Source organism: Salmonella sp. K21076 (genome assembly GCF_039650795.1).
GTDB lineage: Bacteria > Pseudomonadota > Gammaproteobacteria > Enterobacterales > Enterobacteriaceae > Salmonella > Salmonella enterica.
The window spans coordinates 115,343-173,013 of the sequence record NZ_JBCLYA010000008.1; the positions used below are offsets into that span (position 1 = coordinate 115,343).

Here is a 57,671-nt window from a genome sequence, read left to right on the forward strand (position 1 = left end):
GAGCGGCGCCCAGCCAACTGCCGCACCTGAGTCATAACGCAAATCAACGTAGCTAATCCGTTTGCCATCGGTTTGCGCCTGCTGCTGTAAAACCGGATAGAGTTCTACAAAGCGAGCCAACCTTTTCATCGTATCGCCCCTGCCGAGATTGAGCTTAATGCCGTTATTAAGCGTCAATTGCCAGGAGCGACGTGCGGTCATCGCCGCTTCCTTTAGAGTGAATTTATCCTTAGCCAGCACCTGCCCCATCTCGCGGTATCCCTGCAACACTTCACTCGCGCTGCCTTCCGGGCCGTACAACATGGGTAAAACCTGTTTGCCGATGCGGTCTGACGGCACGCTGAAGGTGTTCCCTTCAGCATCGACCATATGTTGATCATTCCAACGCGCAATCGGCACATATTCAACCAGATGAATCTTCAATTCATCAGGCCACTGTTTTCTGACGCTGGCCTGTTTAATCCACGGCAAACGCTCAATCTGGCTCTGGATAATGTTCACATCCTGCGTCATGAAGGTTCCCGGCGCGCCCAGAGCCAGTATCGCCTGACGGATATCATCGTTACGCGTGTAGTGACGCTCGCCGGTTAATACCAGCTTTGATAACGGTAAACGCTGCGCATCTTCCATCCACCCTAACACGACCCACCCGCTAACAAACACGGTGCACAGTACCGTCAGCAGGAATAATATTCCTGCAAGACGCGTTCCATTATTGCGGCGTGAAGAAGGCGTCTCTTCATCACTGTTTCGCGTGTTCAGCGCAGCCTGCGACATATCAGTCCGCCAACTCCAGAATTCGTACCACTAACTGCGAGAAGCTCATTCCCGCCTGACGCGCCGCCATCGGCACCAGACTATGGCTGGTCATCCCCGGAGAAGTATTGGCTTCCAGCAGATAAAACTGACCATCGCTGTCCAGCATGACGTCAATACGCCCCCATCCCGTGCAGCCTAAAGCTTTCCATGCCTGCAGGACGAGAGACTGTAGCGCGGCTTCCTGGGACGCTTCTAAACCGGCAGGGCAGAAATACTGAGTCTCATCAGAGAGATACTTCGCCTCATAATCATAGAAGGTTCCTGCCGGTTGGATACGAATTGACGGTAAAATTTCTTCGCCAACTATCGCCACCGTAAATTCCGGACCGCACAGCCATTTCTCAATCAGTATTTCGTCATCATGCTGAAAAGCCAATGATAACGCACCCTGTAAAGCATTTTCTTCTACTACTTTCGTCATACCGACGCTGGAGCCTTCACGGCTGGGTTTGACGATCAGCGGTAAACCCAGCGCCGAAATTCGCGCTTTTTGTTCTTCGCTAAGGCCTTTTTCAAACTCAGCGCGCGTCAGCGCGACCCACGGCGCAACCGGTAAGCCTGCGCCCTGCCACAGCAATTTACTGCGCAGTTTATCCATGGAAAGCGCCGAGGCCATCACGCCGCTGCCGGTATAAGGCAGGCCGAGCAGTTCAAGCATTCCCTGTAAGGTGCCATCTTCACCGCCGCGGCCATGCAACGCAATAAAGACCTTCTGAAAGCCCATTGCTTTAAGCTGCGCGACATCGACCTCTTGCGGATCGACGGGATGCGCATCAATACCGCCTTCACGTAACCCGGCCAACACTGCCGCGCCGGAATTTAACGAAACGTCCCGCTCCGCAGAGGTTCCGCCCAACAGGACCGCGATTTTATCAGCCATGTTGCTCTTCCTCCTGGATTTGCGGCTTCAGCTTGATTTCAGATAAGTAACGCGCAATTTTGCCAACATTTCCTGCGCCTTGCACTAATATCAAGTCGTTACCCGTCAGCACCGGCGCTAACATTGTCGCAACCTGAGCCGGATCGGAAACCAGAATCGGGTCAATTTTTCCCCGATTACGAATCGTGCGACATAAAGAACGGCTATCCGCGCCCGGAATCGGCGCTTCGCCCGCCGGGTAAACGTCCAGCATCAGCAGCGCATCGACCTGGGTCAGCACATTGGCGAAATCGTCATACAGATCGCGCGTGCGCGTGTAACGATGCGGCTGAAACAGCATCACCAGGTTTTTATCCGGCCACCCTGCTCGCGCAGCTTTAATGGTGGCGTCCACTTCGGTCGGATGATGTCCATAGTCATCCACCAGCATCGCCGTCCCGGCTTTACCATTCACCGGCTCAAGCGGGAACTCGCCGAGGAAGTCAAAACGACGCCCGGTCCCCTGGAAGCTTTCCAGCGCGCGCAGGATAGCGTCATCGTCGATGCCTTCTTCGGTCGCTACCGCCACTGCCGCGGCGGCATTCAGGGCATTGTGGCGACCCGGCGCATTCAACGTGACATGCAGATCCGGCATTCCCTGGCGCAACAGCGTAAAGTGCCCCTGCGGCCCTATCTGCTGATAATCTTCTACGCGGACGTCAGCATCCTCGCTAAAGCCATACGTCGTGGTCTGACGCCCCACCCGCGGCAGCAACTCGCGGATGACCGGATCGTCGACGCACATTACCGCGCGACCGTAGAACGGCAGGTTATGCAGGAAGTTAATAAACGTCTGCTTTAAATTTTCAAAGTCGCCATGATAGGTATCCATATGGTCGGCTTCGATGTTGGTGACGATCGCAACCATCGGCTGCAAATGCAGGAAGGATGCGTCGCTCTCATCTGCCTCGGCAATCAGGTAACGACTATGGCCCAGACGCGCATGAACGCCTGCGGCTTTCACCAATCCGCCATTCACGAAAGTCGGGTCCAGCCCCGCTTCGGCATAAATACTGGACACCATCGCGGTCGTTGTGGTTTTTCCGTGCGTCCCGGCAATGGCGATGCCGTGGCGAAAACGCATCAGTTCCGCCAGCATTTCCGCACGGCGAATAACCGGAATACGCGCTTCATGCGCCGCGACAATTTCCGGGTTATCCGCGGAAATTGCGCTGGAAACGACGACCACGCTGGCATCACGCACATTTTCCGGACGATGGTTAAAGAAAATCGTCGCCCCCAGGCTCGTCAACTGCTGGGTCACCGGATTCGGCGCTAAATCGGAACCACTGATCTGATACCCTTCATTGGCCAGAACTTCGGCAATACCGCCCATACCAGCACCACCGATGCCGACAAAGTGAATGTGCCGAACGCGACGCATTTCGGGCACGATGGAACGCAGTTTTGCCAGTTGTTGTGTATTCATTCTTTACGCCATTAACTCCAATACCCGCCATACTTCAAATTGCAGATGCGTTGGCTTGCCTGCAACCCAAATTATTGAGGGTAGAAAAACCCTGCGATGCAAAAGGCACCGCCACAAATTATGTCCGGGCAACCCGGCTGACTTCACTGGCGACGCGCTCGGTAGCATCCGGAATGGATACCGCGCGGGCACGCTCCGCCATGGTTAACAACGCCTCGCGCGACCACCCCGCCAGGGTGTCGGCGACAGCCTCTACAGTAAACTGCGGCTGCTCAAAAATCTTAGCTGCGCCGGCGTTTTCTAACGGCAGCGCATTCCAGTACTGCTGCCTGTCTTTATGCTGAAACGGCACGAATATCGCCGGTAACCCGGCGGCGGCGATCTCGCTCACCGTTAAAGCGCCGGAACGACATACCACCACATCCGCCCACGCATAGGCGGCGGCCATGCCATCGATAAATTCCGTTACCTTATGCTGCGGTTGTCCCGCCCCGGCATATGCCTGCTCTACCGTGAGCTGCGCGCCTTTTCCGCTTTGATGCCAGATTGTAACCGTATCGCCCAGTCTGGCGGCAACCTGCGGCATCGTCTGGTTCAGGACTCGCGCCCCCTGAGAACCGCCGACCACCAACACGCGAATCGGGCCGTCACGACCGGCCAGACGCACCTGCGGCAACGGCAACGCCAGTACGTCGGTACGCACCGGGTTACCCACCACTTCCGCGTTCGGGAACGCACCGGGAAACGCCTGCATCACCGTGGTCGCGATTTTGGCCAGCCACTGATTGGTTAGCCCGGCGATACCGTTTTGCTCATGCAAAACGACCGGAATACCCAATGACCAGGCGGCAAGACCGCCGGGGCCGGAAACATAACCGCCCATTCCCAGCACGACATCCGGCTTAAACCGCTTCATGATCGCCCGCGCCTGCCGCCAGGCGTTAAAAATCCGCAGCGGCGCCGCCAGAAGCGCTTTTACGCCTTTACCGCGCAGACCGGAGATCCGAATAAAGTCAATATCGATGCCATGCTTCGGCACTAAATCCGCTTCCATACGATCGGAGGTACCCAGCCAGCGAACCTGCCAGCCCTGGGCCATTAAATGATGCGCAACGGCCAGTCCGGGGAACACGTGCCCGCCGGTACCGCCCGCCATCACCATTAACCGCTTCGGTTGACCACTCATCGAGAACCTCGTGTAAACGCCTGCGCTTTTTCCAGACGCGTTTCATAATCAATACGTAATAAAAACATAATGGCCGTCGACATAATCAACAGACTCGACCCGCCATAACTGATCAGCGGCAGCGTAAGACCTTTGGTCGGCAGCATCCCCGCGGCCGCGCCAACGTTTACCAGCGCCTGAAAACTAAACCAGATACCGATAGAACACGCTAAAAATCCGGAAAAACGGTGGTCAATCTCCAATGCCTTACGGCCAATCGACATCGCGCGAAAAGCGACGAAAAATACCATTAAAAGCGCCAATACCACACCGATATAACCCAGTTCTTCCCCAATAATGGCGAAGATGAAATCGGTGTGCGCCTCCGGCAAATACTCCAGTTTCTGCACCGAATTCCCCAGCCCTTGCCCCCATATCTCACCGCGACCAAAAGCCATCAGCGACTGCGTCAGCTGATAACCGCTGCCGAACGGATCTTCCCAGGGGTTCCAGAACGAGGTAACGCGGCGAATACGATACGGTTCGGCGAGGATTAACAGAATCACCGCCGAGATGCCCATCCCGATAATGGCGATGAACTGCCATAATTTCGCCCCGGCAAGAAACAGCATCGCCAGCGTGGTGACAAACAGTACGACCACCGTCCCGAGGTCAGGCTGTGCCAGCAGTAACACCGCCAGCACCAGAATCACGCCCATTGGTTTTAAAAAGCCGCGCAGGTTATTTCGCACTTCATCAACCTTACGCACCAGATAGTTCGCGAGGTAGCAGAACAGCGACAGCTTGGTAAACTCCGCAGGCTGAATACGCAGCGGCCCCAGCGCAATCCAGCGCGACGCCCCGTTAACCGAGCTCCCGACGACCAGCACGATAAGCAGCATAATGATCGACGCAATCAGCATCGTCGTGCTGTATTTTTGCCAGAAGGTCATGGGCAAACGTAGCGTGACCATCGCCAGACAAAATGCCAGGAAGATATAGAGCGCATCACGTTTGGCAAACAAAAACGGATCGTTCGCCAGGCGCTGCCCGACTGGCATGGAGGCCGACGTCACCATGACAAAACCAATCGCCGCCAGCCCGAAGGTCAGCCATAGCAGCGTGCGGTCATACATGATCAGACTGTCGGCGTCTTTATCGCGCGAAGCCATCACCCAGCCTTTAAGCGCCGCAAACAGCCAGGCCAGGAGGCCAAAGCCTGGTACGCGCGGCATTCTCAGACGGGGGAGAGATAAACGCATCAACCTAACTCCTTCGCCAGACGGGTAAAGACATCGCCCCGTTGCTCAAAATTTTTAAACTGATCGAGGCTGGCGCAGGCGGGCGACAACAGCACCATATCACCCGGCTGAACGTGCGGCGCCAGCAAACGCATCGCCTCTTCCATCGTCTCAGTCTGTTGGGCGATTTCCGGACGCAGTGCGGCAAGCTGCGCGCCATCGCGCCCAAAGCAATACAGGCGGATACGATCGCCGGTCAGATAGCGCGCCAGCGGAGAAAAGTCTGCCGACTTACCGTCGCCGCCCAGCAGCAGATGCAGCGTACCGTCCACATGCAAACCGTTTAGCGCCGCTTCGGTACTGCCGACATTGGTCGCTTTCGAGTCGTTGATCCAACGAACGCCGTTATGCTCCAACGCCAGCTGGAAGCGATGCGCCAGACCGGTAAATGTCGTCAACGCCTTCAAACTGCTGGCGCGCGGCAGACCTACGGCATCCGCCAGCGCCAGCGCCGCTAACGCATTGGTATAGTTATGCTGACCGGAAAGCTTCATCTCTTTCACGTTCAGCACCTTCTCACCTTTGACTCGTAGCCAGGTTTCGCCCTGCTGACGATTAAGGTGATAATCACCCATATTGACGCCAAAGCTGACGCAGCGCTCATCGGCCCCGCGTACCGGCATCGTCAACGCGTCATCGGCATTCACTACGCACACTTTCGCCTTCTCGTAGACGCGCAGTTTCGCCGCCCGGTACTGTTGCAAACCAAACGGATACCGGTCCATATGATCTTCAGTGACGTTGAGCACCGTTGCCGCCGCCGCTTGCAAACTTGAGGTAGTTTCCAATTGGAAACTGGATAATTCCAGCACGTACAATTCGCGATCGGCATCCAGCAGCATCAGCGCCGGAAGACCGATATTGCCGCCAACGCCGACATTGACGCCCGCCGCCTTCGCCATCTCGCCCACTAAGGTGGTCACGGTGCTTTTGCCGTTCGAGCCGGTGATGGCCACAATCGGCGCTTGCGCTTCGCGGCAAAACAGTTCGATATCGCCGACAATTTCCACTCCAGCGCTGGCGGCAGCGCTAAGAGAGGGATGCGCCAGAGCAATACCAGGGCTGGCGACGATTAAATCCGCCGCTAAGAGCCACTCGTCGTTCAGGCCGCCAACGTGACGCTCAACCTCTTGCGGCAGCTTATCCAGACCCGGCGGCGTCACGCGAGTATCCATCACCCGCGGCGTCACGCCGCGGGCGAGAAAAAAGTCCACGCAAGAGAGTCCGGTTAAGCCCAGACCGATAATGACGACGTTTTTGTCCTGGTAATCAGCCATGATTAACGTACCTTCAGCGTTGCCAGGCCAATCAGCACCAGCATCAGCGAAATAATCCAGAAGCGCACAATCACGCGCGGTTCCGGCCAGCCTTTCAGTTCATAGTGGTGATGGATAGGCGCCATACGGAAAATACGCTGTCCGCGTAGTTTAAAGGAACCCACCTGCAGGATGACCGACAGAGTTTCCACCACAAAGACGCCGCCCATGATCACCAGCAGAAATTCCTGACGCAGCAGCACGGCGATAATGCCCAACGCGCCGCCCAACGCCAGCGATCCGACATCGCCCATAAAAACCTGCGCCGGATAGGTGTTAAACCACAAGAATCCTAATCCCGCGCCGACAATCGCCGTACAGACAATCACCAGCTCGCCCGCATGGCGTAAATACGGAATATGCAGGTAATTGGCGAAGTTCATGTTCCCGGTCGCCCAAGCCACCAGCGCAAAGCCGGCGGCAACGAAGACAGTCGGCATAATCGCCAGACCATCAAGCCCGTCGGTCAGGTTTACGGCGTTACCCGTACCGACGATGACAAAGTAGGACAGCAGAATGTAAAACAGCCCCAATTGCGGCATAACATCTTTAAAGAACGGCACCACCAGTTGGGTCGCGGGCGTGTCTTTCCCGACGAGATAAAGCGCAAAGGCCACGCCGAGCGCGATAACCGACATCCAGAAATATTTCCAGCGCGCAATCAGCCCTTTGGTATCTTTCCGCACCACTTTGCGGTAGTCATCGACAAAACCGATAATGCCGTAGCCGATCAATACCACCAGCACGCACCAGACGTACGGGTTAGACGGGTAAGCCCATAACAGAACGGAAATCACAATCGCCGTCAGGATCATGATGCCGCCCATCGTCGGCGTACCGCGTTTACTGAAGTGCGATTCCGGGCCATCGTTACGTACCACCTGGCCAAAAGAGAGTTTTTGCAGACGAGCGATCATACGCGGGCCCATCCATAAAGAGATGAACAGCGCGGTCAACAGGCTGACGATGGCGCGAAACGTCAGATAAGAAAAGACGTTAAAGCCGGAATAATATTTGACCAAATGCTCGGCCAGCCAAACTAACATGAACCTTTCTCCTGTAACGCATGAACCACATCTTCCATCGCGGCGCTGCGTGATCCTTTCACTAAAATAGTCATCATCGGTTGCTCCTGAAGCAGAGCGTGTAAACGCGCAATGAGCGCGGCTTTATCGGCAAAATGTTCGCCGACGCCGCTGGCGTGGCTGATAACCTGACTGAGTTTTCCGGTGCTTAACACGCGATCAATACCCGCCGCTTTTGCGGCCTCGCCAACCTGGAGGTGGCACGCTTCGCTTTCTGCGCCCAGCTCGGCCATATCGCCTACCACCAGCACGCGGTAGCCGGGCATTTCAGAAAGGACCTGCACTGCGGCGGTCATCGAACCGACGTTGGCGTTATAAGCGTCATCCAGTACCAGTTGGTTTTCACTTAGTTGAATCGGGAACAGACGCCCGGGTACGGCTTTTAACGCCGCCAGCCCTGCTTTAACCGCCGCCAGCGTCGCCCCCACCGCCATTGATAAAGCAGCGGCCGCCAGCGCGTTGGCAATATTGTGCCGCCCCGGCAACGGCAGCAGCACATCAATGCTGCCCATCGGCGTTTGCAGGGTAAATTCGGTACCGTGTGACGTCACGTGGATATTCGCAGCGGTAAAGTCGCTGTTTGCCGCATTCGGCGAAAAGCGCCACACCTGACGATCGCCAATAATGCTTTGCCAGTTCAGCCAGTCATTATTATCGGCATTCATAATCGCGATACCGTTCTCAGGCAAACCGGTATAGATTTCGCCTTTCGCTTTCGCCACGCCGGCCAGCGAGCCGAAACCTTCCAGATGCGCCGCCGCCAGGTTATTGACCAGCGCCGCTTCCGGGCGCGTCAGGCTAACGGTCCAGGCGATTTCTCCCTGGTGATTAGCGCCTAACTCGATCACCGCATAGTCATAATCATGGTTTAAGCGCAGCAGCGTTATCGGCACGCCGATGTCGTTGTTAAAATTGCTTGCGGTATACAAAGTATTTCCGCACTGGCTAAGAATCGCGGCGGTCATCTCTTTGACCGAGGTTTTGCCGGACGAACCGGTTAACGCCACCACCCGCGCCGGTACCTGCATACGTACCCAGGCGGCCAGTTGGCCAAATGCCTGACGCGTGTCTTTTACAATCACCTGCGGAAGATCGATATCCAGAGGACGACTGACCAGCAGGGCGCCAGCGCCGTTCGCTTTTGCTTTATCAGCAAAATCATGCGCATCAAAGCGTTCCCCTTTCAGCGCCACGAACAGGCATCCCGGCGTCACTTTCCGTGTGTCGGTAATGACCGTATCGAGCGTGAGATCCGCCCCGCGGTGTTCGGCGCCAAGGACATCGGCAATTTTGCTGAGCGTTACGCTAATCATGCGATCACCCCCAGCAAACGCGCTGCGGTCACGCGGTCTGAATAATCAAGACGCTGCGTGCCGACAATCTGGTAATCCTCGTGCCCTTTACCTGCAATCAGCACGACGTCATTGTCTTTTGCCTGCATAATGGCATTGGTTACCGCCTCAGCGCGGCCTTCCATTACCCTGACCTGCCCGGCGTCCAGCATTCCGGCCAGAATATCGTTGATAATGGCGCGCGGCTCCTCGGTACGCGGGTTATCGTCAGTCACCACGACGATATCCGCGAATTCTTCGGCAATGGCCCCCATGAGTGGGCGCTTACCTTTGTCACGATCCCCGCCACAGCCAAAGACGCACCACAATTTTCCGGCGCAGTGCAGGCGCGCCGCCTGCAATGCTTTTTCCAGCGCATCCGGCGTGTGCGCGTAATCCACCACCACCGTCGGTTTGCCTGGCGCAGTGAACACTTCCATACGCCCGCAAACCGGCTGCAAACGCGCGGCGGTTTTCAGCAAATCCGTTAACGGATAGCCCAGCGCCAGCAGCGTCGCCAATGCCAGCAGTAAGTTGCTGACGTTAAACGCGCCCATCAGGCAGCTTTCGATTTCGCCTTCACCCCAGCTTGAAGCAAAACGAATCGTCACTCCGCGGTCGTGGTACTCCACCGCCTCCGCTTTCAGCCAACGACCGTGACAGTTAGGGTTGATATGCCCTTCCATTGAAACCGCGACCGCATCGGGTAGCGACGCCAGCCAGCGGCGTCCAACTTCATCATCGGCGTTGACGATTGCCTGACCGTGATGGTGGGTGGAATAAAGCATCCATTTTGCCGCCTCGTAATGCGCCATATCGCCATGATAGTCGAGATGGTCGCGGCTCAAATTAGTAAACACGGAGGCGGCAAATTTCAGCGCCGCCACGCGATGCTGCACCAGGCCGTGAGAAGAGACTTCCATAGCGCCGAAGGTCGCGCCCTGCGCAACCAGACTGGCCAGCACATGCTGAACATCCACTGCGGAACCGGTTGTGTTCTCCGTCGGGATCACTTTACCCAACAGTCCGTTACCTACCGTCCCCATCACTGCGCTGGTTTCGCCGAGCAACTGGCTCCACTGCGCCAGTAGTTGGGTGGTGGTGGTCTTGCCATTGGTGCCGGTCACCGCCACCAGACGCATGTTTTCAGATGGCTCATGGTAAAAGCGGCCCGCCAGCGCAGATAAACGCTCATTGAGCTGGCTGAGATAGACGACTGGTACGCCGTGCATTTCGCGAATCTCACCGTCACTCGCCTCGTCTTTCGCCTCTGCAATAATGGCAGCTACGCCTTGCGCTATCGCCTGCGGGATATAACGACGCCCGTCCGCCTGATGACCCACCACTGCCACAAAGAGATCGCCCGCCGCAGCCACACGGCTGTCGAGCGTCATCTCTCGCAGTTCTCGCGCGGGTAGTCCAGCCACCCACGGAGCAAGAAGGTCGCGCAAATTACGATCTGCCACCTGTTCCCTCGCCTTGATTAATTACGAATTCATTTTTTTCGCCCGTTGCCAGCGCGTCCGGTTCGATGTTCATGGTGCGCAGAACGCCGCCCATGATGGCACCAAATACCGGCGCGGAAACGGCGCCGCCGTAGTATTTACCCGCCTGCGGATCGTTGATGACAACCACCAGCGCGAAGCGCGGCTGACTCGCAGGCGCGACGCCTGCGGTGTAAGCAATGTATTTGTTGATGTAGCGACCGTCCGGCCCCACTTTTTTCGCCGTACCGGTTTTAATCGCGATACGGTAGCCTTTAATTGCCGCCTTCACGCCGCCGCCGCCCGGCAGCGCCACGCTTTCCATCATATGCACCACGGTGCGTACGGTGGATTCAGGGAAGATGCGTTCGCCGGGTACAGGCGGATCAACTTTGGTAATCGACAGCGGGCGATAAATGCCATAGCTGCCGATCGTTGCATAAACTCGCGCTAACTGTAACGGCGTTACCATTAGCCCGTAGCCGAAAGAGAAGGTGGCCCTCTCTATGTCGGACCACCGTTGTTTTTGAGGATATAAGCCACTGCGTTCTCCGACCAACCCCAAATTGGTCGCCTTTCCTAGCCCAAAACGTGAGTAAGTATCTACTAACGCTGAGGACGGCATCGCTAACGCCAGTTTGGATACACCGACGTTACTCGACTTCTGTAGAACCCCAGTCAGGGTTAATTCGCTGTAGCGCGCCACGTCTTTAATTTCGTGGCCGTTAATTCGGTATGGAACGGTATTCAACACCGTATTTTCGTTGACGATACCGCGCTGAAGCGCAGTCATCACCACCATCGGCTTAACCGTAGAACCCGGTTCAAACACGTCGGTGATGGTACGGTTACGCATCGCGTCTTTCGGCGTACCGGCAAGGTTGTTGGGGTTATAGGAAGGGCTATTCGCCATCGCCAGTACTTCACCGGTATTGACATCGACCAGCACCGCGCTACCGGATTCCGCCTTGTTAAACGCCACCGCGTTGTTCAGTTCGCGGTAAACCAGCGCCTGTAAGCGTTCATCAATGCTTAACGCCAGGTTGTGCGCTGCCTGACTGTCAGTGGAGGAGATATCCTCAATCACGCGGCCATAGCGGTCTTTACGCACGATTCGCTCGCCAGGCTGACCGGTAAGCCACTTATCAAAGCTCTTTTCAACGCCTTCAATCCCCTGACTGTCAACGTTGGTAAAACCGATGAGGTGAGCGGTTACTTCTCCTGACGGGTAGTAGCGGCGTGATTCTTCACGCAAATGAATCCCCGGCAGTTTGAGTTTTTTGATGTAGTCCGCCATGTCAGGATTTACCTGGCGCGCCAGATAAATAAAACGCCCTTTCGGGTTGGCGTTGATACGGGCGGAGAGCTGATCGAGCGGAATATTGAGCGCAGTAGAAAGCGCTTTCCAGCGATCGCCGACGCTGATGCCGCCGGCGTCATGAACTTCTTTCGGGTCGGCCCAGATCGCCTTAACCGGTACGCTGACCGCCAGTGGACGCCCGGAACGGTCGGTAATCATACCGCGTGAGGTGGAGACTTCCTGAACACGCAGCGAACGCATATCGCCCTGACGCACCAGCATATCCGGGGCGATAATCTGTAGCCACGCCGCGCGTCCAAGTAAAAAAACCAGCGCCAGTAAAATACAGCCGCACAGCAACGCAAAACGCCAACTGATGAAGTTGGTCTGTTCTTCCTGGCGCTTCGATTTTTGCGTTTTTGCCGCTGCTTTCATGCGTCGCGTTTATCCTTATTTTTGCACTACGATATTTTCTTGGGACGGATCAACATGCTGCATTTGCAGCTTTTCCGTTGCGATCCGCTCTACCCGGCTGTGATCGCCGAGCGCATTTTCTTCAAGGATCAGGTTGCGCCATTCAATGTCCAATGCATCGCGCTCCAGAACCAGTTGTTCACGCTGAGCGGTGAGTAAACGAGTATGGTGCGCCGTCGTGACCACCGTCACCGCCGTTAAAATGATGCAAATGAACAAGCAGAGTGGCAGCTTCCCGAACCGCAAAAGATCGTCACCGATCACGCCAGGCAAGGCATGGCGCTCGTTGCTTCCTATCGATCCCTTAACTTTGCTTAGGGCTTCTGTCACTCTGCTGATCATGCGTTCGTCCTCTCTGCGATACGCAGAACTGAACTACGGGCCCGAGGATTTTCAGCTACCTCTTTTTCACCCGGCATCAACTTGCCTAACGCTCGTAACTCACGACCGCCCAGTTTTTTGAGCTGCGCTTCCGTCATCGGTAATCCCGCCGGTACCTGCGGACCGCGGCTTTGCTCACGCATAAAGCGTTTCACAATACGGTCTTCCAGCGAGTGGAAACTGATGATTGAAAGCCGCCCGCCTGAGGCCAGTACGCTGAGCGAGCTTTTTAGCGCCTGCTCTATCTCCTCCAGTTCACTGTTTACCCAGATGCGCACCGCCTGGAAGGTACGGGTCGCGGGATGTTTGAATTTGTCTTTTACCGGGGTCGCCGCCGCAACCACTTCCGCCAGCTCTTTGGTGCGGGTCATCGGCTGTTCGCGATTGCGCTCAACAATGGCGTGAGCAATACGTTTGGCAAAACGCTCCTCGCCGAATGTTTTCAGCACCCAGGCGATATCCGCCTCCTCCGCCGTTTGTAACCACTCGGCGGCAGACTGGCCGCGCGTCGGGTCCATTCGCATATCCAGCGGACCGTCGCGCATAAATGAAAAACCGCGCTCCGCATCGTCAAGCTGCGGAGAAGAGACGCCAAGATCGAGAAGGATCCCGTCAATCTTGCCGGTAAGCTCGCGCTCGGCGACATAATCAGCCAGCGCGGAAAAAGGTCCATGAATGATGGAGAAGCGAGGATCATTAATGGTCTGCGCAACGGCGATCGCCTGCGGATCGCGATCGATCGCCAGCAAGCGCCCCTCTTCGCCCAGTTGCGAGAGGATCAGGCGCGAGTGGCCGCCGCGACCAAATGTGCCATCAATATAGATACCATCCGGACGAATATTCAGCCCATTAACGGCTTCATCCAACAGTACCGTAGTGTGTTTAAAATTTTCCATCATCTTATAGAGACAAGTCCTGCAGCCGCTCCGATAACGTTTCGGTAGCTGACTGTTCAGCGTCGATATCTTCCTTGACCTGTTGATACCAGGTCGTTTCATCCCACAGCTCAAATTTGTTGAACTGTCCAACCAGCATCACTTCTTTCGTCAGTCCGGCATGTTGCCGCAGAACTGGCGCGATCAGTAATCGACCTGCACCATCCATCTGACATTCACTGGCATGGCCCAACAGTAAACGCTGTACGCGACGTTCTACCGGGTTCATGCTCGACAGACGAGATAACTTTTGCTCAATAATTTCCCATTCAGGCAGGGGGTAAAGCAGCAGGCATGGGTGATGGATGTCAATGGTACATACTATTTGACCGGTAGCGCTCTCGATCAGTTGCTCCCGATAACGGGTCGGCACGGTCAGGCGCCCTTTACTGTCGAGATTGACTAACGTTGCCCCCCGGAACATGCCAGTCTCACCCCTTCTTACCACTTTATCCCACAAATTCCCACTCGAAGGAGTTTACGGAGCGGAGGAAAAGCTTGTCAAGCAAGTCACAACGCTTACCGAAGTAAAAAAGCCAATGTTTACGGCGAATATCTGCGTTGATTAATTTCCGCCCAGCGCGCAAGCCAAATTAACGTTATGAATATTTGTAAGAAAAAAACCAAAGACCCACCGCCGTTTAAAACGGACTCAATATAATCCGAGAAAAATATAAAGTGTCAGTTTGCGACGCGAGCGGCATTTTAGGACATATTGCACCGTGTTAACAGTGCCTGTTTAACGTGTGCGGCGCCTGCTATACCAGCGCCTACAAGCGACTGTCGCGCCAAAGACAAAAAGTGGCTGTTAATTCGACGATTTCTTGCCTGCTTGTAACAAAACAATACAAAGGAAAAGACTCGTTACGTCTTAATTAGTGGAATATGGACGATTTCGGACAAAAGAAAGGTAATAAAAAAGAATTTTCGGATAATTTTAAGGAATAATCTTAATTATTTAAGGGATATTTTTACTGATACGCATTTGTTTGACGGCGGCAGAAGAGAGAGTCTTTTACCGCCGGTCCTTTAGCTACGGCTCAGAATGCCGCGACGATACAGGTTTCGCCGAATACGCGTTAAGCCGGGTTTCGGTTTACGCGGTTCATCAAGACTTGCCAGCACAATCTCCAGCACGCGTTCCGCGACATCACGATGACGCTGCGCCACCGCCAGTACCGGGCATTGCAGAAAATCCAGCAGCTCATGATCGCCAAAGGTCGCAATCGCTAAATCCGAAGGCAGTTTTCCATCGCGCCGCAGCGTAACGTCCATCACGCCCTGTAATAGCGCGAATGATGTCGTAAAGAGCGCCTGCGGCATAGGATGCGTTTCCAGCCATTTCTCAAACAGCTGCGCGGCGGCTTCGCGCTCATAGCTGTTGGCATATAAGAAATTCACCTCCCGCGGATCGTCTTTCCATGCGGTGCGGAACCCCTGCTCGCGCAGGAAACTGACGGACAACTCCGGCAGCGCGCCCAAATAAAGCACCGTTTCCGCCGGGAATTTACGCAGCTCTTCCGCCAACATCTCGGCATCATCCTGATCGGCGCCGACCACGCTGGTGAAATGTTCGCGATCCAGCGCGCGGTCGAGCGCGACGATGGGGAACGGATCGTTGGCCCAGCGCTGATAGAAGGGATGCTCCGGCGGTAACGAAGTTGAAACAATGATTGCATCCACCTGGCGTTGCAAAAGGTGCTCAATGCAGCGCATTTCGTTATCCGGCTGATCTTCAGAACAGGCGATCAGCAGTTGGTAGCCACGCTGGCGTGCCTGGCGCTCAAGATAGTTTGCGATACGGGTGTAGCTCGTGTTTTCAAGGTCCGGGATCACCAGACCAATGGAACGTGTGCGTCCAGCACGCAGCCCGGCAGCCACAGCGTTAGGATGGTAATTGTGCTCACGCACTACCGCCATGACTTTTTCTACGGTTTTGTCGCTCACGCGGTATTGCTTTGCTTTACCGTTTATAACGTAGCTTGCAGTTGTGCGCGAGACACCGGCCAGCCGAGCGATTTCATCCAGTTTCACAATTGCCCCTTGTGTAAATTGTACAAACCATAACCTTTATGTCGGCATGGGTTAAAATCGTTAACATCTAAGCGCAGTTTGATCACTCCGGCAACCGCTTTTATTCCGGGTTACCACGGATTTCGCAAAAAAAAGCCCAACCGATGATATTGGGTTGGGCGATAATTCCTGTTGGCTGATATCCGGCAAACCTGCCTGATGGCGCTACGCTTATCGGACCTGGGCCAGATATCAGCCTGTAGACCGGATAAAACGCAAGCGCGTCGTCATCCGGCGAATCTGCTCAGCGCATAACCTTATCGCCGCGCGAAAGCCCGACGACGCCTGAACGCGCCACTTCAACAATTTTCGCCACATCGCGCAGCGAGGCCAGAAAAGCATCCAGTTTATCGCTGGTGCCCGCCAGTTGAACGGTATACAACGTTGGCGTAACGTCAATAATCTGACCACGGAAAATTTCCGTATTACGCTTCACCTCTTCCCGTCCGTAGCCGCTGGCCTGGATTTTCACCAGCATGATTTCCCGCTCAACGTGCGCTCCCTGTCCCAGCTCGCTGACGCGCAGCACATCAACCAGCTTGTGCAGTTGCTTTTCAATTTGCTCAAGCACTTTTTCATCGCCTACCGTCTGGATAGTCATGCGCGACAACGTCGGATCGTCTGTCGGCGCAACGGTCAGGCTTTCAATATTATATCCGCGTTGCGAAAAGAGGCCGATAACCCGCGATAACGCCCCAGATTCGTTTTCCAGTAATACCGATAAAATCCGGCGCATCATCAGGTCCTCTCCGTTTTGCTTAACCACATTTCGTCCATCCCGCCCCCGCGAATCTGCATCGGATAGACATGCTCGCTGCCATCAACGGTGACATCGACGAACACCAGTCGGTTATTACGCACATGCTCAAGGGCTTCGCTGAGTTTACTTTCCAGCTCATCCGGACGGTTAATCTGCAGCCCGACATGGCCATATGCTTCCGCCAGGCGCACAAAATCCGGTAACGACTGCATATAAGACTGAGAATGGCGACCGGAATAGATCATATCCTGCCACTGTTTCACCATCCCCAGGTAACGGTTGTTCAGGTTCAGAACCAGTACCGGCAGTTCATACTGTAAGGCTGTCGACAGCTCCTGAATGTTCATCTGTATACTGCCATCGCCGGTCACGCAGACCACCATTTCTTTCGGCAGGGCCATTTTAACGCCCAGTGCAGCCGGTAGGCCAAACCCCATCGTGCCGAGCCCGCCAGAGTTAATCCAGCGACGTGGCTTATCGAACGGGTAGTAGAGGGCGGCAAACATCTGGTGTTGTCCTACATCGGACGTCACGTACGCATCACCCTTCGTCAGACGCCAGAGAGTTTCAATCACCGCCTGGGGTTTAATGCTTTCGCTTTCCGCGTCATATTTCAGGCACTGACGGGCGCGCCAGCTCTCTATCTGCTGCCACCAGTCGCGAATATCATCCTGCGGCTGAGACGGCGCATCCTGCGCCAGTAGCTCCAGCATTTGTTCCAGTACCAGGCGTGCATCGCCCACCACCGGGATATCAGCGTTAACCGTTTTGGATATGGACGTCGGGTCAATGTCGATGTGTAATACCGTCGCGTTCGGACAATATTTAGCGAGATTATTCGTCGTGCGGTCGTCAAATCGTACGCCAACAGCGAAAATCACGTCGGCGTTATGCATGGTCATATTGGCTTCATAAGTGCCATGCATTCCCAGCATTCCTAACGACTGGCGATGAGTAGCAGGAAACGCGCCCAGTCCCATTAATGAAGAGACCACCGGCAGGTTAAAGGTTTCAATGATGTGGCGCAGCGGCGCATAGCAGGCCGCGCTTATCGCCCCTCCCCCAACATAGACCACCGGCTTTTTTGCCGACGCCAGCGTTTGCAAGGCACGCTTAATTTGTCCTTTATGTCCTGATGTTGTGGGATTGTAAGAGCGCATACTGACCGTTTCCGGCCAGACATACGGCATTTTTTTCGCCGGATTCAAAATATCTTTCGGCAGATCCACGACCACCGGCCCAGGACGTCCGCTTGCCGCCAGCCAGAAGGCCTTTTTAAGCACCAGGGGAATATCTTCCGTCTGTTTGACCAGGAAGCTATGTTTGACCACCGGTCGGGAAATCCCCACCATGTCGCACTCCTGAAAGGCATCATAGCCAATCAATGAGGTGGCGACCTGGCCGGAAAGAATCACCAGCGGAATGGAATCCATATAGGCCGTAGCAATCCCTGTAATCGCATTGGTCGCTCCCGGTCCGGAAGTCACCAGCACCACGCCAACGTCGCCAGTGGCTCGCGCCAGGCCATCCGCCATATGCACCGCGGCCTGCTCATGACGCACCAGCACATGATCGATCCCTCCAACGGTATGTAGCGCATCATAAATATCAAGCACTGCGCCTCCAGGATAGCCGAACACCTGCTTTACGCCTTGATCGATAAGCGATCGGACGACCATCTCGGCTCCAGACAACATCTCCACGGCTTGCCTCCACTTTATACCTGTCATCACGGTTTGACGGACACCTTAACCGCTCGCTATCACGCCTGGCAATTGGGTGGAATGACGTAAAGATGGGGAAGGTTAGAATAATCAGGAGGCAAGAAGAGAAGAAATGGAGAAATACTCCGTCTGAATCACACCAGGTAATAAATAATCGCTTATAAATGCAGACTTACAGCAATTCATCTATTTTTCACAGCGACGAAAAGAATCGCTCACCGTTAATTCAGCATAAAATTTTTGACATACGCTAAAAAGCAGAATAAACCAGAATTTGTTTCTGATTTATTCTGCCCGGTTTTATCGCTTACAAACAGAGACTAATAAATCTTCCATCCATTGATGCCCTTTATCACGCCCAGCCGCTTCATGCCAGGAAAGGTAGCATGTCCGGCTATTCAGTTTTAAAGGCAACGGCAGTATTTGCAGCTCCAGCGACTCCGCAAACTCTTCCGCCAGCCAGCGCGGGGCAATAGCGACCAAATGCGTCTGCGAAACCACGTTCAGAACGCTGATAAGCGCCATGCCCTGATAAGCCACGCTCGACTGTTTATCCGGCGTGTCATACCACGGCCGACTAAATGACGCATAACGATCGAGAGAAACAACCGCATGTTGTTCATTATAAACATCGCCTTCCAGTAGCGGGCCGCTAATACGCGGGTGTTTTCGGCTGGCGACTAAAACCATTTCATCTTTAAATAGCGGTACGCTGGTAAACTCAGGACGACGGAATTCTTCATAACTAATAACGAACTCGGTTTCCTGATAGCGTAACTGATGCTCAGTATTCTGATTCAACGACGCTTTAAAAACGACATGAATATTTGGCGCAATTTTTTCTACACGATTATAAATCTGTGACGTCAGGATATTATCCAGCGGACTGCACACGCAAAGATTGAATACACGTTCGCTGCTGGTCGGCTCAAACCCCGATCCCGGCAATTCATTTTGCACCAATTGCAACGCCTGACGGACTGAACCAAATAACTGAAATGCACGGGCAGTCGGCTGAATTCCTCGTCCATATCGAACAAAAAGTTCGTCATTAAACATAACCTTCAGACGCGCTACGGCGTTACTGACCGCAGGCTGCGACATTCCCAGCGTGTGGGCGGCGCGCGTAATATTCTGCTCTTGCATTACCGCATCGAACACGGTCAATAGGTTCAAATCAACCATGCGAAGCTGTGGTTTGCCCATATCTAAAAGATGCGGCTTTTCGGTTTTGACCTCTGGCATATTTAACTCCACTGTCACGCTTAACTCCCTTTTTCTGGCTGAAGGCAGAAATAATTCCTGAAAATATGATTTACCATGCATATAAAATAAGAAAAAGGGAAAGCGTTAAAATTCGGAAAACATAAAGACGCTGACAGAGACAAATAGAATGCCAGCGCAAGCGTAATATGTCCTGAGTCACACCATTGCGATTCATAATGTTTAAATTACGCAAGCAATATAACCATAACTATGGCGAATACACAATCATACACCAAGTGAATGATCATTTAAGTTTCAATTAAATGTTTATATTATTAATAGCTAAAAAGTTAACATTAATTTATCAATAACTTTATCCTTATCCATTAAGCAAACAAGGTTATTTGTTAAAATATAAAACAAATCAAAAAGATAAACCAAACCTTTAGCATACCTTTAACAGGCCATTCCCCTAACCAATTTGCAAACAAAAATGCCTAAATATTTCAAACAATGAAAAGTATGAATGTCCACTCGTTCTTTTATCCTTTATTGGACGCGCAGCCCAGCACAATTAGCTAAAGTACGTATCCGGATATCGTCAACAAAATGCAATGGCGACAGAAAATAGAGTTGACATTAAACGGCATATCCAGTACCACTAAAAGCATAACGCATTCGCTGGAGCTGAATTAATGTCATATATCGTTCGTTTCACTGGGCTACTACTACTCAACGCATTTATTGTGCGCGGTAGACCGGTGGGCGGCATTCAACATTAAGTCAGCTCGAAGTCAAACAAAACCCGCGCCGTTGTGCGGGTTTTTTTATGCCTGACGCAAGGCGCCCCTGGAGACAAGGACCACATCATGAGCCAGCAAGTCATTATTTTTGATACGACCTTACGCGACGGCGAACAAGCGTTACAGGCCAGCCTGAGCGCGAAAGAGAAGCTGCAGATTGCCCTGGCCCTTGAGCGCATGGGTGTCGATGTCATGGAAGTGGGCTTCCCGGTCTCTTCTCCGGGTGATTTTGAATCCGTCCAAACCATCGCCCGCACCATCAAAAACAGCCGCGTTTGCGCCCTGGCGCGTTGTGTAGAAAAAGACATCGACGTTGCGGCACAGGCGCTGAAGGTCGCCGACGCGTTTCGTATCCATACTTTTATCGCCACCTCGCCAATGCACATCGCCACCAAGCTGCGCAGCACGCTGGATGAGGTCATCGAACGCGCGGTATACATGGTTAAGCGGGCGCGTAATTACACTGATGACGTGGAGTTCTCCTGCGAGGATGCTGGCCGGACGCCTGTTGACGATCTGGCGCGCGTGGTGGAAGCCGCTATAAACGCCGGCGCGAGAACCATCAATATTCCCGATACCGTGGGCTATACCATGCCGTTTGAGTTCGCGGGAATCATTTCCGGTCTGTATGAACGTGTCCCCAATATCGACAAAGCTATCATCTCCGTTCATACCCACGACGATTTAGGGATAGCGGTAGGCAACTCGCTGGCGGCAGTACATGCGGGCGCGCGTCAAGTTGAAGGCGCGATGAACGGTATCGGAGAACGTGCCGGTAACTGCGCGCTGGAAGAGGTGATCATGGCGATTAAAGTGCGCAAAGACATCATAAACGTACACACCAACATCAATCACCACGAAATCTGGCGCACCAGCCAGACCGTCAGCCAGATCTGTAACATGCCGATCCCGGCCAACAAAGCGATTGTTGGCAGCGGCGCTTTTGCCCACTCTTCCGGCATCCACCAGGATGGCGTCCTCAAGAACCGCGAAAACTATGAAATCATGACGCCAGAGTCCATCGGTCTGAACCAGATACAGCTGAACCTGACCTCCCGCTCTGGCCGTGCCGCCGTGAAACATCGCATGGAAGAGATGGGTTACAAGGACACAGACTACAACATGGGCCACCTGTACGACGCGTTCCTGAAGCTGGCGGACAAAAAAGGCCAGGTGTTCGACTATGACCTGGAAGCGCTGGCGTTTATTAATAAACAGCAAGAAGAACCAGAGCATTTCCGTCTGGATTACTTCAGCGTGCAGTCCGGCTCCAGCGATATCGCCACCGCTTCCGTGAAGCTGGCCTGTGGTGAAGAGATCAAGGCCGAGGCGGCGAACGGCAACGGCCCGGTCGACGCCATCTATCAGGCGATTAACCGCATCACTGGCTACGACGTTGAGTTGGTTAAATACGACCTGAACGCCAAAGGCCAGGGCAAAGACGCGCTGGGTCAGGTCGATATCGTCGTGAACCATCATGGTCGCCGCTTCCACGGCGTCGGGCTGGCGACGGATATCGTCGAATCCTCCGCCAAAGCGATGGTACACGTACTGAACAATATCTGGCGCGCCGCCGAAGTTGAAAAAGAATTGCAACGCAAAGCTCAAAATAAAGAGAACAACAAGGAAACCGTGTAATGTCGAAGAACTATCATATTGCCGTACTGCCGGGCGACGGTATCGGCCCGGAAGTCATGGCGCAAGCCCTGAAAGTTATGGATGCGGTACGCAGCCGTTTTGATATGCGTATCACCACCAGCCGCTATGACGTCGGCGGTATTGCTATCGACAATCATGGTCATCCACTGCCGAAAGCCACCGTTGAAGGGTGTGAGCAGGCGGATGCCATTCTGTTTGGCTCCGTCGGCGGCCCGAAATGGGAAAATTTGCCCCCGGAAAGCCAGCCGGAGCGCGGCGCCCTGCTGCCGCTGCGCAAACATTTCAAATTATTCAGTAACCTGCGTCCGGCGAAACTGTATCAGGGACTGGAAGCATTTTGCCCGTTGCGCGCCGATATCGCCGCTAACGGTTTCGATATCCTGTGCGTGCGCGAGCTGACCGGCGGGATCTATTTCGGACAGCCAAAAGGCCGTGAAGGCAGCGGTCAGTACGAAAAAGCCTTTGATACCGAAGTTTATCACCGCTTTGAGATCGAGCGCATTGCCCGTATCGCCTTTGAATCGGCGCGTAAACGCCGCCGTAAAGTCACCTCTATAGATAAAGCCAACGTACTGCAAAGCTCTATCCTGTGGCGTGAGATCGTCAATGATGTCGCGAAAGCGTATCCCGATGTGGAACTCGCGCACATGTATATCGATAACGCCACCATGCAGTTGATTAAAGACCCGTCGCAGTTTGACGTCCTGCTGTGCTCTAACCTGTTCGGCGACATTCTGTCCGACGAATGCGCCATGATCACCGGCTCAATGGGGATGTTGCCCTCCGCCAGCCTGAACGAGCAAGAGTTTGGCCTGTATGAACCGGCTGGCGGCTCCGCGCCGGATATCGCTGGGAAAAATATCGCCAACCCAATTGCGCAGATCCTGTCGCTGGCGCTGCTGCTGCGCTACAGCCTGGATGCCGATGAGGCGGCAACGGCCATTGAACAGGCGATCAATCGCGCATTAGAAGAGGGGGTTCGCACCAGCGATTTAGCCAGGGGCGCTGCCGCAGTCAGTACCGATGAGATGGGCGATATTATCGCCCGCTATGTCGCAGAAGGGGTGTAATCATGGCCAAAACGTTATACGAAAAATTATTTGATGCCCACGTGGTCTTTGAGGCGCCAAACGAAACGCCGCTGCTGTACATCGATCGCCACCTGGTACACGAAGTGACCTCGCCGCAGGCGTTTGACGGTCTGCGCGCGCACCATCGTCCGGTACGTCAGCCGGGGAAAACCTTCGCCACGATGGATCACAACGTCTCGACGCAGACTAAAGACATTAATGCTTCTGGTGAAATGGCGCGTATCCAGATGCAAGAGCTGATTAAGAACTGTAACGAGTTCGGCGTCGAGCTGTATGACCTGAATCACCCATATCAGGGCATCGTCCATGTGATGGGGCCGGAACAGGGCGTTACCCTGCCGGGTATGACCATCGTCTGCGGCGACTCCCACACCGCTACCCACGGCGCGTTTGGCGCGTTGGCCTTCGGCATCGGCACTTCTGAGGTAGAACATGTACTGGCGACGCAAACCCTGAAACAGGGGCGCGCTAAAACCATGAAGATTGAAGTCACGGGCAACGCCGCACCGGGCATTACCGCCAAAGACATCGTGCTGGCGATCATCGGTAAAACTGGTAGCGCCGGCGGCACCGGACACGTGGTTGAATTTTGCGGCGACGCTATCCGCGCGCTGAGTATGGAAGGCCGCATGACGCTGTGCAATATGGCGATTGAGATGGGCGCCAAAGCCGGTCTGGTCGCCCCGGATGAAACCACTTTCAACTACGTAAAAGGGCGTTTGCACGCGCCGAAGGGCCGCGATTTTGACGAAGCCGTCGAGTACTGGAAAACGCTGAAAACCGATGACGGCGCGACCTTTGATACTGTCGTCACCCTGCGAGCAGAAGAGATCGCGCCGCAGGTGACCTGGGGCACTAATCCGGGCCAGGTGATTTCCGTCACCGACATCATCCCCGATCCCGCCTCTTTTAGCGATCCGGTTGAGCGCGCCAGCGCCGAAAAAGCGCTGGCTTATATGGGCTTACAGCCGGGCGTACCGTTAACAGACGTTGCTATTGATAAAGTCTTTATCGGCTCTTGTACCAATTCGCGTATTGAAGATTTGCGCGCGGCGGCGGAAGTCGCCAAAGGGCGCAAAGTTGCGCCTGGCGTGCAGGCGCTGGTGGTGCCGGGTTCAGGTCCGGTGAAAGCGCAGGCGGAAGCGGAAGGTCTGGACAAGATCTTTATCGAAGCAGGATTTGAATGGCGCTTACCAGGCTGTTCCATGTGCCTGGCCATGAATAATGACCGCCTGAACCCGGGCGAGCGCTGCGCCTCCACCAGCAACCGTAACTTTGAAGGTCGTCAGGGCCGCGGGGGTCGCACGCATTTAGTCAGCCCGGCGATGGCCGCCGCTGCCGCCGTTACCGGCCACTTCGCCGATATTCGCAGCATCAAATAAGGAAACTACCATGGCAGAGAAATTTACCCAGCATACCGGCCTGGTTGTCCCACTGGATGCCGCCAACGTCGATACCGATGCAATTATCCCTAAACAGTTTTTGCAGAAGGTTACGCGCACCGGTTTTGGCGCCCATCTGTTTAACGACTGGCGTTTCCTGGACGAAAAGGGCCAACAGCCAAATCCGGAATTCGTGTTGAACTTTCCGGAATATCAAGGCGCGTCGATACTGTTGGCGCGGGAAAACTTTGGCTGCGGCTCTTCACGCGAACACGCGCCGTGGGCGTTGACCGATTACGGTTTTAAAGTGGTGATCGCGCCAAGCTTCGCCGACATCTTCTACGGCAACAGTTTCAATAACCAACTGCTGCCGGTGAAGTTAAGCGACGAACAGGTCGATGAGCTGTTTACGCTGGTGAAAGCCAATCCGGGCATTAAATTTGAAGTGGATCTGGAAGCACAGGTGGTGAAAGCAGGCGATAAGACCTACAGTTTTAAAATCGACGACTTCCGCCGCCACTGCATGTTGAACGGTCTGGACAGCATCGGGCTGACGCTGCAGCACGAAGACGCGATTGCCGAGTACGAAAATAAACAACCGGCATTTATGCGGTAACCTTTCACGCCTTACCGGGCCTACAGGGTATGCAATATCACCAGGTTGCCACTATATTCTGTAGGCCTGATAAGCGTAGCGCCATCAAGCGCCTGGTTACTCATCAGTCGCTCATGCCGGGGATATTCCGGCATTTTTTATACGTCTTTTACTCGCCCGGTCATCACCCGCGTGACCACAGAAACCGCCGCAGAAATCCCGTTGAGACGCCGTCCCATCGTCGTCATCCAGAAACAGCCGAAATAAAAAAGCCAGCAGATATTATCTGCTGGCGGGTGATTTTAGGCTATCGCCTACACCAATACTCAGTCACACATGATGTCTGCAATTGGCTTCAATCGGTCGCCTCCCACTGCATCAGTTCCGCGAGCATTTTTAAGCGCTGCGGCGCGCTCAGGCAAGCCAGCCAGGACGTTTTTTCCGTCGCGGCAAAATATCTCAACCAGAACTGGCGCATAGTGACCTCTTCCTCTTGCTTCATCGAAAGATATTATTGGCCTAATATAGGGATAATAAAATTGCTGAGTTTTTCATCGGAGTTCCCCTTTTATGCCCTCAGGTCGCCTGCAACAACAATTTATCCGTCTCTGGCAATGTTGTGACGGTAAAACGCAAGACACCACGCTTAATGAGCTGGCGGATCTGCTGAACTGTTCGCGTCGCCATATGCGTACGCTGCTAAATACGATGCAGGCGCGCGGTTGGCTAACATGGGAAGCCGAGGTCGGACGCGGAAAGCGTTCGCGTCTGACGTTCCTGTATACCGGACTGGCGCTGCAACAGCAGCGGGCGGAAGACCTGCTGGAACAAGATCGAATCGATCAACTGGTACAACTGGTCGGCGATAAAAGCGCTGTCAGGCAAATGCTGATTTCCCATCTGGGACGCAGCTTCCGCCAGGGGCGGCATATTCTGCGGGTTCTTTACTATCGTCCGATGCACAATCTCCTGCCGGGAACCGCATTACGTCGCTCGGAAACTCATATTGCCCGGCAAATTTTCAGTTCGCTCACGCGGGTAAATGAGGAAAACGGGGAACTGGAAGCGGACATTGCGCACCACTGGCAGCAAATTTCCCCTTTACTGTGGCGCTTCTACCTGCGCCCCGGCATTCATTTTCATCATGGCCGCGAGCTGGAGATGGAAGATGTCATCGCCTCGCTGACGCGTATCAATACGCTTCCGCTTTACTCGCACATCACAAAGATAGACTCCCCTACCGCGTGGACGCTGGATATTCATCTTTCCCAGCCGGATCGCTGGTTGCCGTGGCTGCTGGGCCAGGTCCCGGCGATGATTTTGCCGCGGGAGTGGGAAACGCTGGCTAATTTCGCCAGCCACCCTATCGGCACCGGGCCTTATGCCGTGCGGCGTAATACGCCAAACCAGCTCAAGATACTCGCCTTTGATGATTACTTCGGCTATCGGGCGTTGATAGACGAAGTGAACGTCTGGGTACTGCCGGATATCAGTGAAGAACCGGCCTGCGGCTTGATGCTGGAAGGGCCAATACAAGGCGGTGAAAAAGCGATAGAAAGCCGACTGGAAGAGGGGTGCTATTACCTGCTATTCGACGCCAGAACGCCGCGCGGCGCGCATCCGCAGGTCAGAGAATGGGTAAGCCACGTCCTCTCCCCCACCAATTTACTCTATCATGCCGATGAACCGCTACAGCAGCTCTGGTTCCCGGCCTATGGGCTTTTACCGCGCTGGCACCACGCCCGTCCAGGCCCGGGCGAAAAACCCGCCGGGCTGGAAACCCTCACGCTGACCTTCTATCGCGAACACATTGAGCACCGGGTTATCGCCCGTATCATGAGCGCGCTTCTGGCTGAACATCAGGTGCATCTGCATATTCAGGAGATCGACTACGATCAATGGCACGCCGGCGAGATCGAAAGCGATATCTGGCTCAATAGCGCTAACTTTACGCTGCCGCTGGATTTCTCGCTGTTCGCGCACCTGTGCGAAGTACCGCTCTTGCAGAACTGCATTCCGCGCGACTGGCAGGACGACGCCGCGCAGTGGCGCGCTGGCGAGATGAACCTGGCGAACTGGTGCCAGCAACTGCTGGCCAACAAAGCGATTGTGCCGTTGATCCACCACTGGCTGATTATCCAGGGACAACGCAGTATGCGCGGGCTGCGCATGAATACCCTCGGCTGGTTTGATTTTAAATCGGCGTGGTTTGCGCCGCCAGATCCTTAACGCCAGCTCTTGATTGCTGCCCGGCAACAAAATCACTACACTAACGCCGAACTCAACGGGGTGCCGCGCTCATGCGCGCGCTGAGAAAATACCCGTCGAACCTGATCCGGATAATGCCGGCGAAGGGATTTGAGGCTACCTCTCAAGTCCTTTGCCACTCTTTAACTGAGGTGCAAAGTGTTAAAAAAATATCTTCCGCTTTTACTCCTGTGCGCGGCGCCTGCTTTCGCCAAACCCGTTCTCACCGTCTATACCTACGACTCGTTCGCCGCCGACTGGGGGCCAGGCCCGGCGGTGAAAAAAGCGTTTGAAGCCGATTGCAACTGCGAGCTGAAACTGGTGGCGCTGGAGGATGGCGTTTCGCTGCTCAACCGCCTGCGGATGGAGGGGAAGAACAGCAAAGCCGATGTGGTGTTGGGGCTGGACAATAATCTGCTGGAGGCGGCCACGCAAACTAAACTCTTTGCCAAAAGCGGCGTGGCGAATGAGGCGGTCAAGGTGCCCGGCGGCTGGAAAAACGACACATTTGTGCCGTTCGATTACGGCTATTTCGCCTTTGTCTACGATAAAAGCAAGCTGAAAAATCCGCCGAAAAGCCTGAAAGAACTGGTCGAGAGCGATCAAAAATGGCGGGTGATTTATCAGGATCCGCGTACCAGTACGCCAGGGCTGGGGCTGTTACTGTGGATGCGCAAAGTTTATGGCGATAACGCGCCGCAGGCCTGGCAAAAACTGGCGGCCAAAACGGTGACGGTGACGAAAGGCTGGAGCGAGGCCTACGGTTTATTTCTGAAAGGTGAAAGCGATTTGGTGCTCAGTTACACCACCTCTCCGGCGTATCACATTATTGAAGAGAAGAAGGACAATTACGCCGCCGCGAACTTCAGCGAAGGCCATTACTTACAGGTAGAAGTCGCGGCGCGTACCGTCGCCAGTAAGCAGCCGGAACTGGCGGAGAAATTCCTCAAATTTATGGTTTCTCCGGCGTTTCAGAACGCCATACCCACCGGCAACTGGATGTACCCGGTAGCGGACGTCGCCTTACCCGCAGGGTTTGAATCATTGGCCAAACCCGCCACAACGCTGGAATTCACGCCGCAACAAGTGGCAGCACAACGCCAGGCATGGATTAGCGAATGGCAACGCGCCGTCAGCCGTTAATTCCCGGCTGGCTGATTCCGGGGCTGTGCGCCGCCGCGCTGATGATAACCGTCTCGCTGGCGGCCTTTCTGGCGCTTTGGCTGAACGCGCCGTCGGGCGCGTGGTCGACACTCTGGCGGGATAGCTATCTGTGGCATGTGGTGCGCTTCTCATTCTGGCAGGCGTTTCTGTCCGCAGTGCTGTCTGTGGTCCCGGCGGTTTTTCTCGCCCGCGCGCTTTATCGACGCCGTTTTCCTGGACGTCTGGCGCTGCTGCGTCTGTGCGCCATGACGCTGATTCTGCCGGTACTGGTTGCCGTGTTCGGCATTCTTAGCGTGTATGGACGTCAGGGCTGGCTGGCCTCGCTGTGGCAGATGCTGGGGCTTCAGTGGACATTCTCCCCCTACGGCTTGCAGGGCATTTTACTGGCGCACGTCTTTTTTAATCTGCCAATGGCGAGCCGTTTGTTGCTGCAATCGTTGGAAAGCATTCCCGGCGAGCAGCGCCAGCTCGCCGCCCAGCTCGGTATGCGCGGCTGGCATTTTTTCCGTTTTGTCGAATGGCCGTGGCTGCGCCGCCAAATTCCGCCCGTCGCGGCGCTGATTTTTATGCTCTGCTTCGCCAGTTTCGCAACGGTCCTGTCGCTCGGCGGCGGCCCGCAGGCCACCACTATCGAACTGGCTATCTTTCAGGCGCTCAGTTATGACTACGATCCCGCCCGCGCGGCGATGCTGGCATTAATCCAGATGGTCTGCTGCCTGGCGCTGGTACTGCTAAGTCAACGGTTGAGCAAAGCGATTGCGCCGGGGATGACGCTGACGCAGGGCTGGCGCGATCCTGACGATCGTCTCCACAGCCGTCTGACGGACGCCTTATTAATCGTGCTGGCGCTACTATTGCTGCTTCCGCCGCTGGTCGCCGTGGTGGTCGATGGCGTCAACCGCAGCCTGCCGGAAGTGCTGGCGCAACCCATTCTGTGGCAGGCTGTCTGGACATCGCTACGCATTGCGCTGGCGGCGGGCGTTCTGTGTGTGGTGCTGACCATGATGCTGCTGTGGAGTAGCCGCGAGCTACACCAACGCCAGCAACTATTCGCCGGACAAACGCTGGAACTCAGCGGAATGTTGATCCTCGCGATGCCGGGGATCGTGCTGGCGACAGGCTTCTTTTTACTGCTCAATAACAGCGTTGGCTTACCGGAATCCGCCGACGGCATCGTGATTTTCACCAATGCGCTGATGGCAATCCCCTACGCGCTAAAAGTCCTGGAAAACCCAATGCGCGATATTACCGCCCGTTATGGAATGCTGTGCCAGTCATTGGGAATTGAAGGCTGGTCGCGGTTAAAGGTCGTGGAACTGCGGGCGCTGAAACGTCCGCTGGCGCAGGCGCTGGCGTTTGCCTGCGTACTTTCTATCGGTGATTTTGGCGTCGTCGCGCTTTTCGGCAATGACAATTTCCGCACGCTGCCGTTTTATCTGTATCAGCAGATCGGCTCCTACCGCAGCCAGGACGGCGCGGTGACCGCGCTGATACTGTTGCTGCTCTGTTTTACGTTATTTACCCTCATAGAGAAACTACCGGGCCGACATGCTAAAACTGATTGATATCACCTGGCTTTACCATCATTTGCCGATGCGTTTTACGCTGGCGGTAGAACGCGGCGAGCAGGTGGCGATTCTTGGCCCCAGCGGCGCGGGGAAAAGCACGTTGTTGAATTTAATTGCCGGTTTTCTTGCGCCTGCCAGCGGTACGCTACTGATTGCCGGCGAAGACCATACGCTTACGCCGCCCTCACGCCGTCCGGTCTCAATGCTGTTTCAGGAGAATAATTTATTCAGCCACCTGAATGTGCAGCAAAATATCGGTCTGGGGCTAAACCCTGGGTTAACGCTCAACGCCAGCCAGCGGGAAAAACGGGACGCTATCGCACGTCAGATGGGCATTGAGAGTCTGATGGCGCGTTTACCGGGCGAACTGTCCGGCGGGCAGCGTCAGCGGGTAGCGCTGGCGCGCTGCCTGGTACGTGAACAGCCGGTGCTGCTGCTGGATGAACCGTTCTCCGCGCTCGATCCCGCGCTGCGCCAGGAGATGCTGACGTTGGTCAGCGATATCTGCCGCGAGCGACAGCTCACGCTGTTGATGGTCTCGCACAGCGTGGAAGATGCGGCGCGGATTGCGCCCCGGTCAATCGTCGTCGCCGACGGACGCATTGCGTGGCAAGGCAAAACAGACGAGCTACTAAGCGGTCAAGCCAGCGCCTCAGCGCTATTGGGCATCAAATCCCATATTTTGTAGGCCGGATAAGGCGAAGCCGCCATCCGGCAAAGGAATCGTTAGTAACCCACAACTTTGCGCAGAATATCGATATACACCGGCATCAGCGGGTGGCGAACCAGCACCACCAGCGCGACCACGCCGATCCCGAGCGTCAACGGCGCCAGATACAGCAAACGGCTGCGGGGGAGATACGCGGTTAAACGATCGACTGCCGCTTTGCCGCTGCGCCACAGCCGCCAGCATAGCCAGCCTCCGACCCACAGCAGCAACGCCGTCGCCAGCAGCAGCCATTTGAAATCTCCGCTCTGCATATCGGAAGGAATATCGATTGCCGCTCCCGCCAGAATGCCCGGCAGGAAATAAAACGGCGGCCACAGCAAACAGCCAATCAAGTTTGGCCCAATAAATTTCGCTACGGGAAGATCCAGCATCCCTGCCACCATCGGCACCAGCGGCCTCGTCGGACCGACAAAACGTCCGACCAGGATCGTGAACATACTGTGCTGATGCAGCGCATGTTCGGTTTTATCCAGCAGCGACTTGTTCTTTTTCATAAAAGACCAGCGGTGTAGCGGCTTTTTAAAGCGCCACCCCAGCCAGAACGAAATCCAGTCGCCCATCAGACAGCCGATAATACCCACCAGCCAGGTATGCCAAAAATTGAGCTCGCCGCTGCCGATAAGCGCGCCCAGCCCCGCCATCAGTACCGTGCCGGGTAAAATCAACCCCACCAGCGCCAGCGATTCCAGGAAGGCGACCAGCAACACGGCGATGAGCGAATACAGAGTGGATTGGGTAATAAAGTGTTCCAGCAGTGCTTGCATAGTGTGTCCGTCAGCGTGATGAAGCAGGGATTCTGCTTACCCCGTCCCCCTTCGTCAAGCCGTCAATTATCCGAATAGTTACGGCTTATGACATCTTTGTGGACACATCATTCACTTTTTATTCACATCTGGCCCTGAACTCGCTAGGACTTGCCCCGGTGCATTTTTTAAATACCCGCGAAAAATAGAGCTGATCGTCAAATCCAACATTGCGCCCAACGGTCGCTATCGGCATTCGCGTGGTGCTAAGCAGGAGTTTCGCCTGGCTGATACGCTGATCTTCGCGCCAGCTCAATACGCTAATGCCTAACTGCTGGCGGAACAGATGCGATAACCGGGAGGGCGACAGGCAGACATGCTGGGCGACGCTGGCGATATCAAAATGACTGTCTGCCAGATGGTCGCTGATATACTGGCAGGCATCGCGCACACGGCTATCCATCGGCGGATGCAACGACTCATTAATTACCGCCATACGTCTGAGCAACAACTGCTCCAGCAGATTGATCGCCAGTAGCTCAGAATAGCGACCTTCCCCTTGCCCGGCGCTGATGATCTGCCCGAACAGTTCGCTGAAATGCGGCTGGCGCGCCTCGTCCGGGCGGAAAAATCCTGTCTGAGCAAAGATTGTCGGCCAGGTCAGCCACTCCTGCCAGTAGGCGCGAGGCCGGAAATAAACCCACTGGTGATACCACCCGCTGGCATCCGGATGCCGTCCATAGTGATGAATCTCGCCCGGCGGAAACAATAATATATCGCCAGGCCGACAGACAAACTGCTCGCCATTATTATTAATGACGCCCTCTCCGCGGATGGTCAGGTTAAGAATATATCCCTTCATGCCCAACGGACGATCGATAAAAAAATCCAGATATCCATTCGCTTCAATTGGCGTCAGCCCGGCGACCAGATGGGCATTAAATGAATATCCCGGCAATAGCGGATCATTTTGCGTTTCAGCCATGATTTCTCTACCCCCCGATGTTCAGAGAAGAAACAAATTGTCCATATTGACCAGGACGACAGAGCTTCCGTCTCCGCAAGACCTTGCGCTTGATGAAAGCACGTATCAACCCCGCTTGTGAAAAGCGCTTTGTAACAAAAGCGTACAGTTCAGGCGATAAAATTAAGTAACAGAAGTGTCTATAACTATGGCTGGAATGTCCACATTGAATATTTGCACAGCGTCACACTTTGCAAAGCATTAGCATTTTTGTCCATAAGATTAGCGGATCCTGCCTGACGGTTTTTGCCGCGACTCTCTACTGTTTCTCCATACCTGTTTTTCTGGATGGAGTAAGACGATGGCAATTGCAATTGGCCTCGATTTTGGCAGTGATTCAGTGCGCGCTCTGGCAGTGGACTGCGCCACCGGCGACGAGATCGCCACCAGCGTAGAGTGGTATCTGCGCTGGCAAGAAGGCCGTTATTGCGACGGCCCGAACAACCAGTTCCGTCATCATCCGCGCGACTACATGGAGTCAATGGAGGCCGCGCTGAAAGCCGTTCTGGCACAATTAAGCGCCGCGCAACGCGCAAATGTCGTTGGCATTGGCGTTGACAGCACCGGTTCTACGCCAGCGCCGATTGACGCCGACGGTAACGTCCTGGCGCTGCGTCCGGAGTTCGCCGAGAACCCGAATGCGATGTTTGTGCTGTGGAAAGATCACACCGCCGTGGAAGAAGCCGACGAAATCACTCGTCTGTGCCATAAGCCAGGTAAGGTCGACTACTCCCGCTATATTGGCGGCATTTACTCCAGCGAATGGTTCTGGGCGAAGATTCTGCACGTCACCCGCCAGGATAGCGCCGTCGCGCAGGCCGCCGTCTCGTGGATTGAACTGTGTGACTGGGTGCCGGCGCTGCTTTCCGGCACCACTCGCCCGCAGGATATCCGCCGTGGCCGCTGCAGCGCTGGGCACAAAACACTGTGGCATGAAAGCTGGGGCGGTCTGCCGCCCGCGAGCTTCTTTGATGAACTCGATCCGTGCATTAACCGTCATCTGCGCTACCCGTTATTTAGCGAAACCTTCACCGCCGATCTGCCCGTGGGCACCCTGTGCGCCGAATGGGCGCAGCGCCTCGGCTTGCCGGAAAGCGTGGTGATTTCCGGCGGCGCGTTCGACTGTCACATGGGCGCGGTCGGCGCGGGCGCACAGCCCAATACGCTGGTAAAAGTCATCGGCACGTCAACCTGCGACATTCTGATTGCGGATAAACAGAGCGTCGGGGATCGCGCCGTGAAAGGCATTTGCGGTCAGGTTGACGGCAGCGTGGTGCCGAACTTTATCGGTCTGGAAGCGGGCCAGTCCGCTTTCGGCGACATCTACGCCTGGTTTAGCCGCGTGTTGAGCTGGCCGCTGGAACAACTTGCCGCGCAGCACCCGGAACTGAAAACCCAGATTAACGCCAGCCAGAAGCAGCTATTGCCAGCGCTCACCGACGCCTGGGCGAAAAATCCGTCCCTGGATCACCTGCCGGTGGTGCTCGACTGGTTCAATGGTCGCCGTACACCCAATGCCAACCAGCGTCTGAAAGGCGTCATTACCGATCTCAATCTCGCCACCGACGCGCCAGCGCTGTTTGGCGGTCTGGTCGCCTCGACCGCCTTCGGCGCGCGCGCCATTCAGGAGTGTTTTACCGAGCAGGGTATCGCGGTCAATAACGTGATGGCGCTTGGCGGCATCGCCCGTAAAAATCAGGTCATTATGCAGGTCTGCTGCGACGTACTGAATCGTCCGTTGCAGATCGTCGCTTCCGACCAATGTTGCGCATTAGGCGCCGCTATCTTTGCCGCCGTTGCCGCGAAAGTCCATGCCGATATTCCTGCCGCCCAGCAAAGCATGGCGAGCGCGGTAGAACGCACTCTGCGTCCCCGCCCTGAACAGGCGCAACGCTTCGAACGGCTTTACCGCCGCTACCAGCAGTGGGCGCTAAGCGCAGAACAACATTATCTTCCGACTGCCGCGCCGGCGCCAACGACCCCGGCCAATCAGGCAATCCTGACTCATTAAGGACACGACAATGACGATTTTTGATAATTATGAAGTATGGTTTGTGATTGGCAGCCAGCATTTGTATGGCGCAGAAACCCTGCGCCAGGTCACCCAACATGCCGAGCATGTGGTCAACGCGCTGAATACCGAAGCCAAACTGCCATGTAAACTGGTATTAAAACCGCTGGGCACCTCGCCGGATGAGATTACCGCCATTTGTCGTGACGCCAATTATGACGATCGCTGCGCGGGGCTGGTGGTCTGGCTGCACACCTTCTCCCCGGCCAAAATGTGGATCAACGGGCTGAGTATCCTTAACAAACCACTACTGCAATTCCATACCCAATTTAACGCCGCCCTGCCGTGGGACAGCATCGATATGGACTTTATGAACCTGAACCAGACTGCGCATGGCGGCCGAGAGTTCGGTTTTATCGGCGCGCGGATGCGCCAGCAGCACGCGGTCGTCACTGGCCACTGGCAGGATAAAGAGGCCCATACGCGTATCGGCGCCTGGATGCGCCAGGCGGTCTCTAAACAGGATACCCGCCAGCTAAAAGTCTGCCGCTTCGGCGACAATATGCGTGAAGTCGCAGTGACTGACGGTGATAAAGTGGCCGCGCAAATCAAATTTGGCTTTTCGGTCAATACCTGGGCGGTCGGCGATCTGGTGCAGGTGGTGAATTCTATCGGCGACGGCGATATCAGCGCTCTGATTGACGAGTATGAAAGCAGCTATACCCTGACGCCCGCCACCCAGATCCACGGCGATAAACGCCAGAACGTGCGGGAAGCGGCGCGCATTGAACTGGGGATGAAGCGTTTCCTGGAACAGGGCGGCTTCCACGCATTCACTACTACTTTTGAAGATTTACACGGTCTGAAACAACTTCCGGGTCTGGCCGTACAGCGTCTGATGCAGCAGGGCTACGGCTTTGCGGGCGAAGGCGACTGGAAAACCGCCGCTCTGCTTCGCATTATGAAAGTGATGTCAACCGGTCTGCAGGGCGGCACCTCATTTATGGAGGATTACACTGACCACTTCGAGAAAGGCAACGATCTGGTGCTCGGCTCGCACATGCTGGAAGTGTGTCCCTCCATCGCGGTGGAAGAGAAACCGATCCTCGACGTCCAGCACCTCGGCATTGGCGGCAAGGAAGATCCGGCGCGTTTGATTTTCAATACCCAAACCGGCCCGGCGATCGTCGCCAGCCTGATCGACCTCGGCGATCGTTACCGCCTGCTGGTCAACTGCATTGACACCGTAAAAACGCCGCACTCCCTGCCGAAACTGCCGGTGGCTAACGCGCTGTGGAAGGCGCAGCCGGATCTGCCGACCGCCTCCGAAGCGTGGATTCTGGCTGGCGGCGCGCACCATACCGTCTTCAGCCACGCGCTGGATCTGAACGATATGCGCCAGTTCGCAGAAATACACGATATCGAAATCGCGGTGATTGATAACGATACCCGTCTGCCAGCCTTTAAGGACGCGCTGCGCTGGAACGAGGTGTATTACGGTTTAAAACGCTAAAAGTGGTGTCTGAATGCCCGGTGGCACTGCGTTTACCGGGCCTACGGTCCTGTAGGCCGAATAAGGCATTTATGTCGCCATCCGGCACACCGTCGCTCGTAGGCCGGATAAGCGAAGCGCCATCCGGCAGGGAGAAAACAATGTTAGAAGATCTCAAACACCAGGTACTGGAAGCCAATCTGGCGCTGCCAAAACACAACCTGGTCACCCTCACCTGGGGTAACGTTAGCGCCGTCGATCGCGAACGCGGCGTACTGGTGATTAAGCCGTCCGGCGTCGATTATAGCGTCATGACCGCTGACGATATGGTGGTGGTCAGCCTGGAGACCGGTGAAGTCGTTGAAGGTCATAAGAAACCGTCGTCCGATACGCCAACCCACCGTCTGTTATATCAGGCATTTCCGACTATCGGCAGCATCGTACACACCCATTCGCGCCACGCGACTATCTGGGCGCAGGCGGGTCAGCCGATTCCGGCGACGGGCACCACCCACGCCGACTATTTCTACGGTACGATTCCCTGCACTCGCAAAATGACCGAGGCGGAAATTAATGGCGAGTATGAATGGGAAACGGGCAATGTCATTGTTGAAGCCTTTGAAAAACAAGGCATTAACGCCGCTCAAATGCCCGGCGTGCTTGTCCATTCGCACGGCCCGTTTGCCTGGGGTAAAAATGCCGAGGATGCCGTGCATAACGCCATCGTGCTGGAAGAAGTGGCCTATATGGGGATCTTCTGCCGCCAGCTTGCGCCGCAGTTGCCCGACATGCAGCAATCCCTGCTGGATAAACACTATTTACGCAAACACGGCGCAAAAGCCTATTACGGGCAGTAATGCCTCTAAAAACGCGTCCCATGGGGGGCGCGTTGATGAATCTGGTCGGTGATATATTCAGCAAATGCGCTTTGATAGACGTAATGATCAGAACTCACATATTCAATAATATTATCATAATGTCCCTGCCACGCTTTTCCTTCCAGCGCATGGAAGAAAATATAATCTTCGATTGTTGACTGCCAGCGTTGCCCATTTAACAGATAATTAATAATGGTATCCCGATGTCCGTCTTTTCTGTCGTGTCCTTGCCAGTGAAAAAAAGCATTGCCGTTTTCAATAATCTCGGTACGCCAAATCTGTTCTGTCCATGTTTTATACTCAAAAAATCGACTCACGGTTTTTATGGAAGGGTTAGCGCGTTGAGTATTGACGAAAAGATAACGGTCGCTCCCTACCAGACGCGCCTGCATACTCACATTCATAAAAGATCATTCCTGAATACCACAAATTTTGATAAAAACACCCGCACCCGAAAGTCAAAATAAAATTATATTCTAAAATAAAAATTAAATTATGCAGAGAGTTCCCGACGAATTCGCACTGTAATCCATTTTTATTTAACCATAGCGGCCAATTGGAATATTATATTTCTACCTGACGGTGCGGATGTTCCAAATGAAATTGTTACACTTTTCATTAATTAAAACAAACAAAAAATATCGCTTTTTTGTTAATCCGAGAAATAAGTAACAGATTCGAACAAGCGCCTTTCTGAAAAATACTTAATGTATGAAAACAGACTTGACACAAAACGGCTAATACATGGGTAAAAACTGTAAATAAACATGATTCAAAATTAGCAGTTATAGGATAATTATATCTGCTGTATATACCGGCATCATTATATTGATAAATATACGTCAGCAAAAATATCTGACGCTAAAAGCCATTTTATCGTTAAAATATTCATTACACCCGTCACGGGGAACGAACTCATTCATGAAATATCGCTACATCCTCAGAATCGCGGCAGGCATCATTCTCATTATGGCCATGGTGTTTATCCATAACGCTATCGCTATTTATCAGTTCAGTCAGCAAAACCAGACGCGCGTAGCTGACTGCGCGATTGTCGCAGGAGCAGGCGTTAGCGGAAAAACGCCTTCTCCCGTTTTTCAGGCCAGACTGGATCATGCCATCTGGCTTTACCAACAACACATTGTCCGCGCGTTGGTATTAACCGGCGGCTACGGCGCTGGCGCAACGGTTTCCGACGCGGCGATAGCCCGTCAATACGTTCTGGAAAAAGGCATTCCGGCTAAGGCGATTTTTATTGAAGAGCGCTCTACCGTGACGCGCGAAAATATTCGTTACGCAAAACAGATACTGCGACAACAACATTGACATCCTCCCCCACCTTCGCACTTCGTGACTCAGGTGGGGAATTCCCATTAGTGGGTGACGACTGATTGCTCAGCGTCTGGTTCCTGTTTCAGACGGGCGGCCTGACTGCACCATCCCTCCACAGGCAAGAACGGCGTGCCCCGCCGCTAAAATGTTACGAGCGCCGTTTACATCAGCGTTCGCTGTATATCCGCATGCCTGACACACAAATTTACTTTGTGACAGGCGATTTTCTTTCGCGGTATGACCACAGCACGCGCAACGCTGGCTTGTGTATGCTGGCGGAACCGCAAGCACCTGACCGCCACGCCAGAGCTGTTTGTACTCAAGCTGGCGGCGCATTTCATACCAGCCCTGATCCAGTATCGAACGGTTCAGACCTGATTTGGCCTTGACGTTTCGTCCGTGCTGTTCTGCTGTACCTTTTGCCGATTTCGACATGTTACTAACCTTCAAATCCTCAATGACTATCATCGCGTGGTTTTTGCTGATTTCACTGGTAACTTTATGAAGGTAGTCGCGCCGGATATTGGCTATGTGCGAGTGCAGATGCTGGACTTTTCGCTTTTGTTTCTGCCAGTTACTGCTGAATCTGACTTTACGGCTTAACTGCCGCTGGAGTGTTGCCAGCTTGCGCTGACTTGCTTTAAAACTGTTGACTGGTTGGTATACCGTACCGTCTGAAAGCGTGGCGAGTTTTGTTACTCCTGCGTCCAGACCGACTATCGTTGTGCTTGTGTGATTGGGTTCTGCCGTTTCAACTTCAACCTGAAACGAGATATACCACTGTCCCGCTAACTGACTGATTGTCGCATTTTTGATTTTACCGTTCACACGTTGAGATTGCCGGAATTTTACCCACCCAAGACCTGACGGTAGCTTCACTCTGCGATTTTCAAGGCGGCAATATTTCTCAAAGTTCACAAAACGGATTGAGTCTCTGCCCTCATTTTTTCGTTTCCATACCGGGGCCTTAGCTGCGAGCTTTTTATCAAAGCAACGTTTCCATGCAGTATGCAGGTCTTTCAACTTTTGTTGCAGATTGTCGGTATAAGCATCCTGTAAAAAGATGTGTCCCGGCATTTTTTTCCACACTGTAAGCATCCTGTTCAACTCGAAAGCCGAAGGTAACTTTTCGCCTGAACCAAGGATGCGCTTTGTCTCCGCAAGACCTAAATTCCAGACAAAACGGGCGCAACCACATAACTGCCGCAAACGCTGCGACTGTTCAGGCGTTGGTTCCAGTCTGAATTTGTAGGCTTTCAGGATTAGCATCATCACTCAGTGTGTAGGAGATTTGTTTGCTACGTTACTGTTTTTACGGTCAACTTCAATACAAAAACATAAAATTAATCGTTCAAGACATGCCGCCTTCCTTTTGCATGTTCATCTTGTCTTTATAACAAAATACCGTCGAAAGATACTGGGTGAGTCACACTATGCTGCATTCCATCAGTATGCAGCAGAAGTCTGCCGTGATTTTGGCGGAGAACTTAAAGAAAGTAACGGAGACGTCGATCATGTCCACATGCTGATCGAATACCCACCAACAGTGCAGCTTTCGGTACTGGTTAACTCACTGAAAGCTGTGACATCCCGCCGTCTGCGAAACGAATTTATTGATTTGCGGGGAGCATACGGAAAAGCCGTGCTCTGGTCGAGGTCATACTTTGCTGGCTCGTGCGGAGGTGCGCCGCTGGAAGTTGTGAAGCAATACATTCAACATCAGCGTGGCTGATGATCCTTCGGGCTTTTCAAGCCCGTCCAAATTCCCCTCCCGCCTTATGTCGGCGGGAGTACCCTTTGGAGTTAAGATGGTGCACAGCGTTACTGGTCAGCGATCCGCTGCATATGCTGCGTCTGAAAACTATCGCTCAGGATAATGGTATCGATAGCCGCTCATCACCCACGCGAGCCACCCGCTATAAATCCTGGTGGGCGCAAACCCGCTTCTTACTGCGAGAAACTTTTTATTACAGCGGATATCGGCTTTTACGTTATATGCCTGTACAAAATAACAGTATTACCCCCTAAAACAGGTTATAATTAGCGTGAATTTTTTAGACAGGTAATCATCGTGGCGCAGGCAGGTTTCATTTTAACCCGGCACTGGCGGGATACGCCGCAAGGGACGGAGGTCTCTTTCTGGCTGGCGACAGACAACGGCCCTTTGCAGGCGACGCTGGCGCCGCAAGAGTCCGTGGCGTTTATTCCGACCAGCCAGACCTCCCGCGCCGCCTCGCTGCTACAGGCGGAAAAAGACTATCGCCTGACGCCGCTCCAGCTGCGAGACTTTCACCGTCAGCCGGTATCCGGTCTGTATTGCCGCACTCACCGCCAGCTTATGCGGATGGAGAAACTGCTGCGCGAAAACGGCGTCACCGTTTATGAAGCGGATGTCCGCCCGCCGGAGCGTTACCTGATGGAACGTTTTATCACTTCGCCTGTTTGGGTAGATGGCGAGATGCGCAACGGCGTTATCCGCAATGCGCGTCTTAAACCCCACCCCGACTATCGACCGCCGCTAAAATGGGTCTCGCTGGATATCGAAACCACGCGACACGGCGAGCTGTATTGCATTGGTCTGGAAGGCTGCGGCCAGCGTACCGTTTATATGCTGGGCCCGGCGAACGGCGATGAGCGCCAACTGGACTTCGAGCTTGTGTATGTCGCCAGCCGCCCGCAGTTGCTGGAAAAACTCAACGCCTGGTTTGCCGAACATGATCCTGACGTCATCATCGGCTGGAACGTGGTGCAGTTCGACCTGCGTATGCTGCAAAAATATGCCGAACGCTACCGTATCCCTTTACGGCTGGGGCGAGACAATAGCGAACTGGAGTGGCGCGAACATGGCTTCAAAAACGGCGTTTTTTTCGCCCAGGCCAGAGGGCGAGTCATTATCGATGGTATCGACGCGCTTAAATCCGCGTTCTGGAATTTTTCGTCTTTTTCGCTGGAAGCCGTCTCGCAGGAACTGCTCGGCGAAGGAAAATCCATTGATAACCCCTGGGATCGTATGGATGAGATCGATCGCCGCTTTGCCCAGGATAAACCCGCCCTCGCCACCTACAACCTGAAAGACTGCGAGCTGGTCACGCGCATTTTCCATAAAACCGAAATCATGCCGTTTTTGTTGGAACGCGCGACGATCAACGGCCTGCCGGTCGATCGCCACGGCGGTTCGGTCGCCGCATTCGGGCATCTTTACTTTCCGCGAATGCACCGCGCCGGCTATATCGCGCCCAATCTCGGCGAAGTGCCGCCGCTGGCAAGTCCCGGCGGCTACGTAATGGATTCACAACCCGGATTATACGATTCAGTACTGGTGCTGGATTATAAAAGCCTGTACCCGTCAATTATCCGCACGTTTTTGATTGATCCCGTCGGGCTGGTCGAAGGCATGGCGCAGCCGGACCCGGAACACAGTACCGAAGGTTTCCTTGACGCCTGGTTTTCACGAGAAAAGCACTGCCTGCCGGAAATTGTTAGCCAAATCTGGCACGGGCGCGATGAAGCCAAACGTCAGGGCAATAAACCGCTCTCGCAGGCGCTTAAAATCATTATGAACGCCTTTTATGGCGTACTCGGCACCACGGCCTGTCGCTTTTTCGATCCCCGTCTGGCGTCGTCAATCACCATGCGCGGTCATGCGATTATGCGCCAGACCAAAGCGCTGATTGAGGCGCAGGGTTATGACGTGATTTATGGCGATACCGATTCCACTTTCGTCTGGCTCCGGCGCGCGCATTCAGAAGCCGATGCGGCGGAAATCGGGCACAGGCTGGTGCGTCACGTGAACGAATGGTGGGCGCAGACGTTACAACAGCAAAATTTGACCAGCGCGCTGGAACTGGAGTTTGAAACTCACTTTTGCCGTTTTCTGATGCCGACCATCCGCGGCGCGGATACTGGCAGTAAAAAACGCTACGCGGGCCTGATTCAGGAAGGCGACAGCCAGCGCATGGTATTTAAAGGTCTGGAAACGGTGCGGACCGACTGGACGCCGCTGGCGCAGCGCTTTCAACAGGAGCTGTATCTGCGCGTTTTTCGCAATGAACCTTATCAAGACTATGTGCGCGAGACTATCGATAAACTGATGGCGGGCGAACTGGACGCGCAGCTGGTTTATCGTAAGCGTCTGCGTCGCCCTTTACATGAGTACCAGCGTAACGTTCCGTCGCACGTTCGCGCCGCCCGGCTGGCGGATGAACAAAACCTGAAGCAGGGTCGTCCGGCGCAGTATCAGAATCGCGGCGCCATAAAATATGTCTGGACTGTTAACGGCCCCGAGCCCGTGGATTACCAGCAGTCGCCGCTGGATTACGAACACTATCTTACCCGCCAGCTACAACCCGTGGCGGAAGGAATTCTTCCCTTCGTTGAAGATAATTTTGCTACACTACTGACCGGGCAACTGGGGTTATTTTGACGCGTGACGAAAGCGCCGCCTTCCAGTACCATAGCGCCCTTTCCATTCCTGGACCTAATTAACGCCACTACCACATTAGCCTGGTAGCGGGGTCGTATACTCGCAATTATCCAGTGCTGTCGCCTGGGAATGGCGAGTAATGCCTGCAATTAAAGATATAGAGCCGAACACATATGCCTTTTACACTTGGTCAACGCTGGATCAGCGATACAGAAAGCGAGCTGGGACTTGGAACCGTTGTTGCGATGGATGCGCGAACCGTCACCTTACTTTTCCCGTCCACGGGGGAAAACCGCCTGTATGCGCGCAGTGATTCTCCCGTGACCCGCGTCATGTTCAACCCTGGCGATACGATTACAAGCCATGAAGGCTGGCAGCTACATATCGATGAAGTAAAAGAAGAAAATGGCCTGCTTGTTTATGTCGGCACCCGCCTGGATACCGAAGAAACCAATGTGACGTTGCGCGAAGTTCTGCTCGACAGCAAGTTGGTTTTCAGTAAGCCCCAGGATCGTCTGTTCGCCGGTCAAATCGATCGAATGGATCGGTTCGCGCTGCGCTATCGCGCCCGTAAATTTCAGAGCGAGCAGTACCGGATGCCATACAGCGGCCTGCGCGGTCAGCGGACCAACCTGATCCCGCATCAGCTTAATATCGCTCATGATGTGGGTCGTCGCCACGCGCCGCGCGTACTGCTGGCGGATGAAGTGGGCTTAGGTAAAACCATTGAAGCCGGGATGATTCTGCATCAACAGTTATTATCCGGCGCGGCGGAACGCGTATTGATCATCGTTCCGGAAACCCTGCAACACCAGTGGCTGGTAGAAATGCTGCGCCGTTTCAACCTGCGCTTCGCGCTGTTCGATGACGAACGCTATACCGAAGCGCAGCACGACGCGTATAACCCGTTTGAAACCGAACAACTGGTGATCTGCTCGCTGGATTTCGCCCGCCGCAATAAGCAGCGTCTGGAACATTTGTGCGACGCCGAGTGGGATTTGCTGGTGGTCGACGAAGCGCATCATCTGGTGTGGAGCACCGATGCGCCGAGCCGTGAATATATGGCCATCGAACAGTTAGCTGAACGCGTGCCGGGCGTGCTGCTGCTGACCGCCACGCCAGAACAGCTGGGGATGGAAAGCCATTTCGCCCGTCTGCGCCTGCTCGATCCGAACCGTTTCCACGATTTCGAACAGTTTGTCGAAGAACAGAAAAACTACCGCCCTGTCGCCGATGCGGTGGCCATGCTGCTGGCGGGCAATAAACTCAGCAACGACGAACTGAACAGACTGGGCGATCTGATCGGCGAACAGGATATTGAACCGCTGTTACAGGCCGCTAATAGCGATCGCGACGACGCGCAGGCCGCCCGTGATGAGCTGGTGTCGATGCTGATGGATCGCCACGGTACCAGCCGCGTTCTGTTCCGCAACACCCGTAACGGCGTCAAGGGGTTCCCGAAACGTGAACTGCATACGGTAAAACTGCCGCTGCCGACCCAGTATCAGACCGCCATTAAGGTCTCCGGCATTATGGGCGCGCGTAAAAGCGCGGAAGATCGCGCCCGCGATATGCTCTATCCGGAACAAATTTATCAGGAGTTCGAAGGCGATACCGGCACCTGGTGGAACTTCGACCCACGCGTTGAGTGGCTGATGGGCTATCTGACCAGCCATCGTTCGCAAAAAGTGCTGGTGATCTGCGCCAAGGCGACCACCGCGTTACAGCTGGAGCAGGTGCTGCGCGAACGCGAAGGCATCCGCGCCGCCGTGTTCCATGAGGGCATGTCGATTATCGAACGCGACCGCGCCGCCGCCTGGTTCGCCGAAGAAGATACCGGCGCGCAGGTGCTGTTATGTTCCGAAATCGGCTCCGAAGGACGTAACTTCCAGTTTGCCAGCAATCTGGTGATGTTCGACTTGCCGTTTAACCCGGATCTGCTGGAACAGCGTATTGGTCGTCTGGATCGTATCGGCCAGGCGCATGATATCCAGATCCACGTCCCGTACCTGGAAAAAACCGCCCAGTCGGTGCTGGTTCGCTGGTATCACGAAGGGCTGGACGCCTTTGAGCACACTTGCCCGACCGGTCGCGCGATTTATGATTCAGCCTACGCCAGTCTGATTAACTATCTGGCCGCGCCTGAAGAAACCGACGGGTTTGACGATCTGATCAAATCCTGCCGCGAACAACATGAAGCGCTAAAAGCCCAGTTAGAACAGGGCCGCGACCGCCTGCTGGAGATCAACTCCAACGGTGGTGAAAAAGCCCAACAGCTTGCACAAAGCATTGAAGAACAGGACGACGACACCAACCTGATCGCGTTCGCCATGAACCTGTTCGATATCGTCGGCATTAACCAGGATGATCGCGGCGACAACCTGATCGTGCTGACGCCGTCCGACCACATGTTGGTGCCGGATTTCCCCGGCCTGCCGGAAGACGGTTGTACTATCACGTTTGAACGTGACGTAGCCCTGTCTCGCGAAGATGCGCAGTTTATTACCTGGGAACATCCGCTCATCCGTAACGGACTGGATCTGATCCTCTCCGGCGATACCGGCAGCAGCACCATTTCGCTGTTGAAAAATAAAGCGCTGCCCGTCGGCACGCTGCTGGTCGAACTGGTTTACGTCGTGGAAGCGCAGGCGCCGAAACAGCTACAACTGAACCGCTTCCTGCCGCCGACGCCGGTACGTATGCTGTTAGATAAAAACGGCAACAATCTGGCCGCCCAGGTCGAGTTTGAAACCTTCAACCGCCAGCTCAGCGCCGTGAATCGCCACACCGGTAGCAAACTGGTGAACGCCGTTCAACAGGACGTCCACGCCATTTTGCAACTGGGCGAGACGCAGATTGAACAGTCCGCCAGAGCGCTGATTGATAACGCGCGCCGCGAGGCAGATGAAAAACTGTCCGGGGAACTGTCGCGTCTGGAAGCGCTGCGCGCCGTCAACCCGAACATCCGCGACGACGAACTTGCCGCTATCGACAGCAACCGTCAGCAGGTGCTGGAAAGCCTGAATCAGGCAGGCTGGCGTCTGGACGCGCTGCGTCTTATCGTCGTCACGCACCAATAACGGAGCCGTACATGGGGATGGAAAACTACAATCCGCCGCAGGAACCCTGGCTGGTTATCCTGTATCAGGATGAGCACATTATGGTGGTCAATAAGCCCAGCGGCCTGTTGTCCGTGCCGGGGCGTCTGGAAGCGCACAAAGACAGCATTATGACGCGTATCCAGCGCGACTACCCGCAGGCAGAGTCGGTGCATCGTCTGGATATGGCCACCAGCGGCGTGATTGTAGTGGCGCTGACCAAAGCCGCGGAGCGGGAGCTAAAACGCCAGTTCCGCGAACGTGAGCCGAAAAAGCAGTATGTGGCGCGCGTATGGGGGCATCCCTCCCCGGCGGAAGGACTGGTCGACTTACCGCTCATCTGCGACTGGCCGAACCGGCCAAAGCAGAAAGTGTGTTATGAAACCGGCAAACCGGCGCAAACGGAATATAACGTGGTGGAATTTGCGGCGGATAATACCGCCCGCGTGGTGCTCAAACCGATCACCGGGCGTTCGCATCAGCTGCGTGTGCATATGCTGGCGTTAGGCCACCCGATCTTAGGCGATCAGTTTTACGCCTCGCCGGAAGCGTTGTCGCTGGCGCCGCGTTTGCAGTTACACGCCGAAATGCTGACCATTACCCATCCCGCTTACGGTAACAGCATGACGTTTAAAGTCCCGGCAGATTTTTAAATTCTGAGCCAATTTATGCCGGAGCGCTTCGCTTGCCCGGCCTACATTCATTAACGTAGGCCGGATAAGGCGCTAGCCGCATCCGGCAATTCAATCACTTGAAGCCTTTCTGTTCTTTGATTAGCTCATACGCTTTCTGAATTTCCTGCGCTTTTTGCTTCGCCATCTCCATCATTTCCGGCGGCAACCCTTTGGCCACCAGCTTATCGGGATGATGCTCGCTCATCAGTTTGCGATAAGCGCGTTTAATGGTGGTTGCATCATCGGTGGTTTTAACCCCCAGCACATTACAGGCATCTTCCAGCGTCGGGCCGCGCTGCGCCTGCTGCCAGCCGCCGCCGGACTGTTGATGATAACCGCCGCCAAACTGCGCGCCGCCCTGCATCATGCGCAGAAACTGATCGAACTGTACGCGGGAAATACCTAACTCTTCCGCAATCACATACAGCACTTCCCGCTCATTAGGGTGCAGTGAACCATCGGCAAACGCCGCCTGGATCTGAATTTCCAGAAACATCCGGATCAGATCAAAACGCCCGAAGCAGACGCTACGAAACTGCCGCATCTTTTCACGTAATGGGTAATTATCCGCTTTTCCGACCCGAAAGGCGTTCTGCGCGGCAGTACGTGAATCGCCGTGTAAATTCATACGATCCATCAACTGACTGGCGATATGAATATCCGCTTCCGTCACCCGTCCTTTTGATTTGGTTAAGTGGCCCATCACCTCAAAGGTGGTGGCAAAAAACAGCGCCTGCCGTTCCCGCTGGTTGGCAAACCACGCCATTTTTCGGCTGCGGGCTTTGTCGAACATATGGCCCACCAGCAGACCCAGGACCACGCCCCAAAAGCCGCCGCCCATCATCAGGGCTACGGCGACGCCAATTATCTTTCCCCAGTACTGCATAGACTCCCCAAAACGTTACGCTATCGGTGAGGCTATCTCCCACAAAATAAGGTGCTTTTCCGCGAATGAAGGCTACGGTCATTTGTGGGACATCGCCTATAATTTGCATTATCATACCTGTCATTCAATGCCGTGCCTAACACCACAGACGCTAAACGGCAGGATTAACACTGGCGCAGCGAAGATGAGTAAGTTAGGCTGTGACCGTTTGTCACGCGCAACGCTACCGATGATGGAACAATAAATACAACGTATGAAAAAACGTATTCCCACTCTTCTGGCCACCATGATCGCCAGCGCCCTTTATAGTCATCAGGGGCTGGCAGCCGATCTCGCCTCACAGTGTATGTTGGGCGTGCCGAGCTACGATCGTCCTCTGGTAAAAGGCGATACCAACGATCTGCCGGTTACTATCAATGCCGATAACGCTAAAGGTAACTACCCGGACGATGCCGTTTTTACCGGCAACGTGGACATTATGCAGGGGAATAGCCGCCTGCAAGCGGATGAAGTGCAGCTTCATCAGAAGCAGGCGGAAGGTCAGCCGGAACCTGTACGCACCGTCGATGCGCTGGGTAATGTGCATTATGATGACAATCAGGTCATCCTTAAAGGGCCGAAGGGCTGGGCGAACCTGAACACCAAAGACACGAACGTCTGGGAAGGCGATTACCAAATGGTGGGCCGTCAGGGGCGCGGTAAAGCCGATCTCATGAAGCAGCGTGGCGAAAACCGCTATACCATTCTGGAAAACGGCAGCTTTACCTCCTGTCTGCCTGGCTCCGATACCTGGAGCGTGGTGGGGAGTGAAGTCATCCATGACCGTGAAGAACAGGTTGCGGAGATCTGGAACGCCCGGTTTAAAGTAGGTCCGGTTCCGATCTTTTATAGCCCCTATTTACAGCTACCCGTCGGTGACAAACGTCGCTCAGGTTTCCTGATCCCGAACGCGAAATACACGACCAAGAACTATTTCGAGTTCTACTTACCGTATTACTGGAACATCGCGCCCAATATGGACGCCACCATCACCCCGCACTATATGCACCGCCGCGGCAATATTATGTGGGAGAACGAATTCCGTTATCTCACGCAGGCCGGCGCCGGGTTGATGGAATTAGATTATCTGCCTTCTGATAAAGTCTACGAGGACGAACATCCCAAAGAGGGCGATAAGCACCGCTGGTTATTCTACTGGCAGCACTCAGGCGTGATGGATCAGGTGTGGCGTTTTAACGTCGATTACACCAAAGTCAGCGACTCCAGCTACTTTAATGATTTCGACAGTAAGTACGGTTCCAGTACCGACGGCTACGCAACGCAGAAATTCAGCGTCGGCTACGCCGTACAAAACTTTGACGCTACGGTGTCGACCAAACAATTCCAGGTCTTTAACGATCAGAACACCAGCAGCTATTCAGCGGAGCCGCAGTTAGACGTTAACTACTACCATAACGATCTCGGCCCGTTTGATACCCGGATTTACGGTCAGGCGGTGCACTTTGTCAACACCAAAGACAATATGCCGGAAGCGACCCGCGTCCACCTGGAGCCGACCATTAGTCTGCCGCTCTCCAACCGCTGGGGCAGTCTGAACACCGAAGCGAAGCTGATGGCGACGCACTATCAGCAGACGAATCTGGACTGGTACAACGCCAATAACAGCAAAAAACTGGAAGATTCGGTTAACCGCGTCATGCCGCAGTTTAAAGTCGACGGTAAGCTCGTCTTCGAACGCGATATGGCGATGCTGGCGCCGGGGTATACCCAAACGCTGGAACCACGCGTGCAGTACCTGTATGTGCCGTACCGCGACCAGAGCGGCATCTATAACTACGATTCTTCTTTGCTGCAATCCGACTATAACGGCCTGTTCCGCGACCGCACTTATGGCGGTCTCGACCGTATTGCTTCCGCCAACCAGGTCACGACCGGCGTCACAACACGCATTTATGATGATGCCGCCGTTGAACGTTTTAACGTTTCTGTTGGTCAAATCTACTATTTCACGGAGTCTCGCACCGGCGATGACAACATTAAATGGGAGAATGACGACAAAACCGGTTCGCTGGTTTGGGCAGGTGACACTTACTGGCGTATTTCAGAACGCTGGGGGCTGCGTAGCGGAGTGCAGTACGATACCCGTCTGGATAGCGTCGCTACCAGCAGCAGCAGCCTCGAATACCGTCGGGATCAGGATCGTCTGGTACAGTTGAACTACCGCTATGCCAGCCCGGAATATATTCAGGCTACGTTGCCTTCGTATTATTCCACGGCAGAGCAGTATAAAAACGGCATCAACCAGGTGGGCGCGGTGGCAAGTTGGCCGATTGCCGATCGCTGGTCGATTGTCGGCGCGTACTACTTCGATACCAATTCGAGCAAACCTGCAGACCAGATGCTCGGCTTGCAGTACAACTCTTGCTGCTATGCGATCCGCGTCGGATACGAACGTAAGCTGAACGGTTGGGATAACGATAAACAACACGCGATTTATGATAACGCGATTGGCTTCAACATTGAGCTGCGCGGTTTGAGCTCTAACTACGGCCTCGGCACGCAAGAAATGTTGCGTTCGAACATTCTGCCGTACCAAAGCTCTATGTAATCTGATTGATTTACAACGTAATCCGCATTGCGGTTAATTGAAATGGAAAAAGTATGAAGAACTGGAAAACGCTGCTTCTCGGTATCGCCATGATCGCGAATACCAGTTTCGCTGCCCCCCAGGTAGTCGATAAAGTCGCAGCCGTCGTCAATAATGGCGTCGTGCTGGAAAGCGACGTTGATGGCTTAATGCAATCAGTCAAACTCAACGCGGGTCAGGCAGGTCAGCAGCTTCCGGACGACGCCACGCTGCGCCACCAGATCCTGGAACGTTTGATTATGGATCAAATTATCCTGCAGATGGGTCAGAAGATGGGGGTGAAGATCACGGATGAGCAGTTGGATCAGGCCATCGCCAACATCGCCAAACAAAACAATATGACGATGGATCAGATGCGCAGCCGTCTGGCTTACGATGGGCTGAACTATTCAACCTACCGTAACCAGATTCGTAAAGAGATGATTATCTCTGAAGTGCGCAACAACGAAGTTCGTCGCCGTATCACCGTTTTGCCGCAAGAAGTTGACGCGCTGGCAAAACAGATTGGCACCCAAAACGACGCCAGCACCGAGCTGAACCTGAGCCATATCCTGATTGCTCTGCCGGAAAACCCAACCTCCGAGCAGGTTAACGACGCGCAGCGCCAGGCGGAAAGCATTGTTGAAGAAGCGCGTAACGGCGCAGATTTCGGCAAACTGGCGATTACCTACTCTGCCGACCAGCAGGCGTTAAAAGGTGGTCAGATGGGCTGGGGCCGTATTCAGGAGCTGCCGGGGATTTTCGCCCAGGCGCTGAGCACCGCGAAGAAAGGCGACATTGTCGGCCCGATTCGCTCCGGCGTCGGCTTCCACATTCTGAAAGTAAACGACCTGCGCGGTCAGAGCCAGAGTATCTCCGTGACCGAAGTTCACGCTCGTCACATTCTGCTTAAGCCGTCGCCGATCATGAACGATCAGCAGGCGCGCCTGAAGCTGGAAGAAATCGCGGCTGACATTAAGAGTGGTAAAACCACATTTGCCGCAGCGGCGAAAGAGTACTCTCAGGACCCGGGCTCCGCTAACCAAGGCGGTGATTTGGGTTGGGCTACGCCAGATATTTTCGATCCGGCGTTCCGCGACGCGCTAACGAAGCTGCATAAAGGCCAAATAAGCGCGCCGGTACACTCCTCTTTCGGCTGGCATCTGATCGAATTGCTGGATACGCGTAAGGTAGACAAAACCGATGCGGCGCAGAAAGATCGCGCTTATCGTATGCTGATGAACCGTAAATTCTCAGAAGAAGCGGCGACCTGGATGCAAGAACAGCGCGCCAGCGCTTACGTTAAGATTTTGAGTAACTAATGAGCAGTGCGCAACGCGTTGTTATCACTCCCGGCGAACCCGCCGGGATTGGCCCCGATCTTGTCGTCCAACTGGCGCAACGCGCGTGGCCGATTGAACTGGTCGTCTGTGCGGACGGCGCGCTCCTGACGGAGCGGGCCGCCATGCTCGGCCTGCCCCTCTCGCTTCTCCCTTACTCGCCTGATGTCCCCGCTGCGCCGCAGCCCGCGGGAACGCTGACCCTATTGCCGGTCTCGCTGCGCGCGCCTGCCATCCCCGGTCAGTTGACGGTAGAAAATGGCCCCTACGTGGTAGAGACGCTGGCGCGAGCGTGTGATGGCTGTCTGAACGGTGAATTTGCCGCGCTGATCACAGGCCCCGTGCACAAAGGCGTTATTAACGACGCAGGCATTCCGTTTACCGGTCATACCGAGTTTTTCGAAGAGCGTTCGCAGGCGAAAAAAGTCGTGATGATGCTGGCAACCGAAGAACTTCGCGTGGCGCTGGCGACCACGCATCTGCCGCTACGGGCGATTGCAGACGCCATCACCCCTGCGCTTTTGCACGAAGTGATTGCTATTTTGCATCACGATTTGCGGACCAAATTTGGTATTGCCGAACCGCGCATTCTTGTCTGTGGCCTGAATCCGCACGCGGGCGAAGGCGGTCATATGGGCACGGAAGAGATAGACACCATCATTCCGGTGCTCGACGAGCTGCGGGCGCAGGGGATGAAACTCAACGGGCCGCTACCTGCTGATACGCTGTTTCAGCCCAAATATCTCGATAATGCCGACGCGGTGCTGGCAATGTACCACGATCAGGGCCTGCCCGTGCTAAAATACCAGGGATTCGGTCGGGGAGTGAATATTACGCTCGGCCTACCTTTTATTCGAACCTCCGTTGATCACGGCACCGCGCTTGAACTGGCGGGCCGAGGAAAAGCGGATGTCGGCAGTTTTATTACGGCGCTTAATCTCGCCATCAAAATGATTGTTAATACCCAATGAATAATCGAGTCCATCAGGGCCATTTAGCCCGTAAACGCTTCGGGCAAAACTTTCTCAACGATCGGTTTGTGATCGACAGTATTGTTTCTGCTATTAATCCGCAAAAAGGCCAGGCGATGGTTGAAATCGGCCCCGGTCTGGCGGCGCTGACGGAGCCGGTCGGCGAACGACTGGATAAGCTCACGGTCATTGAACTTGACCGCGATCTGGCGGCGCGTTTGCAAACCCATCCGTTTTTAGGGCCGAAGCTGACTATTTATCAGCAGGACGCCATGACCATGAACTTTGGCGAACTGTCTGCGCAGTTGGGCCAGCCGCTGCGTGTGTTCGGCAATCTGCCCTATAATATCTCCACCCCGCTGATGTTCCATCTCTTTAGCTATACTGATGCCATTGCCGACATGCACTTTATGTTGCAAAAAGAAGTGGTAAATCGTCTGGTTGCAGGGCCGAACAGCAAAGCGTATGGTCGTTTAAGCGTGATGGCGCAATATTACTGTCAGGTGATCCCGGTGCTTGAAGTGCCGCCATCCGCCTTCACGCCGCCGCCCAAAGTGGACTCCGCCGTGGTGCGTCTGGTTCCACACGCAACGATGCCTTACCCGGTTAAAGATATTCGCGTGTTGAGCCGTATTACCACCGAGGCCTTTAACCAGCGCCGTAAAACGATCCGTAATAGTCTCGGCAATCTTTTTAGCGTTGAGACGTTGACGGAAATGGGTATTGACCCGGCAATGCGCGCGGAAAATATCTCTGTCGCGCAGTACTGCCAGATGGCCAACTATCTGTCGGAAAACGCGCCTTTGAAGGAGAGTTAAACATGATCAATTCGCCCAGAGTGTGTATTCAGGTGCAAAGCGTCTACATTGAGGCGCAATCCTCACCTGACGATGAACGTTACGTTTTTGCCTATACCGTAACCATCCGCAATCTGGGTCGGGCGCCAGTGCAGCTATTGGGCCGCTACTGGCTGATTACCAATGGTCATGGCCGTGAAACTGAAGTCCAGGGCAAAGGTGTGGTTGGCGTCCAGCCGCGCATTGCGCCTGGCGAAGAGTATCAGTACACCGGCGGCGCGGTAATTGAAACGCCGCTGGGCACCATGCAGGGTCATTACGAAATGATCGATGAAAATGGCGACGCCTTTACCATCGACATTCCCGTGTTTCGACTCGCCGTCCCTACACTCATTCACTAAAATTATAACAATGGCAACTTATCTCATCGGCGACGTTCACGGTTGCTACGACGAACTGATCGCCTTATTACAGCAAGTGGAATTTACGCCAGATACAGACACTCTATGGCTGACTGGCGATTTGGTCGCCCGCGGTCCCGGTTCGCTGGACGTGTTACGCTACGTCAAATCGCTTGGCAATAGCGTGCGTTTGGTGCTGGGGAATCACGATTTACACCTGTTGGCCGTATTCGCCGGGATTAGCCGCAACAAACCTAAAGACCGGCTGACCCCGCTTCTTGAAGCGCCGGACGCCGATGAGCTGTTGAATTGGTTACGCCGTCAGCCGCTGTTGCAGGTAGATGAAGAGAAAAAGCTGGTCATGGCGCATGCGGGTATTACCCCACAGTGGGATTTGCAGACGGCAAAAGAGTGCGCCCGCGATGTTGAAGCGGTGCTGTCGAGCGACTCGTACCCGTTTTTCCTCGACGCGATGTATGGCGATATGCCGAATAACTGGTCGCCGGAGTTAAGCGGTCTGGCGCGGCTACGCTTTATTACTAATGCCTTTACCCGTATGCGTTACTGCTTTCCTAACGGTCAACTGGATATGTACAGCAAAGCGTCGCCGGAAAATGCCCCTGCGCCGCTGAAGCCGTGGTTCGCCATTCCGGGACCGGTGAGCGAGGCTTACAGTATTGCTTTCGGGCACTGGGCGTCGCTGGAAGGGAAAGGGACGCCAGAAGGTATTTACGCGCTGGATACCGGCTGCTGCTGGGGCGGGGAGTTAACCTGTTTACGTTGGGAAGATAAACAGTATTTTGTGCAGCCGTCAAACCGCCAGATGGATATGGGCGAAGGCGAAGCGGTCAACGCCTGATAGGTTTATGCCTGATGGCGCTACGCTTATCAGGCCTACATCCGGCTCAAGAGTAGGCCGGATAAGGCATTTCGCCGCCATCCGGCACTACAGCGTTAACGACGCTCCAGAATCTCGAAACAATAGCTGTGAGAATTCTGCGCGTCGGCATCGTGAAACTCACTGAATACCGATTCCCAGTCATCCGGTTCATAATCCGGAAAATGGGTATCGCCTTCGACTTCCGCATCAATATGCGTCAGATAAAGCTTCTGCGCCTTTGGCAGGAACTGCTCGTACACGCGCCCGCCGCCAATGACCATAATTTCCGGCGCATCGCCGCAAGCGGCAATCGCCTCATCGACAGACTTCACCCACTGCACGCGATCGTCGGTGCCCGGCTGGCTGCTGATAATAATATTTTTACGTCCCGGTAAGGGGCGTCCGATGGACTCCCAGGTGTGACGTCCCATGACGACAGGTTTATTTAACGTGTTACGTTTAAACCATGCGAGATCGGCAGGCAGGTTCCACGGCATGGCGTTTTCCATACCGATGACGCGATCCACCGCTAACGCCGCAATCAGACTGATCATTAATTATTTCCTGATACAAAAAAAATTGCCGCCACTATACGTAAAGCGCAATCTTTCGTCGACTGACGAAAAGAGGATGAGCACGAAAATTTTTCGTTCTGCTGGCGACGCCACTCATTTGATGTGGAGCGCCAGCATTACAGTAGTTCAAAAACAGCCAATTAGCAGTAAAGTTTGCAGAACATCACATTTTTTACTTTAGATTGACGGTTTGACCTCGGGTTCATCAGCGGCCTTCCCGGAATGTTTGCCCTCAGCCGTTCCCTGCCAGCCGTGGCGCTGAATCAACGACAGATGCTCCCGGTCCTCGGTAATAATTTCGCTCAACATCGCGCTGGTACGTTTATAGGCGGCGGCGCGAGATAACGGATCGTTTTCCCCTTTCGCCATCTCTTCCACCATCCGGGTATTAAAATGACAGAACAGATCCGCGCGCTCGCGGGCTTCATAACGCCCCAGCCCCAGCGCCTCCAAAGCCTGTCGCCCGCTTTTGAGCGCGCCTTCGAAGGTTTCACGTTCGGGCATCGCCACACCAGCCTGGCGCAGGCGAATGTAATGATCGACATCACGGGCGCGGGCGATAATCTGCAGATGCGGGAAATGCGTCTTCACCAGTTCACTCAGTTGCAAATTGGTTTGCGGATCGTCAATGGCGTTAATCAATACCTCCGCCTTCGCCGCTCCGGCAGATTCCAGCAAATCCATACGCGTCGCGTCGCCATAAAAAACCTTCATGCCGAATTTACGCAGCGTTTCGATATGATCGGGGTCGTGATCGAGCACCACCATCTTCACCCCGCTCGACAGCAGTAAACGCCCGGCTATCTGCCCAAATCGCCCAAACCCGGCCACAATGACCCGCGGCTGCTCTTCGTCGATTTCATCCGCCTCGCGCGCTTCACCCGTTGCGGTCTTTTCCATGCGCGTCAGCAGCACCAGAAAAATCGGCGTGGCCGCCATCGACAGCGCGACCGCCAGCGTCAGCGCTTTTGCCCATTCCGGCTCAAGTACATCCGCCATTTGCGCCGCGCCAAAAACCACAAACGCAAACTCACTTCCCTGGCCTAATAAGACGGCAAACCAGCGACGCTGTTTTGCCGGTACGCCCAGGGTCCTCGCGACCAGCCACAGCATGACGATTTTGATTGCCAGAAAACCGGCCAACAACAGCAGAATGCGCAGCGGATTCTCCACCAGCGTGCCGAAATCAATCGACATGCCGACGCCAATAAAGAACAACCCCAGCAGCAACCCCTTAAAGGGTTCAATATCGCTTTCCAGCGCATGACGATATTCCGAACTCGCCAGCAGAACGCCCGCCAGGAACGCGCCCATCGCCATTGACAGCCCAACCTCTTCCAGCAACAGGCCGAAACCAAACACCAGAAATAGCGCCACGGCGCTGAACACCTCCCGCAAACCAGAACGCGCGACAAAGCGCAGCGCCGGGCGCGTAACGTAGCGTCCCAGCAACACCACCAGCGCCAACGCGCCTGCGACTTTCAACGCCGATAGCGCAAACGCGCCAAGCGTGGTGGATGCGCCGCTGGCGGCCAGCAGAGGAATCATCGCCACCAGCGGGATCGCCGCGATATCCTGGAACAAGAGCACTGCAAATGCGCTACGCCCTACCTGTGAAACGGTCAGGTTACGCTCATTCATTGCCTGCATGGCGATAGCCGTGGACGAAAGCGCCAGCGTCATGCCAATCAGTTCCGCCACCTGCCAACGCAGGCCAAGAAACATACAGAACAGACCAATCAGTCCGCCGCAGACCACCATCTGTAACGCGCCGCCGCCAAATACCGAGGCGCGCAGCTTCCATAACCGTTGCGGGTCCAGTTCAAGCCCAATAACAAACAACATCAGCACGACGCCGATTTCCGCAAAATGCAGAATAGATTCGGCGTCCGTCACCAGCCGTAGCCCCCAGGGGCCGATAATGCAACCCGCAATCAGATACCCCAGCACTGATCCTAAGCCCAAACGTACCGCAATCGGCACAATCAACGCCGCTGAACCAAGATAGATCAGCGCCTGCAGTAGAGTATGGCTATCCATGATTCACCTCCTGCCATGCCAGTAAACGCTGTTTATACTGACGCGCCTGCGCCTGTAAGGTGTCGTCATCGCAAATGAACGTGCAGTGCATGGCAAACGGCGGCAGCCATTTGAGGCCGCAATAGAGCGCCGTCGCCTGTAGCGGCTGAGAAAGGACGGCAAATCCTGGATGGGAGCCGATAGCAAAGTGGTTTTCACCACCGCCGGTCGTTACCGCCCACAGCAGATGTTTACCATGCAATGCCGTACCGCCATGACCGTAAGCCCAGCCGTGGGTGAGGACTTTATCCATCCATAATTTGAGTAAAGGAGGGACGCTGTACCACTGCATCGGATGCTGCCAGACGATAAGACTCGCGCGCGACAGCGCCTCTTGCTCGGCGGCTACGTCAATATTGAAATCGGGATAGAGGTGATAAAGCGAACGTATTTCGACGTTTTCCAGCGTCCCTGCCTGTTCAAGCATCTGCTTATTCGCATGAGAATGATGCGGATACGGATGCGCATAAATAATGAGGATCATGATTAGCCTGTGATGA

48 protein-coding genes, 2 pseudogenes and 1 riboswitch (1 of these 51 cut by a window edge) are annotated in these 57,671 nt (G+C 54.5%); of the genes and pseudogenes, 24 read left to right on the forward strand and 26 right to left on the reverse strand.

Annotation, left to right across the window (positions count from 1 at the left end):
* The 17 genes from ftsQ to leuO all read right to left on the reverse strand — a co-directional run.
* Nucleotides 1-777: the 5' portion of a cell division protein FtsQ gene (gene ftsQ, locus AAYN39_RS03900; RefSeq protein WP_000075728.1), read on the reverse strand. 54 nt of this gene lie to the left of the window's left edge; only the first 777 of its 831 coding nucleotides appear in the window; it begins with the start codon at nucleotides 775-777; its stop codon lies off the left edge, out of view.
* Between the two features lies 1 nt (nucleotide 778).
* Nucleotides 779-1,699, reverse strand: coding sequence for a D-alanine--D-alanine ligase (locus AAYN39_RS03905; RefSeq protein ID WP_000763895.1), 921 nt, complete (start codon nucleotides 1,697-1,699; stop codon nucleotides 779-781).
* A complete protein-coding gene (murC, locus tag AAYN39_RS03910; protein ID WP_001096072.1) occupies nucleotides 1,692-3,167 on the reverse strand; it encodes a UDP-N-acetylmuramate--L-alanine ligase in 1,476 nt (491 codons plus the stop codon). The genes AAYN39_RS03905 and murC overlap by 8 nt, the downstream gene beginning before the upstream one ends.
* Nucleotides 3,168-3,285: 118 nt before the next feature.
* Nucleotides 3,286-4,353, reverse strand: a complete 1,068-nt coding sequence (murG, locus tag AAYN39_RS03915) for an undecaprenyldiphospho-muramoylpentapeptide beta-N-acetylglucosaminyltransferase (protein ID WP_000016622.1) — start codon at nucleotides 4,351-4,353, stop codon at nucleotides 3,286-3,288.
* A complete protein-coding gene (ftsW, locus tag AAYN39_RS03920) occupies nucleotides 4,350-5,594 on the reverse strand; it encodes a cell division protein FtsW (RefSeq protein ID WP_001239803.1) in 1,245 nt (414 codons plus the stop codon). The genes murG and ftsW overlap by 4 nt, the downstream gene beginning before the upstream one ends.
* On the reverse strand, nucleotides 5,594-6,910 hold the full coding sequence (gene murD, locus AAYN39_RS03925) for a UDP-N-acetylmuramoyl-L-alanine--D-glutamate ligase (protein WP_000796441.1): 1,317 nt from the start codon (nucleotides 6,908-6,910) through the stop codon (nucleotides 5,594-5,596). Before murD ends, ftsW begins: the two co-directional genes overlap by 1 nt.
* Nucleotides 6,911-6,912: 2 nt before the next feature.
* On the reverse strand, nucleotides 6,913-7,995 hold the full coding sequence (gene mraY / locus AAYN39_RS03930) for a phospho-N-acetylmuramoyl-pentapeptide-transferase (protein WP_000964138.1): 1,083 nt from the start codon (nucleotides 7,993-7,995) through the stop codon (nucleotides 6,913-6,915).
* Nucleotides 7,989-9,347: a UDP-N-acetylmuramoyl-tripeptide--D-alanyl-D-alanine ligase gene (gene murF / locus AAYN39_RS03935; protein ID WP_000626645.1), complete on the reverse strand. Its 1,359-nt coding sequence runs from the start codon at nucleotides 9,345-9,347 to the stop codon at nucleotides 7,989-7,991. Before murF ends, mraY begins: the two co-directional genes overlap by 7 nt.
* Nucleotides 9,344-10,831, reverse strand: a complete 1,488-nt coding sequence (gene murE, locus AAYN39_RS03940; protein ID WP_000775075.1) for a UDP-N-acetylmuramoyl-L-alanyl-D-glutamate--2,6-diaminopimelate ligase — start codon at nucleotides 10,829-10,831, stop codon at nucleotides 9,344-9,346. Before murE ends, murF begins: the two co-directional genes overlap by 4 nt.
* The gene (ftsI, locus tag AAYN39_RS03945; RefSeq protein ID WP_000642235.1) at nucleotides 10,818-12,584 is read right to left on the reverse strand and encodes a peptidoglycan glycosyltransferase FtsI; all 1,767 of its coding nucleotides are present in this window, start codon (nucleotides 12,582-12,584) and stop codon (nucleotides 10,818-10,820) included. Before ftsI ends, murE begins: the two co-directional genes overlap by 14 nt.
* 15 nt (nucleotides 12,585-12,599) lie before the next feature.
* Entirely contained in the window at nucleotides 12,600-12,965 is a 366-nt protein-coding gene (gene ftsL, locus AAYN39_RS03950) for a cell division protein FtsL (RefSeq protein ID WP_000625651.1), read from the reverse strand.
* A complete protein-coding gene (rsmH, locus tag AAYN39_RS03955) occupies nucleotides 12,962-13,903 on the reverse strand; it encodes a 16S rRNA (cytosine(1402)-N(4))-methyltransferase RsmH (protein ID WP_000970440.1) in 942 nt (313 codons plus the stop codon). The genes ftsL and rsmH overlap by 4 nt, the downstream gene beginning before the upstream one ends.
* A gap of 1 nt (nucleotide 13,904) precedes the next feature.
* On the reverse strand, nucleotides 13,905-14,363 hold the full coding sequence (gene mraZ, locus AAYN39_RS03960) for a division/cell wall cluster transcriptional repressor MraZ (RefSeq protein ID WP_000488291.1): 459 nt from the start codon (nucleotides 14,361-14,363) through the stop codon (nucleotides 13,905-13,907).
* Nucleotides 14,364-14,968: 605 nt separating this feature from the next.
* Nucleotides 14,969-15,973 (reverse strand): catabolite repressor/activator, encoded by a 1,005-nt coding sequence (gene cra, locus AAYN39_RS03965; RefSeq protein ID WP_000762406.1) that lies wholly within the window; start codon nucleotides 15,971-15,973, stop codon nucleotides 14,969-14,971.
* A 283-nt stretch (nucleotides 15,974-16,256) separates the two neighbouring features.
* Complete coding sequence (gene ilvN, locus AAYN39_RS03970) at nucleotides 16,257-16,748, reverse strand: acetolactate synthase small subunit (protein ID WP_001750262.1); 492 nt, start codon at nucleotides 16,746-16,748, stop codon at nucleotides 16,257-16,259.
* A gap of 2 nt (nucleotides 16,749-16,750) precedes the next feature.
* Entirely contained in the window at nucleotides 16,751-18,475 is a 1,725-nt protein-coding gene (gene ilvI, locus AAYN39_RS03975; protein ID WP_000425609.1) for an acetolactate synthase 3 large subunit, read from the reverse strand.
* Between the two features lie 321 nt (nucleotides 18,476-18,796).
* Entirely contained in the window at nucleotides 18,797-19,741 is a 945-nt protein-coding gene (gene leuO, locus AAYN39_RS03980) for a transcriptional regulator LeuO (protein ID WP_001115425.1), read from the reverse strand.
* Nucleotides 19,742-20,397: 656 nt separating this feature from the next.
* Between leuO and leuL the strand changes: the two genes are divergently transcribed.
* The 5 genes from leuL (at nucleotide 20,398) to leuD (ending at nucleotide 25,253) form a co-directional block, all read left to right on the forward strand.
* A complete protein-coding gene (gene leuL, locus AAYN39_RS03985) occupies nucleotides 20,398-20,484 on the forward strand; it encodes a leu operon leader peptide (protein ID WP_001762463.1) in 87 nt (28 codons plus the stop codon).
* Between the two features lie 87 nt (nucleotides 20,485-20,571).
* Nucleotides 20,572-22,143: a 2-isopropylmalate synthase gene (gene leuA / locus AAYN39_RS03990; RefSeq protein WP_000082813.1), complete on the forward strand. Its 1,572-nt coding sequence runs from the start codon at nucleotides 20,572-20,574 to the stop codon at nucleotides 22,141-22,143.
* The gene (leuB, locus tag AAYN39_RS03995) at nucleotides 22,143-23,234 is read left to right on the forward strand and encodes a 3-isopropylmalate dehydrogenase (RefSeq protein WP_000042333.1); all 1,092 of its coding nucleotides are present in this window, start codon (nucleotides 22,143-22,145) and stop codon (nucleotides 23,232-23,234) included. The genes leuA and leuB overlap by 1 nt, the downstream gene beginning before the upstream one ends.
* A 2-nt stretch (nucleotides 23,235-23,236) precedes the next feature.
* Nucleotides 23,237-24,637, forward strand: coding sequence for a 3-isopropylmalate dehydratase large subunit (gene leuC / locus AAYN39_RS04000; protein WP_001140632.1), 1,401 nt, complete (start codon nucleotides 23,237-23,239; stop codon nucleotides 24,635-24,637).
* 10 nt (nucleotides 24,638-24,647) lie between these two features.
* Complete coding sequence (gene leuD, locus AAYN39_RS04005) at nucleotides 24,648-25,253, forward strand: 3-isopropylmalate dehydratase small subunit (protein ID WP_000818262.1); 606 nt, start codon at nucleotides 24,648-24,650, stop codon at nucleotides 25,251-25,253.
* A 334-nt stretch (nucleotides 25,254-25,587) separates the two neighbouring features.
* On the opposite strand, the gene sgrT is transcribed toward leuD, so the two are convergent.
* A complete protein-coding gene (sgrT, locus tag AAYN39_RS04010; RefSeq protein WP_001248755.1) occupies nucleotides 25,588-25,710 on the reverse strand; it encodes a glucose uptake inhibitor SgrT in 123 nt (40 codons plus the stop codon).
* Nucleotides 25,711-25,802: 92 nt separating this feature from the next.
* Between sgrT and sgrR the strand changes: the two genes are divergently transcribed.
* The 4 genes from sgrR (at nucleotide 25,803) to thiQ (ending at nucleotide 30,899) form a co-directional block, all read left to right on the forward strand.
* The gene (gene sgrR / locus AAYN39_RS04015) at nucleotides 25,803-27,461 is read left to right on the forward strand and encodes an HTH-type transcriptional regulator SgrR (RefSeq protein WP_001139028.1); all 1,659 of its coding nucleotides are present in this window, start codon (nucleotides 25,803-25,805) and stop codon (nucleotides 27,459-27,461) included.
* Nucleotides 27,462-27,507: 46 nt separating this feature from the next.
* Nucleotides 27,508-27,607: riboswitch (TPP riboswitch) on the forward strand.
* 31 nt (nucleotides 27,608-27,638) lie between these two features.
* Entirely contained in the window at nucleotides 27,639-28,622 is a 984-nt protein-coding gene (thiB, locus tag AAYN39_RS04020) for a thiamine ABC transporter substrate binding subunit (protein WP_000915326.1), read from the forward strand.
* The gene (gene thiP / locus AAYN39_RS04025; protein ID WP_000235645.1) at nucleotides 28,598-30,208 is read left to right on the forward strand and encodes a thiamine/thiamine pyrophosphate ABC transporter permease ThiP; all 1,611 of its coding nucleotides are present in this window, start codon (nucleotides 28,598-28,600) and stop codon (nucleotides 30,206-30,208) included. Before thiB ends, thiP begins: the two co-directional genes overlap by 25 nt.
* Nucleotides 30,192-30,899, forward strand: coding sequence for a thiamine ABC transporter ATP-binding protein ThiQ (gene thiQ / locus AAYN39_RS04030; protein ID WP_000915973.1), 708 nt, complete (start codon nucleotides 30,192-30,194; stop codon nucleotides 30,897-30,899). The genes thiP and thiQ overlap by 17 nt, the downstream gene beginning before the upstream one ends.
* A 38-nt stretch (nucleotides 30,900-30,937) precedes the next feature.
* Here thiQ and AAYN39_RS04035 read toward each other — a convergent pair whose 3' ends face one another.
* Both AAYN39_RS04035 and araC read right to left on the reverse strand, forming a co-directional pair.
* Entirely contained in the window at nucleotides 30,938-31,705 is a 768-nt protein-coding gene (locus AAYN39_RS04035; RefSeq protein WP_001148375.1) for a DedA family protein, read from the reverse strand.
* A 118-nt stretch (nucleotides 31,706-31,823) separates the two neighbouring features.
* Nucleotides 31,824-32,669 (reverse strand): arabinose operon transcriptional regulator AraC, encoded by an 846-nt coding sequence (araC, locus tag AAYN39_RS04040; RefSeq protein ID WP_000852388.1) that lies wholly within the window; start codon nucleotides 32,667-32,669, stop codon nucleotides 31,824-31,826.
* A 340-nt stretch (nucleotides 32,670-33,009) separates the two neighbouring features.
* Between araC and araB the strand changes: the two genes are divergently transcribed.
* From araB to araD, 3 genes are all read left to right on the forward strand, one after another.
* Complete coding sequence (gene araB, locus AAYN39_RS04045; RefSeq protein WP_000951805.1) at nucleotides 33,010-34,719, forward strand: ribulokinase; 1,710 nt, start codon at nucleotides 33,010-33,012, stop codon at nucleotides 34,717-34,719.
* 10 nt (nucleotides 34,720-34,729) lie between these two features.
* Nucleotides 34,730-36,232 carry an L-arabinose isomerase gene (gene araA, locus AAYN39_RS04050; RefSeq protein ID WP_000151698.1) on the forward strand — a complete coding sequence of 501 codons (1,503 nt, stop codon included), beginning with the start codon at nucleotides 34,730-34,732 and terminating at the stop codon, nucleotides 36,230-36,232.
* A gap of 140 nt (nucleotides 36,233-36,372) precedes the next feature.
* Nucleotides 36,373-37,068, forward strand: coding sequence for an L-ribulose-5-phosphate 4-epimerase (gene araD / locus AAYN39_RS04055; protein WP_000888641.1), 696 nt, complete (start codon nucleotides 36,373-36,375; stop codon nucleotides 37,066-37,068).
* A 5-nt stretch (nucleotides 37,069-37,073) separates the two neighbouring features.
* Here araD and AAYN39_RS04060 read toward each other — a convergent pair whose 3' ends face one another.
* Complete coding sequence (locus AAYN39_RS04060; RefSeq protein ID WP_001103153.1) at nucleotides 37,074-37,493, reverse strand: DUF4751 family protein; 420 nt, start codon at nucleotides 37,491-37,493, stop codon at nucleotides 37,074-37,076.
* A 517-nt stretch (nucleotides 37,494-38,010) separates the two neighbouring features.
* Here AAYN39_RS04060 and AAYN39_RS04065 point away from each other — a divergent pair.
* Nucleotides 38,011-38,409, forward strand: a pseudogene (locus AAYN39_RS04065) (YdcF family protein); the annotation flags it as partial.
* A gap of 75 nt (nucleotides 38,410-38,484) precedes the next feature.
* Here the strand turns inward: AAYN39_RS04065 and AAYN39_RS04070 are convergent.
* Nucleotides 38,485-39,690 (reverse strand): RNA-guided endonuclease TnpB family protein, encoded by a 1,206-nt coding sequence (locus tag AAYN39_RS04070; protein WP_014341280.1) that lies wholly within the window; start codon nucleotides 39,688-39,690, stop codon nucleotides 38,485-38,487.
* Nucleotides 39,691-39,712: 22 nt separating this feature from the next.
* On the opposite strand from AAYN39_RS04070, the gene tnpA reads away from it, so the two are divergent.
* From tnpA to rluA, 5 genes and pseudogenes are all read left to right on the forward strand, one after another.
* Nucleotides 39,713-40,153: an IS200/IS605-like element ISSen6 family transposase gene (tnpA, locus tag AAYN39_RS04075; RefSeq protein ID WP_000458341.1), complete on the forward strand. Its 441-nt coding sequence runs from the start codon at nucleotides 39,713-39,715 to the stop codon at nucleotides 40,151-40,153.
* A gap of 74 nt (nucleotides 40,154-40,227) precedes the next feature.
* Nucleotides 40,228-40,449, forward strand: a pseudogene (locus AAYN39_RS04080) (YdcF family protein); the annotation flags it as partial.
* Between the two features lie 43 nt (nucleotides 40,450-40,492).
* Nucleotides 40,493-42,844 carry a DNA polymerase II gene (gene polB / locus AAYN39_RS04085; RefSeq protein ID WP_000035599.1) on the forward strand — a complete coding sequence of 784 codons (2,352 nt, stop codon included), beginning with the start codon at nucleotides 40,493-40,495 and terminating at the stop codon, nucleotides 42,842-42,844.
* Nucleotides 42,845-43,017: 173 nt separating this feature from the next.
* Complete coding sequence (gene rapA, locus AAYN39_RS04090) at nucleotides 43,018-45,924, forward strand: RNA polymerase-associated protein RapA (protein WP_001116972.1); 2,907 nt, start codon at nucleotides 43,018-43,020, stop codon at nucleotides 45,922-45,924.
* Between the two features lie 11 nt (nucleotides 45,925-45,935).
* On the forward strand, nucleotides 45,936-46,595 hold the full coding sequence (gene rluA / locus AAYN39_RS04095; protein WP_000525195.1) for a bifunctional tRNA pseudouridine(32) synthase/23S rRNA pseudouridine(746) synthase RluA: 660 nt from the start codon (nucleotides 45,936-45,938) through the stop codon (nucleotides 46,593-46,595).
* A gap of 94 nt (nucleotides 46,596-46,689) precedes the next feature.
* Here the strand turns inward: rluA and djlA are convergent, their stop codons facing one another.
* Nucleotides 46,690-47,502, reverse strand: coding sequence for a co-chaperone DjlA (gene djlA, locus AAYN39_RS04100; RefSeq protein WP_001200595.1), 813 nt, complete (start codon nucleotides 47,500-47,502; stop codon nucleotides 46,690-46,692).
* A gap of 253 nt (nucleotides 47,503-47,755) precedes the next feature.
* Here djlA and lptD point away from each other — a divergent pair, with 253 nt between their 5' ends.
* The 6 genes from lptD to apaH are packed head-to-tail and all read left to right on the forward strand — an operon-like array spanning nucleotide 47,756 to nucleotide 54,496.
* Nucleotides 47,756-50,110 carry an LPS assembly protein LptD gene (gene lptD / locus AAYN39_RS04105; protein WP_000746124.1) on the forward strand — a complete coding sequence of 785 codons (2,355 nt, stop codon included), beginning with the start codon at nucleotides 47,756-47,758 and terminating at the stop codon, nucleotides 50,108-50,110.
* A 53-nt stretch (nucleotides 50,111-50,163) separates the two neighbouring features.
* Nucleotides 50,164-51,450, forward strand: a complete 1,287-nt coding sequence (gene surA, locus AAYN39_RS04110) for a peptidylprolyl isomerase SurA (RefSeq protein WP_000800482.1) — start codon at nucleotides 50,164-50,166, stop codon at nucleotides 51,448-51,450.
* Nucleotides 51,450-52,439, forward strand: coding sequence for a 4-hydroxythreonine-4-phosphate dehydrogenase PdxA (gene pdxA, locus AAYN39_RS04115; protein ID WP_000093001.1), 990 nt, complete (start codon nucleotides 51,450-51,452; stop codon nucleotides 52,437-52,439). The genes surA and pdxA overlap by 1 nt, the downstream gene beginning before the upstream one ends.
* Entirely contained in the window at nucleotides 52,436-53,257 is an 822-nt protein-coding gene (rsmA, locus tag AAYN39_RS04120; protein ID WP_001065397.1) for a 16S rRNA (adenine(1518)-N(6)/adenine(1519)-N(6))-dimethyltransferase RsmA, read from the forward strand. Before pdxA ends, rsmA begins: the two co-directional genes overlap by 4 nt.
* A gap of 2 nt (nucleotides 53,258-53,259) precedes the next feature.
* Nucleotides 53,260-53,637 carry a Co2+/Mg2+ efflux protein ApaG gene (gene apaG, locus AAYN39_RS04125; protein WP_000610896.1) on the forward strand — a complete coding sequence of 126 codons (378 nt, stop codon included), beginning with the start codon at nucleotides 53,260-53,262 and terminating at the stop codon, nucleotides 53,635-53,637.
* A 10-nt stretch (nucleotides 53,638-53,647) separates the two neighbouring features.
* Nucleotides 53,648-54,496, forward strand: coding sequence for a bis(5'-nucleosyl)-tetraphosphatase (symmetrical) ApaH (apaH, locus tag AAYN39_RS04130; RefSeq protein WP_000257211.1), 849 nt, complete (start codon nucleotides 53,648-53,650; stop codon nucleotides 54,494-54,496).
* Between the two features lie 95 nt (nucleotides 54,497-54,591).
* On the opposite strand, the gene folA is transcribed toward apaH, so the two are convergent.
* The 3 genes from folA to kefF form a co-directional block, all read right to left on the reverse strand.
* Entirely contained in the window at nucleotides 54,592-55,071 is a 480-nt protein-coding gene (folA, locus tag AAYN39_RS04135; protein ID WP_000624378.1) for a type 3 dihydrofolate reductase, read from the reverse strand.
* Nucleotides 55,072-55,269: 198 nt separating this feature from the next.
* On the reverse strand, nucleotides 55,270-57,132 hold the full coding sequence (kefC, locus tag AAYN39_RS04140; RefSeq protein ID WP_000377172.1) for a glutathione-regulated potassium-efflux system protein KefC: 1,863 nt from the start codon (nucleotides 57,130-57,132) through the stop codon (nucleotides 55,270-55,272).
* The gene (gene kefF, locus AAYN39_RS04145) at nucleotides 57,125-57,655 is read right to left on the reverse strand and encodes a glutathione-regulated potassium-efflux system oxidoreductase KefF (RefSeq protein WP_000600696.1); all 531 of its coding nucleotides are present in this window, start codon (nucleotides 57,653-57,655) and stop codon (nucleotides 57,125-57,127) included. Before kefF ends, kefC begins: the two co-directional genes overlap by 8 nt.
* Between the last annotated feature and the right edge of the window lie 16 nt (nucleotides 57,656-57,671).

Excerpts from the sequence above, each read along its gene's own strand:
- murC (WP_001096072.1), bottom strand. The coding sequence starts at position 3,167 with ATGAATACACAACAACTGGCAAAACTGCGTTCCATCGTGCCCGAAATG.
- mraZ (WP_000488291.1), bottom strand. The coding sequence starts at position 14,363 with ATGTTCCGGGGGGCAACGTTAGTCAATCTCGACAGTAAAGGGCGCCTG.
- AAYN39_RS04035 (WP_001148375.1), bottom strand. The coding sequence starts at position 31,705 with ATGCAAGCACTGCTGGAACACTTTATTACCCAATCCACTCTGTATTCG.
- rsmA (WP_001065397.1), top strand. The coding sequence starts at position 52,436 with ATGAATAATCGAGTCCATCAGGGCCATTTAGCCCGTAAACGCTTCGGG.
- ftsW (WP_001239803.1), bottom strand. The coding sequence starts at position 5,594 with ATGCGTTTATCTCTCCCCCGTCTGAGAATGCCGCGCGTACCAGGCTTT.
- AAYN39_RS04070 (WP_014341280.1), bottom strand. The coding sequence starts at position 39,690 with ATGCTAATCCTGAAAGCCTACAAATTCAGACTGGAACCAACGCCTGAA.
- ftsI (WP_000642235.1), bottom strand. The coding sequence starts at position 12,584 with ATGAAAGCAGCGGCAAAAACGCAAAAATCGAAGCGCCAGGAAGAACAG.
- thiQ (WP_000915973.1), top strand. The coding sequence starts at position 30,192 with ATGCTAAAACTGATTGATATCACCTGGCTTTACCATCATTTGCCGATG.
- araA (WP_000151698.1), top strand. The coding sequence starts at position 34,730 with ATGACGATTTTTGATAATTATGAAGTATGGTTTGTGATTGGCAGCCAG.
- araC (WP_000852388.1), bottom strand. The coding sequence starts at position 32,669 with ATGGCTGAAACGCAAAATGATCCGCTATTGCCGGGATATTCATTTAAT.
- kefF (WP_000600696.1), bottom strand. The coding sequence starts at position 57,655 with ATGATCCTCATTATTTATGCGCATCCGTATCCGCATCATTCTCATGCG.
- araB (WP_000951805.1), top strand. The coding sequence starts at position 33,010 with ATGGCAATTGCAATTGGCCTCGATTTTGGCAGTGATTCAGTGCGCGCT.
- pdxA (WP_000093001.1), top strand. The coding sequence starts at position 51,450 with ATGAGCAGTGCGCAACGCGTTGTTATCACTCCCGGCGAACCCGCCGGG.
- leuO (WP_001115425.1), bottom strand. The coding sequence starts at position 19,741 with ATGCCAGAGGTCAAAACCGAAAAGCCGCATCTTTTAGATATGGGCAAA.
- leuA (WP_000082813.1), top strand. The coding sequence starts at position 20,572 with ATGAGCCAGCAAGTCATTATTTTTGATACGACCTTACGCGACGGCGAA.
- apaH (WP_000257211.1), top strand. The coding sequence starts at position 53,648 with ATGGCAACTTATCTCATCGGCGACGTTCACGGTTGCTACGACGAACTG.
- araD (WP_000888641.1), top strand. The coding sequence starts at position 36,373 with ATGTTAGAAGATCTCAAACACCAGGTACTGGAAGCCAATCTGGCGCTG.
- mraY (WP_000964138.1), bottom strand. The coding sequence starts at position 7,995 with ATGTTAGTTTGGCTGGCCGAGCATTTGGTCAAATATTATTCCGGCTTT.
- murD (WP_000796441.1), bottom strand. The coding sequence starts at position 6,910 with ATGGCTGATTACCAGGACAAAAACGTCGTCATTATCGGTCTGGGCTTA.
- djlA (WP_001200595.1), bottom strand. The coding sequence starts at position 47,502 with ATGCAGTACTGGGGAAAGATAATTGGCGTCGCCGTAGCCCTGATGATG.
- ilvN (WP_001750262.1), bottom strand. The coding sequence starts at position 16,748 with ATGCGCCGGATTTTATCGGTATTACTGGAAAACGAATCTGGGGCGTTA.
- folA (WP_000624378.1), bottom strand. The coding sequence starts at position 55,071 with ATGATCAGTCTGATTGCGGCGTTAGCGGTGGATCGCGTCATCGGTATG.
- surA (WP_000800482.1), top strand. The coding sequence starts at position 50,164 with ATGAAGAACTGGAAAACGCTGCTTCTCGGTATCGCCATGATCGCGAAT.
- apaG (WP_000610896.1), top strand. The coding sequence starts at position 53,260 with ATGATCAATTCGCCCAGAGTGTGTATTCAGGTGCAAAGCGTCTACATT.
- rluA (WP_000525195.1), top strand. The coding sequence starts at position 45,936 with ATGGGGATGGAAAACTACAATCCGCCGCAGGAACCCTGGCTGGTTATC.
- leuC (WP_001140632.1), top strand. The coding sequence starts at position 23,237 with ATGGCCAAAACGTTATACGAAAAATTATTTGATGCCCACGTGGTCTTT.
- AAYN39_RS04060 (WP_001103153.1), bottom strand. The coding sequence starts at position 37,493 with ATGAATGTGAGTATGCAGGCGCGTCTGGTAGGGAGCGACCGTTATCTT.
- leuD (WP_000818262.1), top strand. The coding sequence starts at position 24,648 with ATGGCAGAGAAATTTACCCAGCATACCGGCCTGGTTGTCCCACTGGAT.
- sgrT (WP_001248755.1), bottom strand. The coding sequence starts at position 25,710 with ATGCGCCAGTTCTGGTTGAGATATTTTGCCGCGACGGAAAAAACGTCC.
- kefC (WP_000377172.1), bottom strand. The coding sequence starts at position 57,132 with ATGGATAGCCATACTCTACTGCAGGCGCTGATCTATCTTGGTTCAGCG.
- leuB (WP_000042333.1), top strand. The coding sequence starts at position 22,143 with ATGTCGAAGAACTATCATATTGCCGTACTGCCGGGCGACGGTATCGGC.
- murF (WP_000626645.1), bottom strand. The coding sequence starts at position 9,347 with ATGATTAGCGTAACGCTCAGCAAAATTGCCGATGTCCTTGGCGCCGAA.
- leuL (WP_001762463.1), top strand. The coding sequence starts at position 20,398 with ATGTCATATATCGTTCGTTTCACTGGGCTACTACTACTCAACGCATTT.
- thiP (WP_000235645.1), top strand. The coding sequence starts at position 28,598 with ATGGCAACGCGCCGTCAGCCGTTAATTCCCGGCTGGCTGATTCCGGGG.
- rsmH (WP_000970440.1), bottom strand. The coding sequence starts at position 13,903 with ATGATGGAAAATTTTAAACACACTACGGTACTGTTGGATGAAGCCGTT.
- ftsL (WP_000625651.1), bottom strand. The coding sequence starts at position 12,965 with ATGATCAGCAGAGTGACAGAAGCCCTAAGCAAAGTTAAGGGATCGATA.
- sgrR (WP_001139028.1), top strand. The coding sequence starts at position 25,803 with ATGCCCTCAGGTCGCCTGCAACAACAATTTATCCGTCTCTGGCAATGT.
- AAYN39_RS03905 (WP_000763895.1), bottom strand. The coding sequence starts at position 1,699 with ATGGCTGATAAAATCGCGGTCCTGTTGGGCGGAACCTCTGCGGAGCGG.
- rapA (WP_001116972.1), top strand. The coding sequence starts at position 43,018 with ATGCCTTTTACACTTGGTCAACGCTGGATCAGCGATACAGAAAGCGAG.
- lptD (WP_000746124.1), top strand. The coding sequence starts at position 47,756 with ATGAAAAAACGTATTCCCACTCTTCTGGCCACCATGATCGCCAGCGCC.
- murG (WP_000016622.1), bottom strand. The coding sequence starts at position 4,353 with ATGAGTGGTCAACCGAAGCGGTTAATGGTGATGGCGGGCGGTACCGGC.